Annotated in this window: 59 protein-coding genes; 20 read left to right on the top strand and 39 right to left on the bottom strand. The window is 50.8% G+C overall.

Annotation, left to right across the window (positions count from 1 at the left end; genetic code table 11):
* Positions 1–68: 68 nt before the first annotated feature.
* Positions 69–710: a LysE family translocator gene (locus tag WFP70_RS21700; RefSeq protein WP_337024400.1), complete on the bottom strand. Its 642-nt coding sequence runs from the start codon at positions 708–710 to the stop codon at positions 69–71.
* A gap of 67 nt (positions 711–777) precedes the next feature.
* The gene (locus tag WFP70_RS21695) at positions 778–1,224 is read right to left on the bottom strand and encodes an NUDIX hydrolase (protein ID WP_337024399.1); all 447 of its coding nucleotides are present in this window, start codon (positions 1,222–1,224) and stop codon (positions 778–780) included.
* Positions 1,225–1,343: 119 nt separating this feature from the next.
* Here WFP70_RS21695 and WFP70_RS26835 point away from each other — a divergent pair, with 119 nt between their 5' ends.
* Positions 1,344–1,511: a hypothetical protein gene (locus tag WFP70_RS26835; protein WP_374754041.1), complete on the top strand. Its 168-nt coding sequence runs from the start codon at positions 1,344–1,346 to the stop codon at positions 1,509–1,511.
* A 56-nt stretch (positions 1,512–1,567) separates the two neighbouring features.
* Here the strand turns inward: WFP70_RS26835 and WFP70_RS21690 are convergent, their stop codons facing one another.
* Positions 1,568–1,921 (bottom strand): DUF1428 domain-containing protein, encoded by a 354-nt coding sequence (locus WFP70_RS21690; RefSeq protein ID WP_034829871.1) that lies wholly within the window; start codon positions 1,919–1,921, stop codon positions 1,568–1,570.
* Positions 1,922–2,099: 178 nt separating this feature from the next.
* Between WFP70_RS21690 and WFP70_RS21685 the strand changes: the two genes are divergently transcribed.
* The 3 genes from WFP70_RS21685 to WFP70_RS21675 all read left to right on the top strand — a co-directional run bounded on the left by WFP70_RS21685 (position 2,100) and on the right by WFP70_RS21675 (position 4,417).
* Complete coding sequence (locus WFP70_RS21685) at positions 2,100–2,783, top strand: RipA family octameric membrane protein (protein WP_058960967.1); 684 nt, start codon at positions 2,100–2,102, stop codon at positions 2,781–2,783.
* 100 nt (positions 2,784–2,883) lie between these two features.
* A complete protein-coding gene (gene blc / locus WFP70_RS21680; RefSeq protein ID WP_337024398.1) occupies positions 2,884–3,411 on the top strand; it encodes an outer membrane lipoprotein Blc in 528 nt (175 codons plus the stop codon).
* Between the two features lie 457 nt (positions 3,412–3,868).
* Positions 3,869–4,417: a hypothetical protein gene (locus WFP70_RS21675; protein ID WP_237448828.1), complete on the top strand. Its 549-nt coding sequence runs from the start codon at positions 3,869–3,871 to the stop codon at positions 4,415–4,417.
* A gap of 12 nt (positions 4,418–4,429) precedes the next feature.
* Here the strand turns inward: WFP70_RS21675 and WFP70_RS21670 are convergent, their stop codons facing one another.
* Positions 4,430–5,131, bottom strand: a complete 702-nt coding sequence (locus tag WFP70_RS21670) for an alpha/beta fold hydrolase (RefSeq protein ID WP_337024397.1) — start codon at positions 5,129–5,131, stop codon at positions 4,430–4,432.
* A gap of 356 nt (positions 5,132–5,487) precedes the next feature.
* Here WFP70_RS21670 and WFP70_RS21665 point away from each other — a divergent pair, with 356 nt between their 5' ends.
* Entirely contained in the window at positions 5,488–7,203 is a 1,716-nt protein-coding gene (locus WFP70_RS21665) for an ABC-F family ATP-binding cassette domain-containing protein (protein ID WP_337024396.1), read from the top strand.
* 76 nt (positions 7,204–7,279) lie between these two features.
* On the opposite strand, the gene WFP70_RS21660 is transcribed toward WFP70_RS21665, so the two are convergent.
* From WFP70_RS21660 to WFP70_RS21650, 3 genes are all read right to left on the bottom strand, one after another.
* On the bottom strand, positions 7,280–8,083 hold the full coding sequence (locus tag WFP70_RS21660) for a hypothetical protein (RefSeq protein ID WP_160867495.1): 804 nt from the start codon (positions 8,081–8,083) through the stop codon (positions 7,280–7,282).
* On the bottom strand, positions 8,080–8,547 hold the full coding sequence (locus WFP70_RS21655; RefSeq protein ID WP_337024422.1) for a sigma-70 family RNA polymerase sigma factor: 468 nt from the start codon (positions 8,545–8,547) through the stop codon (positions 8,080–8,082). Before WFP70_RS21655 ends, WFP70_RS21660 begins: the two co-directional genes overlap by 4 nt.
* Positions 8,548–8,622: 75 nt before the next feature.
* A complete protein-coding gene (locus WFP70_RS21650) occupies positions 8,623–9,159 on the bottom strand; it encodes a tetratricopeptide repeat protein (RefSeq protein WP_442956366.1) in 537 nt (178 codons plus the stop codon).
* A gap of 192 nt (positions 9,160–9,351) precedes the next feature.
* Between WFP70_RS21650 and WFP70_RS21645 the strand changes: the two genes are divergently transcribed.
* Complete coding sequence (locus WFP70_RS21645; protein WP_337024394.1) at positions 9,352–10,527, top strand: efflux RND transporter periplasmic adaptor subunit; 1,176 nt, start codon at positions 9,352–9,354, stop codon at positions 10,525–10,527.
* Complete coding sequence (locus WFP70_RS21640) at positions 10,524–12,458, top strand: MacB family efflux pump subunit (protein WP_337024393.1); 1,935 nt, start codon at positions 10,524–10,526, stop codon at positions 12,456–12,458. Before WFP70_RS21645 ends, WFP70_RS21640 begins: the two co-directional genes overlap by 4 nt.
* Positions 12,459–12,534: 76 nt before the next feature.
* On the opposite strand, the gene WFP70_RS21635 is transcribed toward WFP70_RS21640, so the two are convergent.
* Positions 12,535–13,362, bottom strand: coding sequence for a MurR/RpiR family transcriptional regulator (locus tag WFP70_RS21635; RefSeq protein WP_313377291.1), 828 nt, complete (start codon positions 13,360–13,362; stop codon positions 12,535–12,537).
* Positions 13,363–13,536: 174 nt separating this feature from the next.
* On the opposite strand from WFP70_RS21635, the gene WFP70_RS21630 reads away from it, so the two are divergent.
* Together WFP70_RS21630 and WFP70_RS21625 are read left to right on the top strand one after the other, a co-directional pair.
* Entirely contained in the window at positions 13,537–15,093 is a 1,557-nt protein-coding gene (locus WFP70_RS21630) for a maltose/glucose-specific PTS transporter subunit IIC (protein ID WP_160867489.1), read from the top strand.
* The gene (locus tag WFP70_RS21625; RefSeq protein WP_337024392.1) at positions 15,090–15,779 is read left to right on the top strand and encodes an N-acetylmannosamine-6-phosphate 2-epimerase; all 690 of its coding nucleotides are present in this window, start codon (positions 15,090–15,092) and stop codon (positions 15,777–15,779) included. The genes WFP70_RS21630 and WFP70_RS21625 overlap by 4 nt, the downstream gene beginning before the upstream one ends.
* A 69-nt stretch (positions 15,780–15,848) precedes the next feature.
* Here the strand turns inward: WFP70_RS21625 and WFP70_RS21620 are convergent, their stop codons facing one another.
* From WFP70_RS21620 to WFP70_RS21610, 3 genes are all read right to left on the bottom strand, one after another.
* Positions 15,849–16,064, bottom strand: a complete 216-nt coding sequence (locus tag WFP70_RS21620; RefSeq protein WP_337024391.1) for a YdgH/BhsA/McbA-like domain containing protein — start codon at positions 16,062–16,064, stop codon at positions 15,849–15,851.
* Between the two features lie 338 nt (positions 16,065–16,402).
* On the bottom strand, positions 16,403–16,714 hold the full coding sequence (locus WFP70_RS21615; protein WP_097119056.1) for a cupin: 312 nt from the start codon (positions 16,712–16,714) through the stop codon (positions 16,403–16,405).
* 86 nt (positions 16,715–16,800) lie between these two features.
* Positions 16,801–17,931, bottom strand: a complete 1,131-nt coding sequence (locus tag WFP70_RS21610; RefSeq protein WP_337024390.1) for an MFS transporter — start codon at positions 17,929–17,931, stop codon at positions 16,801–16,803.
* 135 nt (positions 17,932–18,066) lie between these two features.
* Between WFP70_RS21610 and WFP70_RS21605 the strand changes: the two genes are divergently transcribed.
* Complete coding sequence (locus tag WFP70_RS21605; RefSeq protein ID WP_034829888.1) at positions 18,067–18,816, top strand: IclR family transcriptional regulator; 750 nt, start codon at positions 18,067–18,069, stop codon at positions 18,814–18,816.
* A 41-nt stretch (positions 18,817–18,857) separates the two neighbouring features.
* On the opposite strand, the gene WFP70_RS21600 is transcribed toward WFP70_RS21605, so the two are convergent.
* The 5 genes from WFP70_RS21600 to WFP70_RS21580 form a co-directional block, all read right to left on the bottom strand.
* Positions 18,858–19,163 carry a CcdB family protein gene (locus WFP70_RS21600; RefSeq protein WP_034829889.1) on the bottom strand — a complete coding sequence of 102 codons (306 nt, stop codon included), beginning with the start codon at positions 19,161–19,163 and terminating at the stop codon, positions 18,858–18,860.
* A 3-nt stretch (positions 19,164–19,166) separates the two neighbouring features.
* A complete protein-coding gene (locus WFP70_RS21595) occupies positions 19,167–19,385 on the bottom strand; it encodes a type II toxin-antitoxin system CcdA family antitoxin (protein WP_034829890.1) in 219 nt (72 codons plus the stop codon).
* A 237-nt stretch (positions 19,386–19,622) separates the two neighbouring features.
* Positions 19,623–19,832, bottom strand: a complete 210-nt coding sequence (locus WFP70_RS21590; protein WP_097119053.1) for a YdgH/BhsA/McbA-like domain containing protein — start codon at positions 19,830–19,832, stop codon at positions 19,623–19,625.
* 191 nt (positions 19,833–20,023) lie between these two features.
* The gene (locus WFP70_RS21585; protein WP_337024389.1) at positions 20,024–21,277 is read right to left on the bottom strand and encodes an enolase C-terminal domain-like protein; all 1,254 of its coding nucleotides are present in this window, start codon (positions 21,275–21,277) and stop codon (positions 20,024–20,026) included.
* Between the two features lie 76 nt (positions 21,278–21,353).
* Positions 21,354–22,055, bottom strand: a complete 702-nt coding sequence (locus tag WFP70_RS21580; RefSeq protein WP_097119186.1) for a FadR/GntR family transcriptional regulator — start codon at positions 22,053–22,055, stop codon at positions 21,354–21,356.
* Between the two features lie 279 nt (positions 22,056–22,334).
* Here WFP70_RS21580 and WFP70_RS21575 point away from each other — a divergent pair, with 279 nt between their 5' ends.
* From WFP70_RS21575 to idnD, 4 genes are all read left to right on the top strand, one after another.
* On the top strand, positions 22,335–23,102 hold the full coding sequence (locus WFP70_RS21575; protein ID WP_160834269.1) for an SDR family oxidoreductase: 768 nt from the start codon (positions 22,335–22,337) through the stop codon (positions 23,100–23,102).
* Between the two features lie 70 nt (positions 23,103–23,172).
* Positions 23,173–24,462 (top strand): MFS transporter, encoded by a 1,290-nt coding sequence (locus WFP70_RS21570; protein WP_337024388.1) that lies wholly within the window; start codon positions 23,173–23,175, stop codon positions 24,460–24,462.
* A 13-nt stretch (positions 24,463–24,475) separates the two neighbouring features.
* Entirely contained in the window at positions 24,476–25,837 is a 1,362-nt protein-coding gene (locus tag WFP70_RS21565) for an MFS transporter (RefSeq protein ID WP_337024387.1), read from the top strand.
* An 8-nt stretch (positions 25,838–25,845) separates the two neighbouring features.
* Positions 25,846–26,886, top strand: coding sequence for an L-idonate 5-dehydrogenase (idnD, locus tag WFP70_RS21560; protein ID WP_337024386.1), 1,041 nt, complete (start codon positions 25,846–25,848; stop codon positions 26,884–26,886).
* A 58-nt stretch (positions 26,887–26,944) separates the two neighbouring features.
* Here the strand turns inward: idnD and WFP70_RS21555 are convergent, their stop codons facing one another.
* From WFP70_RS21555 to WFP70_RS21545, 3 genes are all read right to left on the bottom strand, one after another.
* On the bottom strand, positions 26,945–27,160 hold the full coding sequence (locus WFP70_RS21555) for a YdgH/BhsA/McbA-like domain containing protein (RefSeq protein WP_034829885.1): 216 nt from the start codon (positions 27,158–27,160) through the stop codon (positions 26,945–26,947).
* Between the two features lie 131 nt (positions 27,161–27,291).
* The gene (gene melB / locus WFP70_RS21550) at positions 27,292–28,719 is read right to left on the bottom strand and encodes a melibiose:sodium transporter MelB (RefSeq protein ID WP_337024385.1); all 1,428 of its coding nucleotides are present in this window, start codon (positions 28,717–28,719) and stop codon (positions 27,292–27,294) included.
* 90 nt (positions 28,720–28,809) lie between these two features.
* Entirely contained in the window at positions 28,810–30,114 is a 1,305-nt protein-coding gene (locus WFP70_RS21545; protein ID WP_337024384.1) for an alpha-glucosidase/alpha-galactosidase, read from the bottom strand.
* Between the two features lie 219 nt (positions 30,115–30,333).
* On the opposite strand from WFP70_RS21545, the gene WFP70_RS21540 reads away from it, so the two are divergent.
* Entirely contained in the window at positions 30,334–31,173 is an 840-nt protein-coding gene (locus WFP70_RS21540; protein WP_337024383.1) for an AraC family transcriptional regulator, read from the top strand.
* A 17-nt stretch (positions 31,174–31,190) separates the two neighbouring features.
* Here the strand turns inward: WFP70_RS21540 and WFP70_RS21535 are convergent, their stop codons facing one another.
* From WFP70_RS21535 to WFP70_RS21475, 13 genes are all read right to left on the bottom strand, one after another.
* Positions 31,191–31,340: a hypothetical protein gene (locus WFP70_RS21535; RefSeq protein ID WP_166934474.1), complete on the bottom strand. Its 150-nt coding sequence runs from the start codon at positions 31,338–31,340 to the stop codon at positions 31,191–31,193.
* 91 nt (positions 31,341–31,431) lie between these two features.
* Positions 31,432–31,647: a YdgH/BhsA/McbA-like domain containing protein gene (locus tag WFP70_RS21530; protein ID WP_058960987.1), complete on the bottom strand. Its 216-nt coding sequence runs from the start codon at positions 31,645–31,647 to the stop codon at positions 31,432–31,434.
* A 127-nt stretch (positions 31,648–31,774) separates the two neighbouring features.
* Positions 31,775–32,668: a dihydrodipicolinate synthase family protein gene (locus tag WFP70_RS21525; protein WP_337024382.1), complete on the bottom strand. Its 894-nt coding sequence runs from the start codon at positions 32,666–32,668 to the stop codon at positions 31,775–31,777.
* Between the two features lie 71 nt (positions 32,669–32,739).
* The gene (locus WFP70_RS21520; RefSeq protein ID WP_337024381.1) at positions 32,740–34,068 is read right to left on the bottom strand and encodes a cytochrome c; all 1,329 of its coding nucleotides are present in this window, start codon (positions 34,066–34,068) and stop codon (positions 32,740–32,742) included.
* Positions 34,061–35,665, bottom strand: a complete 1,605-nt coding sequence (locus tag WFP70_RS21515; RefSeq protein ID WP_337024380.1) for a GMC family oxidoreductase — start codon at positions 35,663–35,665, stop codon at positions 34,061–34,063. Before WFP70_RS21515 ends, WFP70_RS21520 begins: the two co-directional genes overlap by 8 nt.
* A gap of 20 nt (positions 35,666–35,685) precedes the next feature.
* Positions 35,686–36,186 carry a sugar dehydrogenase complex small subunit gene (locus tag WFP70_RS21510; protein ID WP_337024379.1) on the bottom strand — a complete coding sequence of 167 codons (501 nt, stop codon included), beginning with the start codon at positions 36,184–36,186 and terminating at the stop codon, positions 35,686–35,688.
* Between the two features lie 55 nt (positions 36,187–36,241).
* Positions 36,242–37,621, bottom strand: coding sequence for a c-type cytochrome (locus tag WFP70_RS21505; RefSeq protein WP_058960992.1), 1,380 nt, complete (start codon positions 37,619–37,621; stop codon positions 36,242–36,244).
* A 2-nt stretch (positions 37,622–37,623) separates the two neighbouring features.
* A complete protein-coding gene (locus tag WFP70_RS21500) occupies positions 37,624–39,252 on the bottom strand; it encodes a GMC family oxidoreductase (RefSeq protein WP_337024378.1) in 1,629 nt (542 codons plus the stop codon).
* Between the two features lie 20 nt (positions 39,253–39,272).
* A complete protein-coding gene (locus tag WFP70_RS21495; RefSeq protein ID WP_337024377.1) occupies positions 39,273–39,812 on the bottom strand; it encodes a sugar dehydrogenase complex small subunit in 540 nt (179 codons plus the stop codon).
* A gap of 389 nt (positions 39,813–40,201) precedes the next feature.
* Positions 40,202–41,143 carry a sugar phosphate isomerase/epimerase family protein gene (locus WFP70_RS21490; protein WP_337024376.1) on the bottom strand — a complete coding sequence of 314 codons (942 nt, stop codon included), beginning with the start codon at positions 41,141–41,143 and terminating at the stop codon, positions 40,202–40,204.
* Between the two features lie 27 nt (positions 41,144–41,170).
* On the bottom strand, positions 41,171–41,599 hold the full coding sequence (locus WFP70_RS21485) for a PTS sugar transporter subunit IIA (RefSeq protein WP_283216872.1): 429 nt from the start codon (positions 41,597–41,599) through the stop codon (positions 41,171–41,173).
* A gap of 34 nt (positions 41,600–41,633) precedes the next feature.
* Positions 41,634–42,644 carry a Gfo/Idh/MocA family protein gene (locus tag WFP70_RS21480; protein ID WP_034829912.1) on the bottom strand — a complete coding sequence of 337 codons (1,011 nt, stop codon included), beginning with the start codon at positions 42,642–42,644 and terminating at the stop codon, positions 41,634–41,636.
* 15 nt (positions 42,645–42,659) lie between these two features.
* Positions 42,660–44,069 (bottom strand): sugar porter family MFS transporter, encoded by a 1,410-nt coding sequence (locus WFP70_RS21475; RefSeq protein ID WP_337024375.1) that lies wholly within the window; start codon positions 44,067–44,069, stop codon positions 42,660–42,662.
* 754 nt (positions 44,070–44,823) lie between these two features.
* Between WFP70_RS21475 and WFP70_RS21470 the strand changes: the two genes are divergently transcribed.
* Positions 44,824–45,693 carry an AraC family transcriptional regulator gene (locus tag WFP70_RS21470; RefSeq protein ID WP_160867471.1) on the top strand — a complete coding sequence of 290 codons (870 nt, stop codon included), beginning with the start codon at positions 44,824–44,826 and terminating at the stop codon, positions 45,691–45,693.
* A gap of 60 nt (positions 45,694–45,753) precedes the next feature.
* Here the strand turns inward: WFP70_RS21470 and WFP70_RS21465 are convergent, their stop codons facing one another.
* On the bottom strand, positions 45,754–46,845 hold the full coding sequence (locus tag WFP70_RS21465; RefSeq protein ID WP_337024374.1) for a YncE family protein: 1,092 nt from the start codon (positions 46,843–46,845) through the stop codon (positions 45,754–45,756).
* Between the two features lie 446 nt (positions 46,846–47,291).
* Here WFP70_RS21465 and fhuE point away from each other — a divergent pair, with 446 nt between their 5' ends.
* Positions 47,292–49,466, top strand: a complete 2,175-nt coding sequence (gene fhuE, locus WFP70_RS21460; RefSeq protein WP_337024373.1) for a ferric-rhodotorulic acid/ferric-coprogen receptor FhuE — start codon at positions 47,292–47,294, stop codon at positions 49,464–49,466.
* A 41-nt stretch (positions 49,467–49,507) separates the two neighbouring features.
* Here the strand turns inward: fhuE and WFP70_RS21455 are convergent, their stop codons facing one another.
* Positions 49,508–50,059: a C40 family peptidase gene (locus WFP70_RS21455; protein ID WP_034829917.1), complete on the bottom strand. Its 552-nt coding sequence runs from the start codon at positions 50,057–50,059 to the stop codon at positions 49,508–49,510.
* 263 nt (positions 50,060–50,322) lie between these two features.
* Complete coding sequence (locus WFP70_RS21450) at positions 50,323–51,840, bottom strand: MDR family MFS transporter (protein WP_166934455.1); 1,518 nt, start codon at positions 51,838–51,840, stop codon at positions 50,323–50,325.
* Positions 51,841–51,919: 79 nt separating this feature from the next.
* Between WFP70_RS21450 and WFP70_RS21445 the strand changes: the two genes are divergently transcribed.
* The 3 genes from WFP70_RS21445 to WFP70_RS26830 all read left to right on the top strand — a co-directional run bounded on the left by WFP70_RS21445 (position 51,920) and on the right by WFP70_RS26830 (position 53,322).
* Complete coding sequence (locus WFP70_RS21445) at positions 51,920–52,585, top strand: TetR/AcrR family transcriptional regulator (RefSeq protein ID WP_337024372.1); 666 nt, start codon at positions 51,920–51,922, stop codon at positions 52,583–52,585.
* Positions 52,586–52,645: 60 nt separating this feature from the next.
* Positions 52,646–53,110 (top strand): SRPBCC family protein, encoded by a 465-nt coding sequence (locus tag WFP70_RS21440; RefSeq protein WP_337024421.1) that lies wholly within the window; start codon positions 52,646–52,648, stop codon positions 53,108–53,110.
* 119 nt (positions 53,111–53,229) lie between these two features.
* Positions 53,230–53,322, top strand: a complete 93-nt coding sequence (locus WFP70_RS26830; protein WP_442956365.1) for a hypothetical protein — start codon at positions 53,230–53,232, stop codon at positions 53,320–53,322.
* Positions 53,323–53,387: 65 nt separating this feature from the next.
* Here WFP70_RS26830 and WFP70_RS21430 read toward each other — a convergent pair whose 3' ends face one another.
* The 4 genes from WFP70_RS21430 to WFP70_RS21415 all read right to left on the bottom strand — a co-directional run.
* Complete coding sequence (locus tag WFP70_RS21430; protein WP_160867467.1) at positions 53,388–53,726, bottom strand: helix-turn-helix domain-containing protein; 339 nt, start codon at positions 53,724–53,726, stop codon at positions 53,388–53,390.
* Complete coding sequence (locus tag WFP70_RS21425) at positions 53,723–54,064, bottom strand: type II toxin-antitoxin system RelE/ParE family toxin (RefSeq protein WP_058961005.1); 342 nt, start codon at positions 54,062–54,064, stop codon at positions 53,723–53,725. The genes WFP70_RS21430 and WFP70_RS21425 overlap by 4 nt, the downstream gene beginning before the upstream one ends.
* A gap of 120 nt (positions 54,065–54,184) precedes the next feature.
* Positions 54,185–55,456 (bottom strand): Glu/Leu/Phe/Val family dehydrogenase, encoded by a 1,272-nt coding sequence (locus WFP70_RS21420; protein ID WP_337024371.1) that lies wholly within the window; start codon positions 55,454–55,456, stop codon positions 54,185–54,187.
* A 70-nt stretch (positions 55,457–55,526) separates the two neighbouring features.
* Positions 55,527–55,982 (bottom strand): ATP-binding protein (locus WFP70_RS21415; RefSeq protein WP_442956364.1); only part of this gene is annotated, 456 nt, incomplete at its 5' end.

The raw sequence follows: 55,982 nt of genomic DNA, 5'->3' as shown, positions 1-55,982 counted from the left end.
AAGACACTTCACGTTACCCGATTAAGTCGCTATCGCCAATCATCAGACTTGCTGTCTCTTCTGCATTTTTAACGTCGGGTCAGGGCCAGGCGAATTCCCATGCCAATGAATGTCATACCGACGATACGATCCAGCAGCTTTTGCAGCGTAATGTTGCGCGATACTGCACTCGCAGCACCGCCCGCCAGCAGGGCAAACGTCACATCAGTCATCAACCCAATCACCGCGTATGTTAGTCCCAACAGCAGGAAGGAACTCGCATGATAGTTACCCTCTACCACGACGAATTGTGGGAAGAACGAAATGAAAAACAATAACACTTTGGGATTAGTGATAGATGTAATAAAACCGCGTACTAAAAGATTACGTGTATTGGAGCGTGGCACCTGAGTCTGTGAGCGACATCCCTGTGGTTTGACAATAAATGTTTCCCACACCATCTTGCCACCTAAATAAATAAGATAAGCAGCCCCGATATATTTAATCGCTGTGAATAACATCGGCGAGGCGGTAATTAACGCCGTTAAGCCTATTGCACTGGCCAACGCATGAGTACAGCTGCCGAGCGCCACACCGCTCGCAGATATCACGCCGCTGCGTCGCCCATTGGCCACGCTTTGCCCGATCACATAAGCGAGGTCCGGCCCCGGCGTGATACACAGCAGGAATACCGAAATGAGGAACAGGGGGAAATGGATGATATCCAGCATGCTAACTCCTTGTTGACGTGGCGTTTGTTGTACAGAGCATGGCCACGTAATCCAATCTGATGACGATTTATTTTGAGACAAAGTAACGAAGGTAGAGCTGATACTCTTCGCTCATATTATCGGGCATATCATCAGTGGTGAAGAATGCCAATGACAACCCCTCACTTTTATCATTTATTAAACTACCATGCCATTTTTTTGACCAGTAAAGGGCGGTGACAACATTGATTTCATCGTTATTATTAAACGTAAAAGTAAATTCTTTGCCAGAAAAGACTTTCAAAAAATGAAGTTCATCGATATCAATATTCGTCTCTTCTTTCACTTCACGCACAGCGGTTTGTTCGAGGCTTTCACCCGGTTCCATCAACCCACCGGGTAGTCCCCAGCTTCCGTCTAATCGCTGTTGTAGTAAAATACGTTGCTTATCATCAAGGATGATGACGTTCGCTCCCGCAAGCAGCAACATACGATGTCCAACTAAGGTTCTCATCTCGCTGACATAGCTCATCATGCTCTCCATCCCGTTTAGAATTAAGAAAAAATAGCGTTAATTCATGACGATTTAGCAACGCCAATACACAATGCACTTCGCATCCGGTCATCCCTTCACCCTCATCAGAAGATCTGTTGGTGCTGTATTTACCCGAGCGTGATAGGTGGCAGCAAACATGCCAGCAAATGGTATTGGCGGGATTTGTACAGATTGATTCGTTCAACCCATATTGGGATCAAAACGGAAAAACATATCAAGATCACGATGGTTATCGAACCGTCATACAGTGTCAGCAGTGGCCGTAACCTCTCGCATGCCTGACCGCGACAGAAATGTGCAGGGCGCCGACGCGCCCTGCACATTACTCTTCGAGTAGAATCGAGAAACCGCCGTAAATCATTCTTTTGCCATCAAACGGCATGTTTTCGCCCATCTCTTTCATCCGCGGATCGGACATCATTTTCTGATTGGCCGCATCACGCACTTCACGTGAGGGATATTCAATCCAGCTGAACACCACTGTTTCTCCCTCTTCCGCTTTCACCGACCGATAAAAATCCGTGAGCTTGCCTTCAGGCACATCATCTGCCCAGCACTCCACGATGCGGGTGGCACCAAACTCCTTAAACAGCGGCGCTGCTTTGGCCGCCATGGCACGGTAATCCTCTTTATTAACTTCAGGCACCGCAACGACAAAACCATCTACGTACGACATAGGCTATTCCTCCGTCGTGCTGTACACGGCCGACAGTGACCGCAGAGTAAAGTGTACAAATGATGTTCAAATCATGAGCAACTGCAGCACTGAAACTGCGTGTTGTCTCGCAGATTCCTGCCTGCGGCCGAAATTGCGTTACACTGTGCACCTCGATAGTTACGCCATCAGGATAGTTATGCGCATCACCATTGATTCGGCCGATCAGCCGTTTATTCACCGTTTGCTCGGAGAAGAGATAGGGCAAGTGGATACCCAATCCAGCGACACGCGTTTACAACACGCCCTCGACATCGCTCGCCAGCAGAAAAATCACGAAGCGGAACTCGACTGGAAACGCAATGCGGTGTTTTTAGCGTTGTTTATTTTCCTCTATGCCGTCCTGGGCGCCTCGCTGACGCTGGATCTCACCGCACAAGCACCCAGCCACAAAAGTTTGGTGTATGCATTAGAAGCTGTCCCCGTGCTGATCGCCTTTTCCGGTCTGTTTGTCTCGTTGTTATTCCTGTTCTTCACCCGCAGCAGCGCGCGACGCCTGCGCAGTTGGGATCAAGGCATTTTTGTGCTGGAGAAATACGTTGGCACCAACCTCTATAAGCAAATCAATGAGATGGGCGCTCGCACCACCAACTATTCACAGTCAGCCATTAACGTTGCGCTTGCCCTGTTTATTTGTGTGACCTGGGTGGTGATGTACAACTACTTCACCTTTACCACCAGTGGCGTGATTGGCAGCGTGATTTCTTTGTTTATCACCACCATGACCTACGTGATACTCGATATTCAGTTGCTGAAGTCAGGCACCTCTATTGCGATTGATGAGCCACTGATTCCGGCTGACGAAGATAAAGAGAAGAAATAATCCCCTGCATCAGGTGGCCTAAGGGCCGCCTCGATATTTCTTGCCTATAATCATGCTGACATACCCTTTAATACGGATCAGGATCGATAAAGGAGCAGTAATGAAAATATGGCCCATCGCCGCACTTGCCGCGTTATCGTTAACGCTGGTTGCCTGTAAATCCCCGACGCCACCAAAAGGTGTCACGCCTATCAGCCCTTTTGATGCCAACCGCTATTTGGGCAAATGGTACGAAATCGCCCGACTGGATCACCGCTTTGAGCGCGGCAAAGATCATGTCACAGCCACTTATACTCAACGCAACGATGGCGGCATAAACGTGCTGAATCGTGGATATGATCCGTTGAAAAAAGAGTGGAGTGAGAGTGAGGGCAAGGCCTATTTCACCGGCAAATCGGATACCGCAGCGCTTAAAGTCTCCTTTTTTGGCCCGTTCTATGGCGGCTATAACGTGATCGCATTGGATGATGATTATCAATACGCGCTAGTGAGCGGTCCAAATCGGGGTTATTTATGGATCTTGTCGCGAGAGCCGAAGCTTCCGAATCAAGTGAAAAAACAGTACCTGGCTATCGCGCAAAGGCTGGGGTTTGATGTGGATAAGCTCATCTGGGTGGATCAAGGTTAAAACTGCACTCAGGAATGAAGTCATTCTACTTTCCATCCCTGTGTAGTTCAGCATAACCGGGCGTGAGATTCTGGTTATGCTGCAGCGTTGGGGTGGAGAATCTTCAATCGGCTTATGACCAATAACTTGCAGGCTTGCAACCTATCACGGGTTACCCCTTATTGGATGAGGAACACATCATTCCGTGAAAACTGTACATGAATGATTTATTTAAACGAATCCCTTATTTATTAATCATATAACCAGGCATGTTTATAATGCGCTTCTCTTCGCAATATTGCCCTTTCAAAAAACCTGCTAAAATACGTCATCGTCTATGATTTTATCAGTATAAAATATCTTTATCTGAAATTTCAAAGCTCTGATCATTCTGACTAATCAATCAACATGTTGAGTCAACCCTTCAGGCTGCTGTTCGCTTTTTTTTCATTATCGCATTGCCAGTGGTGAGGAAAAAATGAATGAAATAACAGAAGAATCCCCCAGAACAAATCTCAGATTATTATGGGGCTTACTGATTGTATTAACACTCATTTCGCTGCAGTGCCCAGCGAGCGAAATTAACCTATATTCCATCAACACGGGTTCCTACGTTTATCATCTGACCGGGAATCATGGGCAATACACTGAAAATTTTGAGAATAACTTCTTTTCGGTAGAAAGAAAATTGTCCGAAGATTCCACCTATAGCGTCCTGATCGGCACCATGAAAAACAGCTTTGACGATCGCTGTCTTGCGTTAGGGGTGAGAAAAGACTGGAAAACCTGGGATGATGGCTGGACCTTTAAAGGTATCTACGGCTACACCGGTGAGTTTTTTTTCGATGCCTTTAAGGATTGTGGCGATCACGGTTCCTATCACGACTTTAAAAAGGCCACCGGAATAGGATTCTCACCCTATATTTATCATGGCTTTCAATATAATTTCACACCCTATTTCGGCATTGAATCGGGGATTATTATCCCCTCGGTATTTGTTATCACCATTCAATGGAGCTTTAGATAAGCTCTGCACTTTTTATTCAAAGTGCTGTTTTTCAAGCCAATCGGCGATGACAGAAGTGAGTCGAACAGGTTGCTCAAGGGGCAACATATGGCCACTGTCACCGATAATTTCCATATCGCCCCCCAATAAAGTGACAATCTCTCGGGATTCTTCAAGACCGCGCAGGCCATCCCCTTCAGATGCAATAACCAATATTGGGCAACTCACCGGTTGCTGCGTGACACCACTGCGATCAAGCATGGCTTGTGTTCGAAAAACATTTGCACCGAGATGTTTCCCCATAACACGAATTTTATCAATTAGTTGAGCATCATTCCGTCGAGAGGGATGTAGCGATGGCTTCAGCACCGCCTGGCTAAAGCCATTAAAATCACCCATTAAGGCCGTTTGTGACGCCTTATCCAGTAACTCACGTTGTTCAGGAGGATCTTCACGGAGTGAAGTGGCAACCAAAACCATTCCTGCAGTACGCTCGGGAAAGGCTTCGGCGATGGCTCTTGCCACATAGCCTCCCAGTGAGAAACCGACCAAAATAAAGCGCGGCGGTAAGGTTGCCACGATATTGTCAGCATATTCGGTGATGCTTTCGCCGTGGCTCAAGCTGGCTCTGATACAGGTTCTGTCATCTGGATAGGCGCAAACAAAATCATCCCAAAGTGTTTCATCCAGCATAAAACCTGGAATGAGTACGAGGGGTAAAGTTGTATTGTTCATCCGTGAATCCTTCAGTGTGGAGAATTAATGAGAATGTGTGACATCAAGTCCGTATAAAGGCTGTGGCTTCACAACATCGCGAATATTCTGTGGATAATGCCAGCCCAGGTGACTATCATCAACCCATCCTACTCACTACTGATAAATAAGGAGGATTACTATGCCATCGTGTGAATTGTTTATTTACTCACACTTTTATAGTAATTGGCCGCGCTCAGCTATCACTGCATTCGTGCTGCGATAATCCGCCTGAGCGAAGTCTACTGAAATTCTCATCCCTTCCTCCGGCTTACCGGGTTGTCGTCAGCAGTTTTTGACGTCAGGCGTTCGCATGCCTGCAACTTATGAGTAAGCACATGAGCACATTACTATCCGCACACGCTGTCGGCTTTGATAACGCCTTCGGTACCCTATTTCACGACATCAATTTCAGCCTCAAAAAAGGTGATCGCATTGGGCTGCTCGGTGATAACGGCACGGGAAAAAGTACCCTGCTAAAAATCCTCAGCGGTGAACTTGCAAGCAGTCAGGGCAGCGTTACGTTAGCCAACCACTGTTTGCTGGCGCGAATTGAGCAACATCTTCCCCCTCAGCTCCAGCAAGCCACGCTGCTGACAAGCGTGATTGCGCGTCTGCCAGAACAGCAACAGGTCAGTGAAGCCTGGCGAGCGGAAGCGCTACTCTCTTCGCTGGGGTTCGATGCTGAACAGCATACCCAAACGGCAGCCACGTTGAGTGGCGGTCAACATATGCGGTTACTGCTGGCGCGTGCACTTATTCTCCAGCCTGATCTGCTGTTACTGGATGAACCCAGCAACCATCTGGATCTTCCAACGCTGCTTTGGCTGGAACAGTTCCTGATAAATTGGAAAGGCAGCTTTGTGCTGGTCTCACATGACTGCACCTTGCTGGATCAGGTCACCAATTGCAGCTGGATCCTGCGCGATCAAACCCTGCAATTCTTCCGCCTGCCCTGCTCCGCTGCCCGACAAGCACTGGCCCAGCAGGATGAAACCGATGCACAACGTTATCTAGCAGAACAGAATGAGATTGAGCGCGTCGAAAAAAGTGCCAAACGGCTGGCAATTTGGGGACGCACCTACGACAACGAAGGTCTGTCGCGTAAAGCGCAGCAAATGGAGAAACGCGCCAGTTGGTTGAAAGAGGCACAAACCACGTTGACCGAAGGCAGCCTATGGCGTCTTCAATTACTGGGAGAAGCGCTGAATGCCGATCGGGTGCTGGCGCTGACTGAAATGCACATTCGCCCAGCGGAGAACGCGCCTGCGTTATTTTCGTTACCCAGCCTGCAGGTTAAAAGCGGCGACCGCATCGCCATAGTGGGCCGCAACGGCAGCGGGAAATCTTCGCTGCTGCGCCAACTCTGGTTGGAATACCAGCGTGAGACCACCACACTGTTTCATCCGCGTGCAAAGTTAGGTTATTACGACCAAAGCCTCACGCAATTGCTTGATGAGGATAGCCTCAACGAGGCACTGGCGCATTTTGCCCCTCTAAGTGACGACCAGCGAAAGATGGCTCTGATAGGTGCGGGGTTCCCTTATCTCCGTCATCAGCAATTAGTGGGCTCGCTGAGTGGCGGTGAACGCTCACGCCTGCTGTTTGTCGGGCTGACACTCGCGCGCTATTCCTTATTGCTGCTGGATGAGCCCACCAACCATTTGGATATGCTGGGTAAAGAGGAGTTGGCAGCCGCCCTCAATCAGTTCGAGGGAGCGGTGTTGCTGGTGTCGCACGATCGCAATCTGATCGCCAGCAGCTGTAACCGTTTCTGGCTGATTCAGGATCAGCAACTGAGCGAGTGGCATGACTTTGAAACGGTGATTGAGCAACTGAGTGCCAAACAACCGTCAGACAGCGAGACCGTAAATGTTCTGTCCGTGACGTCTGAATCGTACAACGATGAAGATGCGCTGCTGCTGGCGTTGTGTGATCTGGAAAGCAAGCTGGATGAAGATAGAGAGCGTAAGCCCAAACATCAAAAACCGGCGTTGCAGGCACAATGGCGCGATGAGATTGCGCAACTGAAACAGCAGTTGGGCATCCTTTAAGCGAACTTCCTATCAATACGCCCCTGCAATATTTGTATCCTGCATCCCAGGGGCATAATGAGTGATCACTGATAAATTACACCAGAGCGGCGCTCAACACCTGCGCCGCACGTTTTAACTGATCAGCAGGATTGCGCCCAATCAGCACGTACTGATATCCGCTGCGATGCCACCACACCAGATTCATACCGTGCCGTTTTTCCTGCGCCAATGCACTCTGTTTACTCGCATCTTCCCGCGAAATACACAGGGCCATCGGACCGTAATTGCTGTGATTCCAGGCGATTTGAGTGATCAGTGAATCGTCGTAGCGCAACATACGCACACTTTTCAAGCTCGCTTCAGGAAGCGTCAATTGCTCAGTCGTCAGACGCAGATCGAGGTCGCGCGCCGTGCGTTGTAATGAACGCGCTAACACCTGTGGCGAACTGTCGACATCCGCCAACGTTTCCGGGCTATAGAGCGACATATATTGTGCTTCCAGTTCACGTATTCGCGCGCTCTCATCCTGTTCAGCTTTCGCGACGGGTCTGGCCCAAAAACCGACGGCACTGCCCACCAGCAGAAAACTGACTGATGCTGCGATCAACGCACGACGGCTAACCTGAACAGTCTCTTTTTTCGGTGCGGACGGCGTGTTGTCCAGCAGGTACGCCAGTCGTGACTCCATACGCTCCAGCGGCGCCTCATCCAGCATTGGCGCGAACGCATCCGCAAAAGGTTGATTGCTTTTCATTAGCTCAGCCGTCCGTGCTGACAACGTTTCACTGCGCTTTAGTTCGTTTTCAAACGCCTGCGCATCCTCCGCGCGCATTTCACCATCCAGCCAGGCAACGATAGCTTCGTCGGCATAGGGCGAGGTAAATCGTGGTGCATTCACAAGCGTTTCTCCTGTACCGCAGGCCGCGCTGTCACTGCGCTGGCTAAAGTAGTGCGTGCCGCAGCGAGGCGGCTCATGATGGTTCCAATCGGTACGGCCAGCGTGTCGGCGGCTTCCTGATAGGTAAAACCCTCGACATAAACTAAAAATACCGCGTTGCGCTGTGCCTCTGGCAACTGCCCAACCCGTTGCATCACTTTGGCATATTGCATGCGCTGTTCATTGTGTTGCTGATGGTCGGGAGCGAGCAATTCATCACTCTCGACGAATCCCTGCCCCATGCGCACCCGCTGCGCGCGCAGTTCGTTGATCCACACGGAGTGCAGCACGGTAAACAGCCAGCGATCGATGCGTGTGCCCGGTGTGCACTGGGCGCTGCGTTCCAGCGCCCGCACACAGGTGGACTGCACTAACTCTTCGGCCACATCTTTATTACGCGATAACACCATCGCGTAACGCCACATACGCGTCAGATGCGCCGCCAGATGTTGACGGACTTCAGTGCTGGTAATATTTCTATCCTCCGTCAACAGCGGTCATCAGGACTCAGGGTGACCATTAATGGCCGCGTGCAAATCCTGATACTCTTCACACTTCACACCGCACAGCGATTTGATGATAGTGAGCTGCTCTTTAGCCAGATCCGGTCGGCCTTTGATCATCCAGGCTTCACCTAAATATTCACGCACTTTGGCATATTTGGGGTCTAGTGCGATCGATTTCTGATAGTAACGCATCCCTTCGTCAGTGCGGCCCAGTTTACGTGTGGCGTAGCCGCGATAATTCCATGCCTCTTTGGTATTCTGATTGTGCAACGTATCCAGTAACGTCAGCGCAGCTTGATACTCGGCTTTTTTCGCCAGGTGGTAGGCGTAATTCGTCTTATCCTCATCACTCAGCATGCTGGTTTTTTCCGGCACGCAGGATTTGGTTTTGCTGTCATAAACCTGCCCTTTCGGACAGTCCGGGGGTTTCTTGTCACTGTCGTCATCGCCCATGGCGAGTGCCGCAGGTGCATGTAACGCCATCAGCAAAACCGGCACGGCAAACCAGCGAACCTGATTCATCATCTTCATCATTCATTTATCCTCGCGGAGTGGCATCCGAAATTAGAGCCATTTAAGCGGTAAACAACTCAACGATGATTTCTATTCGGAAAATTTTCATTTTTTTCTCAACGCACCCGATTTAATGCAGGAATCCTGACGAATTTTCTCCTGTTTGTTGCATTTAGTGATTACTATTCTCGCTTCATTAAAGGGATGCTTATGTTGAATACCTCTAAAAAGCGGCTTTTGGTCGCGATCGCTATTTTGGCGATCATTATTCTGGTCTGGGCCTACAGCAGTTCACGACCAAAACCGAACCCACTGGTCACCGCCGTTGTGCGTCAAGGCAACATCGAGAACGTCATCGCCGCGACGGGCAAAATGGACGCAATCGAACGCGTCAACGTCGGTGCACAGGTATCGGGGCAGGTGAAAAAGCTCTATATCAAAGCGGGCGATAACGTCAGTAAGGGCGAACTGATCGCTGAAATTGACGATCAGCCACAGCGCAGTGATTTACGCAATGCGCAGGCCGCGCTTAGCGTGGCGCAAGCCGATTTGGAGACACGCGAAGCGACCTTAGTCCGACAGGATGCGCAGTTCAAACGTTTGCAGCAAATGATCAAAGCCAATCTGGTGTCGCGCCAGGATTTTGACGAAGCGGCAGAAGCGTGGAGCACCGCGCGTGCTGAGTTGACGGCGCAAAAAGCGCGCGTCATTCAGGCACAAATTGAGGTGGACAAGAAGCAGCTCGATCTCAGCTATACCCGCATCATGGCACCGATGGATGGCACGGTAATCGCCATCGTGACCAAACAGGGCCAGACGGTTAACGCCGCGCAGAGCGCGCCGACCATCGCCAAGCTGGCGCAACTTGGCACCATGACCATTAAAGTGCAGGTTTCCGAAGCGGACATCACCAACATCCACCCCGGCCAGCAAGCCTGGTTTACCACCTTCGCCAATCCCGATAAACGCTACAACGCGACGCTGCGTAGCATTGAACTGGCACCCGAATCGGTGATGAAAGATGATGCCTTGATGGGCAACAGTGAAAGTACGCCGGCCAGCAGTACCAATGCCGCCATTTATTACAATGCGTTACTCGATGTTCCCAATCCCGATAACACCCTGCGCATCTCAATGACCGCGCAAGTTAATCTGCTGCGCGACACTGCGAAAGACGCGCTGTTGATTCCGGTACAGGCAACGAAAAAAGACGCGGAAGGCAAGACCTTTGTCGAGGTGGCGAACAAGGAGAATCAGCCTGAGAAACGTATTATCACCACCGGTATTTCAGACAGCGTTGATATTCAGGTTCTCAGCGGCTTGAAAGCCGGTGAGAAAGTCATCCTTGCTACCCAAGCCGCCGGTGCGGACAAGGTGGTGATGTGAGCTTGATCGAACTGAAAAACATTCAGCGCAGCTATGTTAACGGTTCAGAATCTTTGCATGTGCTGAAAGATATCAATTTGCAGATCGCCAGTGGCGAAATGGTCGCGATCATTGGCCCTTCCGGCTCGGGCAAATCCACATTGCTGAATATTCTCGGCTGCCTGGATGCCGCCGACAGCGGTCACTATTTTATCTCAGGCCAGAATACCGCGTCACTCTCTCCGGACGCGCTGGCGAAAGTCCGCCGTGAACATATTGGCTTCATTTTTCAGCGCTACCACTTAATGCCGGGCCTGACCGCATTAAGCAACGTCGAAATCCCGGCGATTTATGCCAATTTGCCGGGGCATGCGCGGCGGGCGCGTGCTGCTCAATTACTGGAACGGCTCGGTCTCAAAGGCCGTGAACACCATAAACCGGGTGAACTCTCTGGTGGCCAGCAGCAGCGCGTCAGTATTGCGCGAGCGTTGATTAATGGAGCCGAGATTATTCTCGCCGATGAACCGACCGGCGCGCTGGATTCGCATTCTGGCGAGGAAGTGTTACGCATTCTTCATGACCTGAATCGTGACGGTCATACGGTAATTATCGTCACACACGATATGAAAGTGGCGCAACACGCAGACCGCATCATCGAAATCCAGGACGGCGAAATTTTTGCTGACAGCGGGCCAAAAACAGAGGCGACGCGATCGCGCTATCAGCCAATGGTGAGCAGAAGTCAGAGCAAGCTGCGCGGATTTGTTGATCGCCTGCGCGAGTCAATGCGCATGGCGCTAAATGCCATGAATACGCATCGCTTACGCACCGCACTCACCATGACCGGTATTATTTTTGGCATTGCCGCTGTCGTCACTGTCGTCGCGCTTGGACAAGGTGCGCGTGAAAAAACGCTGGAGAGTATTTCCGGTCTCGGGACGAATGTGGTGTCCGTGTATGCCGGCGGTGATTTCGCCGAAGATGATGCGCATCCGGTGTTGACGCTGGTGATGGCGGATGCCGATGTGATTGCTCGCCAGCAGTTTGTCGACAAAGTCAGCCCTGAGCTGCTCTCGACGCAGCCGATCCGTTATCTCTCCAACTCGTCGAAAGCATCCGTATCGGGCGTCGGCAAAGATTACTTTGAGATTCAGGGCATCAAACTCACCGAAGGCAGCAACTTCAGTGATGAACACCATGCCCGGCAAGAGATCATCATTGATATCAATACGCGCAATAAGCTGTTTGCAGCCAATGAAAACCCCATCGGAAAAATGATCGTGTTAGGGTCTGTGCCGGTGCGAGTCATTGGTGTGGCGCATGAAGATAACGGCATTTCGCCCAATCGTCTCAACGTGTGGCTGCCCTGGAGCACCATGATGTACCGCATCAGTGGGCAAACAGCGCTCACGAGTATCAGCGTTAAACTCAAAGATGATGTGGTCAGCGGTCCGGCGGTGGAATCTCTCACGCAACTATTGACTGCGCGCCATGGCACCAAAGACTTCCTGATGTTTAACCGCGATAAGTACCGCAAAGCGATTGAAGGGGCAGCAGCCACCTTGACCTTGCTGATTTTGATGGTGGCATCGATTGCGCTGATGATCGGCAGCATCGGCGTGATGAATATTATGCTGGTGTCCGTCACCGAACGAACGCATGAGATTGGCGTGCGTATGGCCGTGGGTGCGCGGCGTGGCGATATCATGCAGCAGTTTATGATTGAGGCGGTGCTGGTATGTTTGGTTGGCGGTTCACTCGGCGTGGCACTCTCACTGGTGATCGGTCCGCTGATTAGCCTGATGGCAGGCGGTGTACTGACAGCCATCTACTCATGGGAATCCGCGGGGGCAGCTTTCGCCTGCTCCACTATTATCGGCATGATTTTTGGTTATTTGCCTGCGCGCAAAGCTGCCCGTATGGATCCGGTCGCCGCGCTGGCGAGTGAGTAAATGTATCTTCTCGGGTGCGCATCGCTGCGCACCGATTTTTCCGTCATGTTGGGATTGAGAGCGACTTACATTACGGTTAGATCAGCATCGGCAATGTGGCACTGGCCGTTTGCTGACTAGCAGTGGCGTAATGCGCATCATGTGCCATCAGCTCCCCCATTAACGCCTCAACCAGCAACATCGCCCCTACCTTCCCACTCAACGTTCCGGCATTAAGTGGACCTTCCGGTCGCGCCGCCACCAGCAACATATCCGCCAGATTGCCCATCGGGCTGCGCAGCGTATTACTTAGCATCAGCACCTGAGCTTTGCGCTTCTTCGCCACATTGACCACATGCATCAGATCTTTGGTGGAACCGGAAGCAGAGATCGCGATGACCAAATCACCTTCACCCAGGGTCGAAGCATTCATGGCCGCACGATGCATATCCCCAAACAGCTGCGCGGGTTTGCCCAGCCGTAGTAGACGATAATGCAAATATTCGCCGGTTATCGCGCTGGCAGCCACGCCATAGATTTGGATAGAACGCGCCTGATGCACCGCCGCACCTGCCTGCTGTAAGACCTCGCGATCAATAAATTTTCCGGTATCGCGCAGCGCCTGCACCGACTCTTCCACCAGCGCATCAACCGGATCGCCCGTTGCTGCCAGCGTTGGCTGACTCTGCTGCACATCCAGCGCCAGCGCCATCTTAAATTCGGTGTAGCCTTTGCAACTCAGGTTGCGGCACAAGCGCGTCACGCTGGCTTCGCTGGTGTCCGTCTCTTTCGCCAATTCGGTAATGGTGAGATACAGCACTCTCTGCGGTTCGGTCAGGATGAAGTCGCCCAGCTTTTGCAGCGCAGGACTGTAGCCCGGCAAGCCCTGCTTCAGATGCAGCAAAATATTTCCATTGTCCGTCATGACACCTCTCCATTAGCCAATATTGATGGCGCTTAGTGTGCGTAAAGGCCCTGCTTTGTGCCAGCAGAATTCATTATAAGTGAAAGCTATCATACTAATGGTAGTAATTTTCATCCGATGAAGTAGATTATGATAATAATTTTTACCACAACAACACTTCGGGGATGAAAATTTATGTCAATGTTCAGTGGAGCCTCTTCAGGAGGCTGGTTTGAAAAAGCGCAACGTTTTGGAAAATCCTTTATGTTGCCGATCGCGGTATTACCTGCCGCCGGCTTGCTATTGGGCATTGGCGGCGCGTTATCCAATCCCAACACTGTTAAAGCCTATCCGTTTCTGGATATCGCCTGGCTACAAGGGGTGTTCACCATCATGGCCAGCGCAGGTTCGGTGGTCTTCGCCAACCTCGCAGTGCTGTTTGCGGTGGGCGTGGCGGTAGGTCTCGCGAAAAGCGACAAGGGCACAGCAGGACTGGCATCTCTGCTCGCCTATTTGGTGATGAATGCCACCATCAATGCCCTCTTGACGCTCACCGGCGTGCTGGCCAGCAGTAATCTCAGTGCCGTGGGTCAAGGCATGGCGCTGGGCATTCAAACGCTGGAAACTGGCGTGTTTGGTGGTGTTGTGATCGGGCTGGTCACCGCGTTACTGCACAACCGCTATAACAAAATTGCCCTGCCACAATTTCTCGGCTTCTTTGGTGGCTCACGCTTCGTCCCGATTATTAGCTCGTTTGTGGCGATTATCGTTGGCGCGGCAATGACCATCGTCTGGCCGCATTTTCAGAAATTGATATTCGGTATGGGTGGACTGGTCGATGCCACGGGGTATTTCGGCACCTTCATATACGGCTTTGTGTTGCGCATGCTCGGCCCGTTTGGTCTGCATCACATCTTCTATCTGCCTTTCTGGACTACCGCTTTGGGCGGCAGTGAAATGGTCAATGGTCATCTGGTTGAAGGCACTCAGCGCATTTTCTTCGCTCAGTTGGCCGATCCCAATACGCAGCAGTTTTATCTGGGGACGGCGCGCTTTATGTCGGGCCGCTTTATCACCATGATGTTTGGCCTGATCGGGGCTTGTCTGGCGATGTATCACACTGCCAAACCCGAGAACCGCAAACGTGTGGCCGGTTTGTTATTATCCGCCGCCCTCACCTCATTTCTGACTGGGATCACCGAACCGATTGAGTTCTCGTTCCTGTTTGTGGCGCCAGTGTTATATGTGATTCACGCGCTGTTCGATGGCCTGGCCTTTATGATCGCCCACATCCTGCACATCACCATTGGACAGACCTTCTCCGGCGGTTTAATCGATTTCATTCTGTTCGGTGTATTGCAGGGTGAAGCGAAAACCCACTGGATGTATGTGCCCCTGGTCGGCGTGCCATGGTTCCTGCTGTATTACTTTACCTTCCGCCTGCTGATCACTCGATTCAATTTCAAAACGCCAGGCCGTGAAGATGTCAGCATCGATACCTTGCCAGTTGCCGCTGGCGAACGCCCTTTGCAGGTGATTGAAGCGCTGGGCGGTAAAGACAATATTGCCGAACTTGACTGCTGCGCCACACGTTTGCGTATCACGCTAAACGACAGTTCTAAACTTAATGAAGCCGCATTGAAGGCCACGGGCGCTCGCGCGGTTATCCAGCGTGGCAACGGCGTACAGGTGATCTATGGCCCGCACGTCACCATTATCAAAAATGAAGTTGAGGAGTTACTCGCGCTATGAAAGCAAACATGCTGGAGCAAATTAAAGGGAAACTGGTGGTGTCTTGTCAGGCACTGGAAAATGAACCCCTGCACAGCGCCTATATCATGTCGCGTATGGCATTAGCCGCGAAGCAAGGTGGCGCGTCGGCAATCCGCGCCAACAGTCTGATCGATGTAGAGCAGATTATGCAAACCGTGGATTTGCCCATTATCGCCATTATCAAACGAGATTATTCAGGCAGTGATGTGTATATCACTGCCACGCTCAAAGAGGTCGATGAATTGATGGTGGCGAATCCAGCGATGATCGCGCTGGACGCCACGCAACATCAGAGGCCTGGCGAACTGCAGTTGCCGCAGTTGGTGGCGGCGATTCGTCAACGCTATCCGCAGTTATTGCTGATGGCAGATATCGCGACAGTTGATGAGGCGTTGCTGGCGGATGAACTCGGCTTCGACTGCGTAGGTACTACGCTGCATGGCTATACGGCGGAAACGCGCGGAAAGTATCTGGCGACAAATGATTTTCACTTTCTGCGTGAAGTATTAACAGCAGTGAAGGCGCCAGTGATTGCAGAAGGCAATGTGGAAACACCTGAGATGGCGGCGCAGTGTTTAAAACTGGGCGCGCACGCTGTGGTGGTCGGTGGCGCGATTACCCGTCCTCAGCAAATAACGCAGCGTTTCGTCAACGCAATTAGCTGATACGTTTTATCAGGCCTCAAATAGCAAAGCCGCCCGAAGGCGGCCTTAACGCTGAAGCGAAAACTGAACTTATTTGTACAGTTCTGCAGTCATGTGCACACGGTTGTTGGTGTTTGCTTCAGTGATTTTATACTGTGCGCCCTGCTGCTGAGCAACAGCGGCAACTTTCGCTTCTGCACCATCCAGAGTTGAAGACTCTACTGAAATGCTCTGGGCAAAGCTTGCAGCAGACATCAGTGAAAGAGCAGCGGCAGCAGCGATAGTCAGTGTGTTAATGGTTTTCATGGTCATATTCCTTCGGGTTGTGAGTGAAGGCTGTGTGCCTTCGATGAAAACAATAATACCCCACGTTACCATTATCATATTAACTATTAGTGCGATCATGATTATCCAGCTAATCATACACAGCGTTACTGTCACATCTACTGTCATAATGATCAGGATGTTATCCACATTTCAGGTGAAAAGACCGCGCGCTAACCTGTGGATAAATCACCTCTCACCGCCAACCACGCCAGCTGCACTGCCGTGGTTACTTTTCGTACGAGCTTGTGCCTGATTGCTCACTCATTTCCTGGTACGCCTAACGGATCAAATCGTTACCGATTACGGTTAGTGTGGTTTCATACCGAATCCTCTTTCTCAACCACCAGCACCCGAGCGGCACCCTGCGGATGGGCAACATGCTCTGTTCCCACACTGGCAAAGAAAATATCACCGACATTCAACATCACTTTCTGTACTTCGCCCTGCTCGCGGTAATGCATTTCTACTGCACCATCCAACACTACAAAGACCTCTTCGCCGTCGTTGATGTGCCAGCGATAAGGTTTATCAGTCCAATGCAGTCTGACGCTGGTACCGTCGAAATTGGCAATATCAACGGCATCCCAGGCTTTGGCTGGAGTAAAGTTTTTACTGATGATGGTTTTCATGCGCATCCTGAATGATTGAGATTGCACACTATATTAACGGTAAGCCGTCGATGAATGAGGACATGCATCGACCCTTTTCGGACAGATTAATCCCTCACCACGGCGAACTTACGCAAAGCAACAATATTCATCACGGCCAGTATTGCTGCGGCAATAAAGGTCATCGCCACCTGGCCGGGAATATAAGCCATAAAGGCCGCGAGAAATTGCCCGGCAAAGATTGCCATCGATAAACGCGCCAGTTGACGTCCACGCTCATGCGGTTGGCTGGTTTCAACCGTCATATGGTTGACCAGAGGCACTGACAGGCCAAATCCCATACCTAACAGGATGCCGCCCGGCAGGCACAGCAGCATGTCCGGTGCAGCAGCAAACTCCAGGTGCGCCAACATATAACAAACGAACGCCATGATCAGGGTTGGATAAGGACCAAATTGCAGTGCCACATGCGGCATCAACGCTGCAGCCAACACGGCCACCAGCGAAACGAATGACAGAAAATACCCGATATGAGCGGCATTAACGCCCAACGCGGCAAAGCGTTGTGGCAGCATGATGATGGCGGTATAGAAACACATCATGGAGCAGATGGCCGCCAGCAATACCGGACGCAATGCCCGATTGCTGTTGGTTGCGCCTTCATCCCTGGTTTCAGTGGCGATTTGCTGTTGCGGACGTGGAAACAAAATGACCACCAATGCGAGCAGCAACCAGGACAAAAGATAGAGTGCATAGGGATAGCGCCAACTCAAGGAAGCCAGAATCCCGCCAATAAGTAAAAACACCACTCCACCAAGTTCGATAGCCATGCCCTGACGCGCCATCATTTTAAGTCGTGCTTCAGCCTGATAAAAACTGGCAATTAAACTGGTTCCAGCCGACATCACTACGGCGGTAAAACAGCCTAATAGGACACGATCAATGATCTGCAGGGGTGCGCCGGGTAACCAGGCACCCGCCACGCCCAATCCGCCGTAACAGAAAAGACCCACAAGAAGCATGGGGTAAGCGCCATAACGGTCTATCGCTCGTCCGGCAAAAGGCCCTGTCATTACTACGCCCAATGCTGGCAGCGTTACCAACCAGTTAGCCAGATGTGAAACTCCTAATCGCGCAGCAATCTCACTCAATCCCGGTACGATAACGCAGCCCACCATGATGGTCAGGCAACTCACCGCCAATAACGTCATTGCCGCTGCAGGCTTTAATAAAGTCATGAATACACCTATCCGTATAATGGGTTTATTATCCACATATCGGATATGAGTGTTAGGGTAATCGCGCGTGATGTCAATCGCTAGCGGGTTACGTGGTAGAGTGGCACGTGGGTAAATCGATGATACGGATGAATAATGGTCGCAGATACTGAAGCTAACGGATCACAGGTGATTGCACGTGCCGCCACCCTTTTGCGCGCACTGGAAAATCGCCCCGCTGGATTATCAATGTCCGAACTGGCGAAATCGACTGCGTTACCGCGAACCACGGTTCATCGATTGGTGACCTCTCTGATTGCGCAGCAGTTGCTGATCCAGGACAGCGCGGGAATTAAATTGGGGCCAGCACTGACCAGACTTGCCGCCTCAGCGCACACCGATATTATTGCGCTGGCGCAACCGGCGATGGAGACGCTTGGACGTCGTACGCGAGAAACGGTCGATTTATGCGTCTGGCGCGGCAGCCATACGGTACTGGTCAGCCAATATGCTTCGGATCAGGAGCTGCGCGTGGTTTCGCCCATCAGCACCGCCTTTCCTTCCCACTGCGCCGCACATGGCAAAGCCCTATTGGCGGAACAGCCTGAAGAGCTTTTGACGACGTTAATGCCGCAGTTGAATGAGGTGCGCACCCTGCAAACGTTGAAAGATCGTCAACCTTTGCTGAAAGCGATTGAGTCAATTCGCCAGCAAGGTTATGCGATTGATCGGGAGGAGCATGCGCGCGGCGTTTGTGGCGTCAGTGTTGCTCTGCACACCGGGCCGGGTGAACGCTATGCCCTGGCCTTAGCCGTGCCGGCTATGCGCTTCGATGAGCAGTTTCCCCAACTACTGGCCGCGCTGATGCAGGCGAAGGCAGAAATTGAAACGCTGGTGGCGCGCTAAAAAGATAAAACCCGCCAGGGCGGGTTAGATTTGAGAGTGGTTTACACACCCCAAAACAGAATGTTAATAGCGTCTTTAATTTCAGTTTCGTAGATTGCAAGACTTCCGACTTTATCGCCAAACACGCTTTTTGAAACGCTAACGACATCGTCAGTTTTCAGCCGATAAGCAGTGCCATTGAGTTGAACGATTGGAAGGAGCTCTTTACTCACTTTTTCAGAGAGTAAAGAGGCATCAACAAGCGGGATGGCCATTCTAAATCCCGGTGTATCAAGGATGTTACTCTGAACATCGACAAAAAGTTGGTAATGACTGGTCCGCTTATATTCATAAACATCAAATTGCATGAGTTACCACTTCCTGTTCTCATCAGCGAACGAGCCAAACTTTTGGTTAAAAGCGGCAAGTTCTTCCATGCCCTCACGATTTTCTTCCTTCCAACGTTCCCCTTTAATGCGCTTAGCCTCTTTGGCGTAAGCCGCATCCGCTAATGCAGAAACGTTAACGCCGGAGTCAACCAAATATTTATAGTTGTCTTTCTCAACGGTGATACTGACTTTGCCTCTCATTTAGCCCCCTAAATCGATGTCGTTTAGAGGTATACTATATGGGTATACAATGAGGGTAAATAGTCACCATTGCCAAATCTGTGTCAGGGAAATCTTAATATTACAGATTTAAGGTATATGAGGGGGGCCTGGATGACCTTAGAGATCATCTAAGTAGAACGTATGAGAGGCGGTTACTTAGTTCAGAAACAGCAAAGCCGCCCGAAGGCGGCCTTAACGCTGAAGCGGAAACTGAACTTATTTATACAGCTCTGCAGTCATGTGCACACGGTTGTTGGTGTTTGCTTCAGTGATTTTGTACTGTGCGCCCTGCTCTTGTGCCACTGCGGCAACTTTTGCTTCTGCACCGTCAAGAGTTGAGGACTCAACGGAAATGCTCTGTGCAAAGCTGGCAAATGAAACCAGAGTAAGGGCTGAAACTGCAACGAAAGTTTTGATAGATTTCATGGTCATTTCCTCAAATTCATTTTCAGATTATGAGGCATTCTGCCTCGATGTGAAAAAGAATAGACCTGTATTGTGATGGTTGAAATCTAATCATTTTGCTTTTATCGTTCTAATTATTTGAATGAGAGTTTTGGGCTGAGTATTTGCCTTAGCGCATCAGAAATAACAAAGCCGCCCGAAGGCGACTTGAATTAAGGCCTTGCCGCAGAGCCATCCGGCAAGCGAGCATTAGTCCACTCGGGTTGATCACCTTTAACTGGATACTTAGCTGCACGGGCTTCATCAATATCTACACCTAAACCTGGGCGAGCACTGAGGTATGCATAACCACGATCAATCTCCGGGCAGCCCGGGAAGACTTCCTGCAAAGCCTCATTGACCGGCGTATATTCCTGAATACCGAGGTTAGTAATGCTCATATCGATATGCAGATTTGCAGCGACACCAACGGGTGAAATATCACCTGGTCCATGCCAGGCGGTTCTTACGCCGTAGAGCTCAGCAAAAGTCGCCAGCTTTTTGGCAGGCGTAATACCGCCGATGGTACTGACATGGCAACGAATATAATCGATAAGCTGGTTTAGGATCAGGGGTTTCCATTCGTTAATCTGGGTAAATAACTCTCCCATCGCAATCGGTGTACTGCTCTGTGTCCGTAATGTTTTAAGCCAATCGATGTTCTCAGGGGCGACAGGATCTTCGAGGAAAAACAACTGGAACTCTTCCAGCGATTTCGCCATTTGAATCGAGGCAATCGGTGTGATTCGCTCGTGTACGTCATGAATAAACTCCACACCAAAACCAATTTTATTACGCAGATGATCAAACAAACGGGGCACCGCACGCGCGTAAGCTTCGGGGTCGAAATAAACGCCCGGCGTCTGACTACGCGGTGACACCTTCGGCTGAATATTACGTGCCTTAGCCAACTTACCGGCGATCAGACGTAAATCATCGGTGCCAGCACCGCCGTACATGCCCACCTGGCAGCGTACATATTGATAACCCTCTTCCATACGGGCCCGAATATTATCTTCAACTTCAACTTCATCTGCGCCGTCACAGTGGCGATAAAGAGCAATGCCATCACGGCACTTACCACCCAACAGTTCAAACACTGGCAACCCAGCCACTTTACCTTTTAAATCCCACAAGGCCATATCGACGCCAGACAGTGCGTTGTTCATGACCGGGCCATTTCGCCAATAGCCACTCACCGCAGCCGATTGCCAAATATCCTCAATACGCGCGGGATCCTTACCTATTAAGAACGGTTTCATGTAGTTGTCGATAGCAGAGGCGACGGCATGAATACGTTGTGTAAACGTCGCACAGCCTAATCCGTATAACCCAGGTTCACTGGTTTCAATTTTGACCACCACCAGGTCAATACCGCCCGGTGCAGTGAGAATGGTTTTTACGTTGGTAATCTTAAGTTGGCTCATGCTAATCCTCATTAATCCTGTATGATGTCCTACATGTTAGAAGTATAAAAAAAGCCGCAATGGGCTTTTGCTATGTTCAGTTATGGCGTACATCTTCGATAGCGTGCACGTTATGGGTCATCGCACTGTTCAGCGTCTCTGTTGCCAAATCTGCATCACGATTTTTCAGCGCCATAAATACCTTAATGTGGGCTTCAACGCTCTCAAGCGTAATGCCCAGCACACGGTTTAACTCTTCGAGATAATGCACATAGATGCCTTTGAGTGACTCCATAACATGAATAAAAATTTTGTTATGCGAAGCTTTCACGATGGCCAGATGGAAGTCGTAGTCTGCCAGGGAATACTTCTTGTAATCATCCCGATTAACCAGCATTCGATTGAGCGCACTCTCTAACGCCTGAATGTCTTCATCAGTCGCATTCTCTACAGCCAACTTCATGCAACGAAACTCAACGGTTTGGCGAAACACGCGCATATCGTCAAACTCTTCCTGAGACAGATGCAAAATCGGCTGATTGTCGCTGAAGGCCCCATAGCGCGCGACATCCCGGGTAACATAAGTCCCCTTGCCCTGATGCGTGATGACGATACCTAAATCACGTAACTTTTGCACAGCACTGCGCACGCTGACTCGGCTGACCTGGAAGGTGGCCGTGAGTTCTGCTTCAGAAGGCAACTTACAGCCCGGCTCCCAGATGCCATCCTGAATGTTCTGCTTCATCTGTTCGTAGATCACGTCCACGATATTGTGTTTTTGAATACTTGCCAGCGCCACGTTGCTCACTCACTTGTCCTACATGTTGGTCTTTTTAACTTTTTCACTCTCCTGGCACAAGGCGTTTTTTCTTTTATCACGCTTAACCCTTTTGACTAGAATTATAAAAACACATCAATCTCATACAGTTGATGTGTTATTTACTATTTCCAGCTCCTGCTAACTGATCCCATTTTTGTGAAACAGTCTGCAATTTATTGATCAGGTTATTGCTGCTACTTACAACCTCACGTACAACTTTCACACCAACTTGTTAGTCATGTTACATGAGGAATTATCATGCACTCCCTTTTCGATTTAACGGGAAAAACGGCCTTGATTACCGGTTCAACGCGTGGGCTCGGTTTTTCCTATGCCACGGGATTAGCGCAAGCTGGCGCTTCTGTCATCCTCAACGGCACTCGCGAACAGCACATGCATCACGCGTTAGCACAGTTAAAAGCCCAGGAATTTAATGCGCGAGGCTTTCTCTTTAACGTCGCAAACGAGGATGAGATAGAGCGCGTTTTCGCACAGCTTGATGAAGAAAATATCCACGTCGATATCGTCATCAATAATGCGGGCATTCAGTTCCGTAAACCTATGCTGGAGCTGGCGTTAAGTGACTGGCAGCGTGTAATAGATGTGAATCTCACCAGTGCTTTCCTGGTGGCTCGTGCCGCAGCGCGGCGTATGGTGGCGCGCAACAGCGGTGGCAAAATTATCAACATCGGCTCACTCACGAGTGAAGCCGCTCGCGCCACCGTTGCCCCTTATACCGCAGCAAAAGGCGGTATCAAATTACTGACGAAATCGATGGCAGCTGAATGGGCAGTCCATAACATCCAATCGAATGGCATTGGGCCAGGTTATATCCTCACCGACATGAACAGTGCGCTGGTAGAAAACCTGGAATTTAATCAATGGGTTTGCAATAGCACACCCTCAGGGCGCTGGGGTAAACCTGATGAGTTGATTGGCACAGCGGTGTACCTGGCCTCCTCTGCCTCTAACTACGTCAATGGACAAATGATTTATGTCGACGGCGGTTGGCTCGCCACGCTTTAGACCAACGTCATTTAAAAATGCATTTCCAGACTCACTGTACCCTCCCCTTAAAACGATAAGAGGTCAGAACATGAATCAGACCATTTCAGGGACACTATCTAATAAACGTTGGGGGCGGCTCATTCCCATCGCCTTCATCACCTACAGCCTGGCTTATTTGGATCGAGCAAACTACGGTTTCGGCGCTGCAGCTGGACTCGCAGAAGACCTCAACATCACACCGGCAATATCGTCGCTGCTGGGCGCTCTATTCTTCCTGGGTTATTTCTGTTTTCAAGTGCCAGGCGGTATCTATGCAGAGAAACACTCAGCCAAGCGATTGATTTTCTGGAGTCTCATCCTTTGGGGGGCGCTGGCTGCTGCAACAGGAATGGTGCATAACGTTGCACTTTTAGCGGCCGTACGTTTTCTTCTGGGTGTCGCCGAAAGCGTTGTCATGCCCGCAATGCTGATATTTCTCAGTCATTGGTTCACACGGGAAGAGCGTTCCAGAGCAAATACCTTCTTGTTTCTAGGTAATCCCATCACAGTTTTGTGGATGTCGATCCTTTCAGGATACTTAATCAATTCCTTTGGTTGGCGTGGGATGTTCATTATCGAAGGTGCGCCAGCCATCATTTGGGCGGTCATCTGGTGGATGATATACGCCGATCGACCAAAAGACGCCAAATGGTTAAGCGATACGGAAAAACGTGCCATCGAGAATGCGCTGGCTGAAGAACAACAAGCCATAAAACCCGTTAAAAACTATCGCGAAGCATTTCGTTCACCCAAAGTGCTTGCCCTTGCTTTCATCCATTTCTTTTGGAACATAGGCATGTACGGCTTCATTATGTGGCTGCCCTCGATGCTCAAAACGGCATCTGGATTAGGCATCGTGGCAACCGGTTGGCTATCTGCAGCCCCCTATCTGCTGGCCGTTCCACTGATGTTAACCGCGTCCTGGTACTCTGATAAATTTCAGCAGCGCAAAGCTATCGTTTTGGCTTTCCTCGGGCTGGGGGCCGTTTGTTTTATTGCATCCTTCACCCTCGGCGCATCTCATTTCTGGATTTCCTGGTCACTTCTGGTCATTGCGGGAGGAGCAATGTATACGCCGTATGGTCCATTCTTCGCCGCCATACCTGAAATGATCCCGCGCAACGTTGTAGCCGGTGCAATGTCATTTGTCGTTTGTTTTGGCGCATTAGGGTCATTCGTCGGCGCCTGGATTGTGGGTTACTTAAATGGTTTGACCGGGAGTCCGGCGGCTTCATATGTCTTTATGGGCGCGTCTCTAGTGGTTGCTGTGCTTTTAACCGCACTGACCCGGTTTAGTAACGCATCGAACACGTTAACCCACGCCACCACTGCGCACTGAGAAAGGTCAATCCATGACAGCTAAACCCACCCGTACCCGTTTCTCCGTGCTGGCGATGTTGTTTGTTGTGACGGCCATTAATTATATGGACCGTGCCAACCTTTCCGTTGCGGGTTCTCACATTCAGGGAGACCTGGCGCTCTCACCCACGCAGCTCGGATTGCTGTTCTCGATGTTTACCTGGTTCTACGCCATGAGCCAAATCCCGGTAGGATATCTGCTGGATCGCATCGGTTCCCGCTGGCTGTATGGCAGCGCAATTGTATTGTGGAGTGTGTTCACCCTGTTAATGGGGTTTGCTTCACACCATCTTTTCACCACCGCCACCGCTTCCTTTATGATGCTGCTGGCTTGCCGCGCTTTGGTGGGAATCGCTGAAGCACCCTCTTTTCCTTCGAACACCAAGATCATTGCGACATGGTTTCCCGATCATGAACGTGCCCGTGCAACAGCGACCTACTCCAGTGCGCAATACATTGGCCTCGCGCTACTCACCCCGCTGCTTTCCCTGATCGTAAGTAAATGGGGCTGGGAGATGTCGTTTTACATCTCTGGCGCGGTCGGCATTGTATTTGGTTTTTACTGGCTGATTCGCTATCGCGATCCGCAACACAGCACGCAGGTAAATAAAGGTGAACTGGATATTATTCGCCAGGGTGGCGGCTATGGTTCTGAAGTCAAAGGGGCAAATACGCGGGTGAACTGGCCTGAAGTACGCTTCATTTTGCGTCAACGCGCAACCTGGGGTCTTTTTATTGCCCAGTTTGCGGCTTCGTCCACCCTCTACTTTTTCCTGACCTGGTTTATTGTCTATCTGGAGAAAGGATTGCACCTGTCGATCGACAAAGCAGGGATTGGCGCCATGTTCCCTTACCTCATGGCCATGGCTGGTGTGTTGTGCGGCGGTACATTAAGTGATCTGCTGCTGAAGCGCGGCCGCAGCCGTACCTTTGCGCGTAAACTTCCTGTGATGACAGGAATGTTGCTGACCTGTTCTATTGCGCTGGTGAATTTCTTCCAGGACCAACCCGTGATAGCGATTGGTATCCTGTCTATCGCCTTTTTCGCCAATGCTTTCTCCAATCTCGGTTGGGTGGTTTGCAGTGATGTCATTCCACGCCATCTCATTGGCACCATTGGCGGATTTCTCAATATTTTTGGCAACCTATCCGGCATCGCCAGCCCGATCATCATCGGCATCATTCTGCAACGTACGCAAAACTTCCAATATGCGATGTGGTACATCGCGGCTGTCGCACTGGCGGGTTTCCTCGCTTATCTGTTCCTGGTGGGGAAAATCGAAGTCATGGTTCCTCCAGATGAACAACCGACCCCGCGCGACGATGAAAAATATAAAACGCCTTCAAATGCTTAGGAGCAATCATGCAGCATAAAACGGTTAAAGCCGTCATGGTGGCAGGCGCCCATGATGTACGGTGTGAGAATCAAGATATTGCCTGGAACAGCGATCAAGTGCTGGTGAAAGTGGAACGCGGAGGGATCTGTGGTTCAGACATCCATTACTTCTTGCATGGCCGAGCCGGCATGTCGGTGTTGAAGTCTCCGATGGTATTAGGTCATGAGTTTGTTGGCATCGTTGAGCAAGCGCCTAAGGAAAGCAATTTGCGGGCTGGGCAACGCGTGGCGATCAATCCATCGCAACCCTGTCAGCATTGCGACATCTGCCGCTTAGGCAAACAAAATCTCTGCCGCTCGATGCGATTTATGGGAAGCGCGCAATTTTATCCACATGTGAACGGTGGTTTCGCGCAGCATGTCGTCGTCGCTCCAGAACAGTGTATCCCTTACGCCGATAATGTTGAGGCTAAAGTGATCGCCTTTGCCGAGCCGCTGGCTGTTTGTATTCACGGCATCAAGCAGGCCGGAGATTTAACGGGCAAGCGAGTTTTGGTCACTGGCGCAGGACCGATTGGATGTCTGGTGATTGCTGCTGCGTTGGCCTCAGGCGCGACGGAAGTGGTAGCGACCGATCTCAGCGAACGCTGCCGTGCGCTGGCATTAAAAATGGGTGCAGCTTCGGTATGGGATCCACGCGATGAAGAGGTCGTTGCCGGTTGGCGTGAGCATGGAGGCAGCTTCGACGTCTGCTTTGAAGCCTCTGGTGCTGCCGCTGCCGTCGCCTCAGTCGTTGCCTATACCCGACCCGGCGGGATTATCGTGCAGCTTGGTATGGGGCAGGCTGAGATCACCTATCCTATCGGCCCTCTTTTGGTTAAAGAGGTGCAATTACGCGGCTCGTTTAGATTTGTCGATGAATTTGCCACCGCTGTACGTTGGCTTGAGACGGGCAAAATTGATCCTCTGCCATTACTGTCGGCAGAACTGCCAATGGACCAGGCGGTTGGCGCACTCGAATTAGCTTCTGATAAGGAAAGGGCTGCAAAAGTGCAGTTAGTGTTCTAGGTCTCAGAAACAGCAAAGCCGCCCGGAGGCGGCCTTAACACTGAAGCGGAAACTGAACTTATTTATACAGTTCTGCAGTCATGTGCACACGGTTGTTGGTGTTCGCTTCGGTGATTTTATACTGTGCGCCCTGCTGTTGTGCGACTGCGGCAACTTTCGCTTCGGCACCGTCAAGAGTTGAAGACTCTACGGAAATGCTCTGTGCAAAGCTGGCGGCAGACATCAGTGAAAGAGCGGCAGCAGCTGCGATGGTCAGTGTTTTAATGGTTTTCATGGTCATATTCCTTTGGGTTGTTTATGAAGGCTGTGTGCCTTCGATGAAATAATAATAACCCAAGTTACCATTTCATTGTTAACTATTAGTGCGATCACCATGATCACACTAATAGTTCTCGCGGTTATGGTTCAGATCGAACTCCGGACCTGTTGCGCAGGCAAGGAGCCTTCTGCTTCAGGCGTGACCTCAGCTACATGTTGCGCACCATACTTATTTTGTAACCACTGCTGCACCTGATCCAATAAATGCCCATCCAATGCGTAATAGCGCAGATAAACGCCCACGGTGATAGCGAAAAAGAGTAATGGCGCGCCTACCATAATCGCCTGCATACCTAAGAGGGTTGATGCACTTTGCTGTACATTTGGCACATAGCCAATCAGGCTAAGCATCATACCGATAAACAGCCCGGCAAAAGCAGCACCTGCTTTCACCACCATGGTTTGGACAGAATAGGCAATGCTTTCAATGCGGACACCTAGCGCGTAGTCACCGTAGTCCACGGTGTCCGCCACCATAATCACCAGCATTACCCAGAAGAGTGCATTGCCAATATTCACCAATACACCAGACAGTGAGATAAGCACTGCCCCTTGCGGCGCCCAAACAGCAATCGCGAACAGCATAAAGCAGCTGAGCACCGGCAGCACCGACGCGCTGAGCCACAATACCCGACGGGAGAAAATGCGAACTAAACGTGGGAACAACACAATGGTGATGAGATTAGCCACACCGGCAAACGCCATATACCACGGGAAAAGATCCTCGCGTCCAAATACATATTTAAAGTAATACACGGCGAATGCTGTAATGATGCTATAAGCCAGGTTCCACGCCAATGCCATGATTAACAATACAAATAATGGTCGGTTGCGGGTGATCATACTGAGCACGGTGCCGAGACTGTGTTGTTCGCTTTTTGCTGTTGTTTGCGATGAGGAGTACCTCTCATGCACATTCAGCAGCGTCACCAACGTAGAAAGGATGAAGAAAAACACGATGATGTAAGTGAAGTAGAGAAAACCCTCACCTTGGTTGCCGCCTCCTAGCCAGCGGATAGCGGGTAATCCAATCACCCCCGTAAGATAGCCTGCACAACTGGCAAAAAATCGCGGCCAGGGAATCAATGCTTCTCGCTCACGTTTATCCAGCGTAATGCAAGGTACCAGTGACCAGAATGGCACATCCATGATGGTGTAGGTAAATCCCCACAGCAGATAGGTTATCCAGATCCACACAATTTGCCCGGTACCCTGAAAATGATGAGCATGAAACACGGCAATCAACATCACTGAGTTCACTAACGTACCCAGCAAAATCCAGGGTTTAAATTTGCCCCAACGGGACCGGGTGCGCTCGACGATCCATCCCATAACAGGATCGGCTAACGCATCGAGAAATCGCGCCACCAGAAATAACGTGGCGACCATGCCCATCGAAATACCGGCCACATCGGTGTAGTAAAACATCAGATACATATAGATGATGCCAATGGCGAAATCTTTGCCGAATGCACCCAGGCCATAGCTGATTTTGGTCTTTAGCGACACACTCATGATTGACTCTCCTCCTTGAACGGGTGGCAACCGACAGCCATGAAGCAGTTGCCTCCACGCACAGGTAATTTAGCAGAAATTCTCTGAATATCAGTGATATGAAGGCAACCAATCGCCATGTGCCGCAATCAGCTCGTCACACAGACGTATCGTATCGTCGATGGAAAGCTCCGCAGAGGTATGCGGATCGAGCAGAGCCGCATGATAAATGTGCTCTTTCTTACCGGTGACCGCTGCTTCAATGGTCAGGAGTTGCGTATTGATATTGGTGCGATTCAGCGCCGCGCACTGTGGCGGAAGATCACCGACGTAGCAGGGAGTAATGCCTTGAGCATCCACCAGACAAGGCACTTCTACACAGGCCTCGCGGGGTAAATTAGTGATTAAGCCGTTGTTAAGTACGTTACCGCCAATCTTATAGGGTTTATCAAGCATCATGCTTTCAATAATATAAGACGCATATTCCAGGCTGCGGGTATGGGTGAGATTTTTATTGTGGGTTAATTGCTCACGTTGCATATGCCAGCGTTCAATCTGCTCAATGCAGCGACGCGGATACTCATCGAGCGGAATATTAAACTGCTCAATTAATTCCGGATAATTTCGCTTGATCCAGTAAGGCATGTATTCCGCATTGTGCTCGGAGGACTCAGTGACGTAATAGCCGAATTTATGCATGATCTCATGTCGCACCCTATCATCATGTTGCTCTGTCAACGCCAATGAACGACGCCGAATCTCAGGATAGAGGTCCTCACCATTGCGTCGAATATCTAATAACCATGCCATATGATTGATACCGGCAATATTGAACACCACATTGTCAGCTGGCATATCAACGCTCTTTAACAACGTTTCAGCGCAAACTTGTACGCTGTGGCATAAGCCCACCGTTTTGATGCTGGTATATCTGAGCATTGCGCCCGTCAATGATGCCATGGGATTGGTATAATTGAGCAGCCACGCATTTGGGCAAACCTCTTCCATGTCTCGCGCCAGATCAAACATCACGGGTAACGTGCGTAGCGCGCGGAAAAGCCCCCCGACGCCCAAAGTATCCGCAATGGTCTGACGTAAACCGTATTTTTTTGGAATATCAAAATCAATCACGGTGCTGGGCTGATACCCCCCCACCTGAATGGCATTGATAACGAAGTCTGCTTGCTTCAATGCCTCACGTCGTAATTCAACCCCCGCATATTGATGAATGCGTGCGCGGTTTTGGTTAATATTGGCATTAATATTTGTCAGCATTTTGTAAGACTCATCGAGTCGCTGAGCATCGATATCATACAGCGCAATCTCAACATCAGAGATATCAGCAGTAGCCAGCACATCACCGAGCACATTTTTGGCAAACACAGTGCTCCCCGCTCCAATGAACGTTATTTTCATTTTTTCACCTTATATTCCAGCACGACTGTGTCGTTAAAACATAAACAACGGCCAGGCGAAGCGATATGTATAAATGTGACATCCTTATAGCAGAATGGTATCGCCGTTAAGGAAGTGTGATGAATATCTCACATTGCCTTTTATCAGGTAAATCGGCGTGCTAGCCGCTTAAAATGTGTGATAGAAAGTTCAAGCATCCCCTCCCGTTGATGATTACATATGGAAAAATATTTACTACCTGAACATATATTGCATTTTGGTTTGAATATTTATCAGTTTGGCCACGAGGCGTGTGTGCCCGCTCATACTTTCGGCCCCGCGGTACGCCAACACTATTTATTGCACTATGTTATGGCTGGCAGAGGAAGTTTACTTTCTGAACAGGGACGTTGGGATATTTCAGCCGGGGAAGCTTTTTTAATCTTCCCGCATCAGATAACCACCTACTCTGCCGATAAGAAAATACCCTGGGAGTATATGTGGCTAGAGGTAGATGGATTGATAGCGCAGCGCACCTTTGAGCTTTGCGGGCTTAACCGAGAGACCCCCGTTTGGACGGCAGCATTACCGCGAGGTCATCAGGAACTGGAGGAGGTATGGAAATTATTGATTGCTGAAGACGCCGACCGTCCGATCAAACTGGCTGGATTAACCTGCTTATTATTCGATGCATTAATCAGTGGCGGGAAAAATAGTGCTGTCTCCACCAGCAATGATAACAAGCAGCTGGATCATGCCATTGCCTTTATCGAACGCAACTATCAGAACCCCATCGGGGTCAGTGATATTGCGAACCATTGCCGAATTGACCGCAGTTATTTGAGTCGAATGTTTCAAAAAGCGTTGGGTGTAGGACCTAAACAGTATTTATTGCGCACGCGTATGAACATGGCGAAAACTTTACTGCAAGATGCATCATTACCCATCAAAGTGATTGCCTGTTCGGTGGGTTACAACGATCAACTCCATTTCTCTCGCGCTTTCAAACAATATTTTGATTTACCACCGACAGAATGGCGAAAACGTTATCCGCCAAACAGCGACTGTATTGAGCTTTAACATTACCGACGCCACAATCAGGATTTTGCCATCAGCGATTTAACCGTGGAGATAAAGTGCGGCCACTGATGGAATCGCATAATCGGCATATGAGCCTGGCGTTGCGCCCTTAACGCATCGACAAATGCGCTGGCTTGCTGATCAATATCTTGATGATTCTGTTTCATGGGACTGCCCCTTTTACGGAGAGTGTTAAGACGGAAAAAGCCGCCCCGTAAGGCGGCCTTTCCCGGCACTTCCCTGTGCAACCATCCGATATTATTTGTACAGTTCTGCGGTCATGTGCACGACGTTACCGTTGCTGGCTTCAATGATTTTGTATTGTTCATTCTGCTGATGAGCCTGAGCAGCAATTTTCGCTTCTGCTCCATCCAGAGTCAGAGAAGTTGCAGTCACTGTTTGTGCGAAGCTGGCAGCAGACATCAGAGAAAGAGCGGCAACAGCGGCGATTGACATAGCTTTAATAGTTTTCATGGTCATATTCCTTGGTTTGTTTGATGAGAAGGCTGTGTGCCTTCGATGGAAACAATAATAACCATGTAAACTATATCAAGCTTAACTATTAGTGCGAAAACTATGATCGCACTAATAGTTAACTGAGCTAGGCCAACTCCAGCGATCTCATCACCTGGAGTACTTCCCGTTGATGCTCACTGGATAAAGCACGTAGCGGGCGCGGCAAGTTGTTTTCCTCCGCCAGCCCAAGCAGTGCCGCTGCGGCCGCTATCACGCGAATACTGCCGCCATGTTGACGGAACAGCGTCCAAAGCGGCTCCAGTCGCTGGGATTGCTCAACGACAGCAGCGAAATCGCCCGCCTGAGCGGCTCGTGTCAGCGCTAATGCTGTGTTGGGAAATAAGCCGCCACATACGGAATACCAGACATCGCATCCCGCCATTAAACCGTTGCCGGCCGATGCATCACCACTGACACCAATGCTTATCTCTGCGGGGAGTTGCGCACGTAATGCGCTCACCCGCTGGGCTGCGGAATGCATGTCGGCAGGCACACCCGGTATTTTGATGGAAGCGATATTGGGAAGCGCGGCTATCCGTGCATAAAGATCATTTGAGAACTCGGTGTGGGTCGTGCCGGGATTATCATAAACGCAGATGGGCAGCGAAACATTCCGCGCCACCTCGGCATAGAAGCCAAACACTTCTTCTTCAGTAAGCTTTTGGTAGGAAACAGCAGGTAATAATAAAGCGCTTACGCCTGCATGCTGCGCATCTTCCGCCAGTCGCAGCACCTCATCTGTGCTGGTTGCGCCAATGCTAACCATCACCGGAATGCCATCCGCATGCTGTACGGCCAGCGTCGCCACGCGCTTGCGCTGCTCGCGGGTGAAATAGGCGTAGCTACCGGTTGAACCCAGCACGCCCAGTGAATCGACTTTTGCCGTTGTTAGACGCGCGAGAAGCGAGAGAAAGGATTTTTCATCAATGCCTGTCGCATTGACCGGGGTCAGCGGAAAGGCACTAAGACCTGAAAACATAGCCAGCTCCTGCTAGATAACGTAAAAGCGCATCTTAACAACAGCTGACTATTTGTCATAGGACAAAGCCGTTAGCGTTTGTTCTTTCTTCTGAAACCTAACCAAAACAGCCCCAGCACCACGATGAACCCGGCAGCGGCCATGCCGATGCGCGACACCAGCATCAGCGGCGAAGCATCACCACCAGCACGCAGTGATTTCACTCGCTCCTCGCTGATCTGCACCTTGCTGTGCCCGATATCTTGCATCACATAGTTAGTCAGCGCAGCGATTTGGTGGTCGTTGAGTTGACCGGCAAAGCCAATCATCCCTTGCCCTTTTTCAGGCCAAACGCCTTGCAGTACTGCCATCGCCACATTGTCCGCATTGGGCTTATTCAGCACCGGATGATTTTGTAATGCCGGCAGTCCATTCAGCCCCTCGCCTGTCAGGTTATGGCAGGATGCACAGTTATTGCGATAAATCTGTGCGCCTTCGCTTAACGCCGCCTGCGGCGTATCGTCACCTCTTACCAGCGTCCAGCGATTGGCCTGCGCAGGTTCAGCAGTGGCGCTATCCTGTGGTAACAAATAAGTCGCAATAGCCTGGCGATCTTCTGCTGTCATACGCGAGAAGCTCTTATCGATCGCTTCCAGCATCGGTCCACCCGCCGTGGCGCCGTTGCTGGCATGGCCTGTCGCCAGATACTGTGCCAGCATGTCACGCGTCCAGTGCGGTTTGCCCTGCAACGTAGCTGCCGTGATATCGGGCGCAAACCAGGTACCCAGTGAAGCACCCTGCAGGTTCTTATCCTGCTGCTCCGCCATCAGGAAATTACGCGGCGTGTGGCAGGTGCTGCAGTGGGTTAACCCCTGCACCAGATAGGCGCCGCGATTCCACTCATCCGACTGTTTGGCATCTGGCTGGAACGGTTTGCTATCGAGGAACAACAGGTTCCACGCCGCCATGCTGAAACGCAGATTGAACGGGAATGGCAGCGCAGTTTTCTCTGGCTGCACATCCACCGGCTGCACGCCCTGCATAAAGTAGGCGTACAAAGCAGCGACATCTTCATCAGTCAGCTTCGCATAAGCGGTATAAGGCATTGCCGGATAGAGCTGACTGCCATCACCACGCTCGCCCTTACGCAACGCATCCGCAAACTGCTGTTCGGTGTAATTACCGATTCCCGCAGTTTTCGATGGCGTGATATTGGTGCTGAAGATAGTGCCTAACGGACTGGCAATGGCATGACCACCGCTGAACGGCGCTTTGCCCGCTTCGGTGTGGCACGCGCCGCAGTCACCGGCAACCGCCAGATACTCGCCACGTTTAATAAGCTGCTGATCCTCAGCCTGCGCCTGTGAAACCGCTAACGCCAACGTGCCTGCTGCAAGCAGGGCTTTCCAGTGCTTAGCCATGTTGCGTCTCCTGCAGGATTTTGTCAGCGGTACGAAGGGCCAGCGCCATTGCCGTTAGCGTGACGTTACAGGTGCCCACCGTTGGCATCACACCGGTGCCAACCATAAACAGGTTCTGATGATCATGTGCGCGCCCCCACGCATCGGTCACACTGGTCGCCGGGTCAAGGCCCATAGAGAGCGTGCCGGTGATGTGCTGACGATTAGAGAACTTGCCAGTTTTGCTGTGCTTAATGTTGGTTGCGCCGAGTTTGGCTGCAATCGCGTCATAGCATTCACGCGTTTTTTCGGTGCCTTTGGTGACATAGTCGTTCACGTCCCAATACAGCGATGGCGTGGGTAAACCCAGCTCGTCCTTGTTGCTGCTCAAGGTCACGCGGTTGTTCGGATCGGGTAACTGCTCAAGCGCATTTTTGATGCTAAGGCGACGCGCGGCGCGGAAGCGAATCGCTTCCTGCAACTTCTTGCCAAACAGTCCTTCCGCCAGCGCTTCTTTAGTCACTGAGGCAACCTGTGAAGCGTTAGAGATATCGATACGAAACGGTGAATGTTCGCTGCGGAAATCGCCGTCACGGAACTGACCAATCGAACAAGGACTCACCGGGCCACGTCCTGGCCAAATCTCTTCATCGACATCAAACGTCACGCCTATCGCCGGGTGATCGCATAGGTTGCGACCCACATTATCGTGCGCGTTGGCGATACCGTTCGGGAATTTATCGCTGACAGACATCAGCAGCAGTTTTGGGGTTTCAATCGCGTTGGCGGCCAGTACAAAGGTTTCAGCCGTGACACGATGGCTGACTTTGTTCCAGTCATAGTAATTGGCTGCCACGATATTGCCCTTGGCATCGTGCTCCAGCTGATACACCACCGCTTCGGTGATCACTTTCACGCCGCTGTTTTCAGCCTGCTGTGCGGCAATCCCGCCGTGATACTGGGCGTCGATTGGGCAAAGCGGCATGCAGTTGTTATTGCCGCAGCAGGCCGGACGGCCATCGTAACTGTGGCTGTTGCGACCCGTGCTGTCATCGAGCACGGTGAAGTCGGGTGCCAGGCGTGCGGTCACGCGTTGCTGCAACCAGGACGCCGGCACGCGCTCCATCGGATACGGTTTGCTGCGCGGCGAACCATTGTCCGGCGATCCGCCGACCCCCGCGATCACTTCCGCCTGATAGTAGTACTCTTCCAGGTCGTCATAGCCAATTGGCCAATCTTTGCCGACGCCATACTGGCTGTGCTGACGGAAGTCGTTGGGAACAAAGCGCCACAACTGCGCCGCCCAGTGCCAGCTGGTGCCACCAAACATGCGAATGTACTGCGCAGCAAACGGATGCGGCCCGGCCTGATGCAGGTAATCATTCGGTTCCGGTGTATAGCGCGGATGCGGTGCCTTGGGCGAGAACGGATACGGCGACATAAAGTCAGATTTGAACGCCGATGCACGGAAACGCTCAACCAGCTGATCGCGTGCTACTTTCGGGCCGGACTCCAGTAACAGTACTGATTTACCTGCTTTTGCCAGACGGGTCGCCAGCAGCGAGCCGTTAACGCCCGCGCCGATAACAACCACATCGGCGGAATTATTGTTTTTCATAACGACATTACTCTTCTGAATCAGGGCTGTTGCGCCCAGCTACCACATTTGCCGTAGGAGAAACTCGGCGGCACTAATTTGTCATCCACCAGCAGATTGGCGAGCGTGTTCACGTAGGTGACATACAGCGCGTAATTGCCCTTGCCGACCACACCGCTGTACCAACCACCGAGTATCGCTTTGGCTAACTTTTCGCTATCCGCATCCGAGACAAACGCAAGGTGATCTTGCTGCAGCAGTTCTGGCTGGTTTTGCAGTAGCGCCTTCAACTGTGCCAGCGCAGGTATAAAACCTTTCTGCGTCTGACTCAGGGCCAAAAGCAGCGCACGCCCAACGGTGGCGTTCAGGGATTCTTGTTGCGTCAGCAGTTGTGAAACCTGCATAAAATCATCCAGCCCAGCCACGTTGGTCGGTGACTGGGCGGCGTTAAGGCGCGGCAACGGCAAAAGCTGGCCTGCGGCGCTGGCAATCGTCACCAGCCCGACCATCTTCAACACGCGGCGGCGTGAGTAGTGCTTCATAGTGTCTTCCAGTAAAAACGTCGCCTGCCATCACAGGCGACAGAATAAATCGAATCTATTTTTTATGTCTGCGGCGCATCAGCCACCACATCAGCAGTGCAATTACCACCAACGCACCGACGCCTACCCCGACCTGCGCCAGCATCACCAGTGGTGATGACGGTCCACCACGACGGATCTCCGCCACCTGATCAGGTGAGACGGTTGCGTCAACATTGCCGTAGTGATGCAAGATCCAGTTCGACAGCGTGGCAACTTGCTGATCATCAAGCTGATTCAGTGCGTTCGGCTGCGAACCAAACGGCGGCATAAACACATCACCTTCGGCGGTATGACGCTGCACACCGTAAAGAATGGTAGCAATCAGGTTCGACGGATTACGCTCTGCAGTAGCACTATTATGGAATAGGCTCGGATAAAACGCGTCTTTGGTTCCCTGGCCGCTGCTGCCGTGACACGACGCGCAATTGCCGGAGAACAGGCGAGCACCTTCATCGCTGGTGGGCGCGTTGAATGCATCACCACGGAACGCCACCAGATTTTGAGCCGCTTTACCCTGTTCGAAGCGCGAAGCGCCGCTCGCAGGTGCATCTTTATCCGTCACGCTGCCCATGTATTCGGCAATGGCGGCCAAATCGGCATCCGATAAGTGCTGGAAGCTGTGGGTAATCGCCTCCGCCATGCTACCAGCAGCCTGCGCTTTCCCCGCGAGACGACCGGTTTTCAGGTAAGTGATAAGATCCTGCTGTGACCACTGGCCAATCCCACTCACCGCATTGGCGGTGATATTCGGCGCGAACCACGGGCCGACCTGCGCACCAGTAAAGGCATCACCCTCTTTCTCCTGCATCAGAAAACCGCGTGGGGTGTGGCAAGTGCTACAGTGCGCTGCGCCATCCACCAGATAGCGTCCGCGATTCCAGCTGTCAGAGTGTGACGCATCCGCTGTGTAACCCGGAGCTTTCAGGAACAGCGCGTTCCAGAACATCATCGAAAAACGCAGATTCAACGGGAACGGCAGATGGGTCTCTTCCGTCGTGTTATCCACCGGCTGCACGCCTGACATGAAGTAGGCGTACAGCGCATGCACATCTTCATCCGTTAAGGTGGCGTACGCGGTGTAAGGCATCGCCGGATAAAGATTGGCGCCATCGGCACGCACACCTTTACGCAGCGCATCAGCAAATTGCTGCTCACTGTAGTTGCCAATCCCTGCGACCTTCGACGGCGTGATGTTGGTGGCGATGATTTCACCCACCGGTGATTCAATCGCTTTGCCACCGGCGAAGGGTTTACCGTGTTCAGCGGTATGACAGGCAGTACAATCTGAGGCTACCGCTAAATATTCACCTTTTTTGACCAAGGCATCATCAGCGGCATGAGCGGCACCGCTCGCCAGTGCCAGAACCAGCGCGATCTGTTTTATTTTCAACATGATTACGCCTCCAGAGCCTGTTTAACGATGGCATCAGCGGCTTTAAAGGCGAGCGCCACCATCGTCAAGGTGCTGTTACCGCAGGCGGTACTTGCCATCGCCCCGCCGCCCGGCAGGAACAGATTGCGGTGATCGTGAGCGCGACACTCGTTGTCCACCACCGAATTAGCCGGGTCGTTACCCATGATGGTGCCACCCATGATGTGCTTGCTCTGGTTGAATTGTTTCGAGAACTTCTTATCGATCGCGCCCATCGCTTCGGCAATCTTGTCAGCGATCGGTTTGGAGTAGCTCTGGTACGAACGGCGAACATAGTCGCCCACATCGTAGTGAATGGCCGGTTTCGGCAGACCAAGCCAATCCCTTTTATCGCTCAGCGTCAGGCGGTTATTGGCATCAGGCAGGATCTCATGCGCCAGCACGATATCGGCGGTGCAGGCGGTCATGCGGCGGATCTCTTCATCCAGTGCTTTACCCACCAGCCCTTTCTCCAGTGCGCCAAAAGTGACGAAGCGGTTGCGCGCAAAGTTGTTGAAGCGGAAGTAAGCACCCGCATGCTCAGAACGGAAATCGCCTTGCGAGGTTTCCATAATGCCGCTATTCACCACCGGTCCTACGCCCGCCCAATAAGGTTCATCCAGCGTTAAGGTCATGGTGATTTGTGGATGGTCCATCATGTTGCGGCCGACTTGATCGGAGCTATTCGCAATGCCGTTCGGGTTGCGCGAATCAGCAGACATCAGCAGCAATTTTGGTGTTTCCAGCCCGTTACACGCAATGATGAACAGCTTGCCGCTGACACGATGGGTTTGCTTGTGCTGATCGTAGTAGTGCACCGCTTCGATTTTGTTGCCGGCATTGGTTTCAATACGCCACACCACCGCGTTATCAAGGATGGTGGCACCTTTGGCTTCGAGGCGGGAAAGTGCCGTCGCACCATCATACTTCGCGCCCACCGGACAAACCGGCACACAGTTGTTATTGGCGCAGCATGCCGGGCGATCGTCATAGGACATGCCGCTGTTACGGGCCTGCGCGGTAGGGATGTTATGCAACCCCAGCTTCTCGCGCACCACTTCGGTAAAGCGTGCTTCCCCCGGTCCAAACGGCAGCGCGGGCATCGGATAAGGTTTCGAACGCAGTGGCGGCCATTGCAGTGCCGGATCGTCCGGTCCACAAATGCCGAGTTTATATTCAGCACGGGCGTAATAAGGTTCCAGCGTCTCATAATCAAACGCCCAGTCACGGCCAACGCCGTAGCGAGAATGCAATTGCATATCCGCAGGCGTTAAGCGCCAACATGTGCCCGCCCAGTGCCAGGTCGATCCGCCCGCATAGCGCACATAGCTTTGCGCATAAGAGTCTTCGCCGCTTAATTGCAGATACCCTTTGCCCGCCCCTGCCGGTTCCGGATGCGGAGCCCAATCGCGTGACGGGTAGCACTCAATCGGGTTGCCTTTGGCCGCCAGGGGTAGATTGCGATAATTTTCAACGATTTCGGCACGCGAAACGCGCGGGCCGGCTTCCAGCATCAATACCGGAATGCCGACATCAAGCAGTTGCTCAGCGATCACCACACCGACCACGCCGGTGCCAACGATCACCACGGGTGACTGAGAAGGAGCTGCCATATTTTATCTTCTTTTATTGGTCAGAATTGCGGTACGGGAAGAACCGGTGTGTTGGTGCGCTGCCAGTTATTTGGCCCACTGATGCCGTAAGACGGAATCGTGATGGTGTCCATCGTGGTGTGCCAGGTCAGCGCCTGTTCATAAGCGAACGCTTTTGCCGAACGTTTCGGTTCGAGGCAGCCGGTATACCAGCCAAAGATGATTTTGTGCGCCAGTTGCTGCAAAGCACCTTCCGGAATCGCCGGGAAGAAATCTTCAACGATCTGCGCCTTATTGGCTTTGGCAATTGCCAGCAGATGATTGAGATTTGTCATGAGTTCCGGCTGTTCGAGTTCCAACAGCGCCAACATGCGCTGCCCGACCGTATCATCCAGTTTGTGATTGACCAGAAGACGAGATATCTGCATGAAAGGAATGAAATTTTTCGACGAGTCTGCAAACGCCAAACGCGGAAGCGTGGTGGTGATCAGGCCGCCAGCCACGATCACAGCGCCGGACAGTAACACTCTCCGACGTGACAACTGGACCTCGCCTGGCAGGAGGTCTTGCAACTTACTCATGGTGTATCCCTGGTTAGTGACACGGCTCAAAACCCATCGCAAAGCGAAGGTAAAAAATCTAGTTATTTGAATAACGTAACAGCACCGCGAGTTAACAATCACATAACGCAATGTTAATCAGATGCCTTATAACGACACGGACTTTTAATATAATAAATGGTTCTTAAACAAAAGCCATACGTAATGATGTTTTCAAATCAAAATTGAGCGAATTTGGGCATTAAAAGCTAACGCATAATCACTTTGAGTGATGTATATCCCAATAGAGTTAAGAGCTGTGAGATGCGAGATGCGAGATGCGAGATGCGAGATGCGAGATGCGAGGATTATCATGACCATAAAAAAAGCCGCCATCCCAAAGAGATAGCGGCTTGCAAAACAGCAAAAACTTACTTGCTCAACGTTGCACTCAGCGCATCAATGGAAGTCTGCAAGCCCGCTTCCACGCTCATGGTAAGGTCTTCCATCTCCAGCGAGACGTCGCCGTTGTAACCGGTCATGCGCAATACAGAGAAGAACTCTTTCCACCACTTCAGATCCTGACCGCAACCGACAGCAACGTAGTTCCAGGTCCGGGTTTTCGTGTTCGTCACCGGTTGATACTCCATCAAACCGTCAACGTCGGCCAAACCACGCTCAATACGCGCGTCCTTGCCGTGGACGTGGAACACTGCCCCTTCCAGCTTACGTGCAGCAGCAATCGGGTCCGCACCCATCGCAATCAGGTGCGAAGGATCGAGGTTCATGCCGATCATGTCATCCACCTCGTGACGCAGGCGCAGCAATGTCGAGGGGTTGTACACCAATTGGCATGGGAACTCTTCAATCGCGATTTGTTCGACGCCATGCTGTTTAGCGTGCTGGACAAATTTCTTCCACCACGGAATGGCCACCTCATTCCACTGATAATCGATCACACCCGGCATATAATCTGGCCATGAGATGGTAGAGGTAATCCAGTTCGGCACGCGATCTTCTGGCCCCCCACCTGGCAGGCCACTCATCATCACGATCTTTTTCACGCCCAACTTGCCTGCCAACTCAACCGCGCGATAGCTACTTTTCGTGTGTGTCTCACCCAATTCACCCGGTGCCAACGGGTTCCCTGAGCAGTTTAACGCCACGATGCGCATTTCTCGTTCAGCCAGCTCTTGCTTGAACTTCTCCAGTTTTTCTGGCGAGGCCAGAAGTTCCTCTGTTTTCACGTGCGGACAGGGTGACCATCCACCTGCCGTCATTTCTACGCCCTCAATACCGTAGCTTTTAACTTTATCCAGCATCGCCGCGAAAGGTAAATCCGCCAGAACGTCAGTACATAATGCAAGCTTCATTGTTTAATCCTTCATCTGGTGCGTAAATCACGCTTTCTCAAATTGTTCGATAAATTCTTGTTTGGTTTTTGCATTGGCTAATAACGTGGTTTTCACTTCATCGCCGAGCAAATTGGCAATATCAGCTAACAGTGGAATATGTTCATTTTCAGTTGCCGCAACAGCAACGACGACAAACACCACCTTTCCAGCGCCCCAACTCACACCATTTGGAAATTGAAAAACCTGATACCCGGTTTTAATCACCTGGTCGAGGTTCTCTTTCGCACAATGAGGGAAAGCAATACCCGCCCCAATATAGGTAGAAACGCTTTTTTCACGCGCTAACATGCCATTGATAAAGCCAGGTTTTACATAACCGGACTGCTCTAACGCCTTTGCCGCTATCTCAATGGCTTGGTTTTTATTCGCTGCCCAACATTGCAAATGCAGCGCATCTTCCGTCAGTTTCAACATCGTCATTCCTCACTTTTCGCGAGAAGTTAGGTTATTAGCGATAAAGCGCGGGCTGCTCTGGAATCACCACGTCATGTTTCTCGCCATCTTTCAGCGAGGCCAGACCGGCATCACAGACCAGCGCGACGACGTAGCCATCCCAGGAGGAAGGGCCGCTCATTTCGCGACCATCACGCACGCTGTCAACAAAATGCTGAACTTCGCGATCGTAAGCCGTTGCAAAACGTTCCATGCAAGATTGCGCAATGTGTTGTGCATTGCCGTTCAGTGAGCGGGTACTGATGAACTGTTGCTCCGTCAAGGCGGCAATGGCATTTTCACCAATCACTTCACAGCGGATGTCGTAGCCGTAGTGGCAGTTCACAAACAGTTCATCGTCAATACGAACACCGGATTCGGTTTCGAAGATCACAATCAGCGGATCCTGCAAGTGCGGCAATGCGCGGCGGGTTTTCTTACGCGGCTTGTCTACACGCACAGACGTGATATTTTCGTTCAGCAAATAGCGAATGATGTCGATTTCGTGAGTGGCGGAGTCGTTAACCGCCATCTCGAGCGTGTAGCTCTCTGGCACTGACGGGTTACGGTGAGCACAGTGAATCAACATGATGTCGCCCAACGCGCCCCCCTCAATCGACTGCTTCAGCGCCTGATAACCCGGGTCAAAACGGCGCATAAAGCCCAATTGTAAAAGGCGCTTACCCGCTTTGACCTCTGCATCAATAATTTCTTTCGATTCATCAGCCGTTGGTGTCAGCGGTTTTTCGCAGAATACGGGCTTGCCCGCATTAAAGGCCGCCAAAATTTGCGCTTTGTGAACCGGACCAATAGAGCAGATAAAGACTGCATCGACCAATTCGGAATTGATCATCTCTTCTGCATCATAAAACGCGGTGGCACCAAATTCGTTCGCCACGGCATCGGCTGTTGTGTGGTTAATATCGCAAACAGCAGTGACTTGCGCGCCGGAAATAACATGGTGGAAACGTTTCAGATGGTCCCGGCCGATCATGCCCAGACCAATTAAGCCGATTTTGACTGTCATTTATTCATCCTCAGGTTAAAAACGAAATTTCTTTTCAATCTGTTCCAGAGTCAGGCCACGCGTTTCTGGTAAATATTTCATCAGCAGAATAAGCATGATGACGTTGGTCGCGCCGAAGAAACCGAAAGTCATGCCGCCACCGTAATGGCTAAGCAAATAAGGGAAGATAGATTGGATCATAAAGTCGAAGATCCACAGGCCAAATACCGCAAAGCCCATGCCGACACCACGCATTCTTAATGGATAGATTTCCGCTAACATCAGCCAGAATACCGGCGCAATCCAACCCTGCATAAACACCAGGAATACCAACATCAAGCCAAGAATGACATAAGGTGCGTTGGCGAAATTGGCATGCAGCGTATCCACTCCGTTGACGGTTTCAGTGTGGAAGAAGAATTTAAACGCCAGGCCAATCAACACCAGGCTAACGGTTACCCCAGCCTGACCGGTGAAAAACATTTTTCGGCGTGAATGCTTGCCAATCAACGCCATGCCCAGCAGCGTCGCCAATACGGAGATAATGCCGTTTGCCACCGCGCCGGTCACCGCTGCCGCATCACCGAGCCCAGTTGCTTTCAGGACGGTTGGCGCGTAGTACATGATGGTGTTGACTCCAGTCACTCGAGTGGCCAGCACAATCATTAAACCAATCAAAACCAGTTGAATCACCCAGCGATTTTTTAGCTCAGCGAACAGATTAAACTTCACCTGATCAGCCTTAACGATCTGCTGAATCTCTTTCACTTCGCGGTCTACTTCCTCCGGAAGGCGCAATGTTTTCAGCACCTTTACGGCCTTATCCGTTTCGCCACGGCGAATAAAGAAGCGTGGCGATTCAGGCATCATTAACATCCCGAACCACAAAAGCGCACCCGGCAGTGCGGGAATCGCCAGCATAATGCGCCAGTTGTGCTGCATCTCTGGATACAGGTTTACAATCGCAGCGTTAACGGAATACGCCAGGAATTGCCCGGTCACGATCATTAATTCGTTGACCGTCACCAATCGTTCACGCTGATCTGCCCGCGCTAATTCGGAAATATAAATAGGTACTGTCACGGAGGCACAGCCCACCGCTAAGCCCAGAATAAAGCGGGCCACAATCATTGAGGGCACATCCCAGGCGAATGCAGTGCCTAAAGCGCCAAACATAAAGATAGCTGCAACCCATAGCAGGTTTTTACGCCTCCCCTGTTTATCCGATAAATATCCGCCAAATAACGATCCAAGTGCCGCACCGAATAACAGGAATGAGGTAATAAAACCTTCCTGCGCAGGTGTCAGATTCAGGTCATACTTCATGAAGATCAGCGCACCGGAAATAACACCGGTATCGTAACCAAAGCATAAACCACCAATCGTCGAAACAATGGTGATTAACCGCATGCGCTGAGGATTTTGCAGGTTCGTTTTATTATACATAGCTGTTCCATCTGGTTGTAAGGTAAAACCGTTGCAAGCCGTATTTTTGGTCAGTCGTCGCTGAGGAATTTTACGCAGCCTGAATCAGAACATTTAATTAATGCACAACATCATTATTGTTATTTTTCTGGCAACGCTGAATACGCTGTCAGTCCCCTTCTCGTTACAACAACGTTATATCAAAGTGAATTCCAAACACCAGTTGCTCTCGCCCACACGATTTAACAGCGTGCGAAAGATCATATATTCCTCACGAAAAGCACAAAAACCAGTGATTAAAGTCACATTGCAAATATTATGCGTTGACATAGCAAGAATGAAGACAGATTAAAAAAGCCATTTTTTCACATTTTTGTTAAAATATCTCTTAGCGACTATGGCACGCATTTAATGGCGCTTATCGCCTGTGGTTTCGTCAATTTTGTATTTCTACCTGTTCGTATACAGCAATTTTGATGATATTTTCACTTTAGCCCTCAACTTATCCCTATTGATTGCAAGTTCATGCCGCTCAACACAACATCATGCTTTCCTGGTATTTAATGTGTGGGTATATTTTGATCAAAATAAAAGTGTGACGACGATCAAATTTATATTTTAGCCAATGTTTAAAAAACAAAAATCAACACCTGGCACTCTCCTAAAATCATCAACGCCTTACCTGTCAATGGATTAAATATCAGTAAAAAGCAAAAATGATGATTACGAGGCTGAAAACTAATGCAAGAATAGCGCTATACCAACAGGAGCTACCATGATTACCTTTTGCATCAATGAACATCCCTCCGCCCGTGGCTTCGACAACAGTTTGCGTCCGCGCCTGGCGTTTATGTGCAAAGCAGAAGGTAAGGAAGAGGCCATTCCTCGCGTCATGCACAAGCATGATGACCGCTTTGAAGTGATGTTCATACGCTCAGGCAGTGGCATCTACAACATCGATGGCCGAGGCTATAACGTCAAGCAAGGCGATATCATGTTGTTTAACGCGAATGTACTTCATGACGAAAGCCCTGATGCGTCGGACGATTTATTGATCTTCAGTTGCGGCGTAGAACAACTTAAGGTTGATGGCTTGCCTCTCAATGTTCTCACCACGCGCGCCCAACCTGCCGTGATGCCCAGCGGTGAGTTTTATGATGAAATTTGCCAGTTGTTTGATCAGATGTGGGCACACGTTAACAGCAAACGGCTCTTTAGTGCCGAAATCGGCGATAACTTACTGAGCGTGCTGTTATTACTGTGCCGCAATATCTGGATTGAAAACAAACAAGAGCAGGAGAGCAATAACACCCTACTGGGACAACGCATCAAAGATTACATTGATAATCACTATAAAGAAGATATCGCACTGAGTTCGATCACCGCTGCATTGAATATGAATCAATTTTATCTGGCGCACGTATTTAAAGATTATTCAGGTTATTCACCCAAACAATATCAGACGCGTCGCCGAATTGGCGAGGCGCAAAATTTGCTATTGAGCACCAATCTGGGGGTCACTGAGGTGGCTAACGCCGTGGGTTACGATAACGTCAATAACTTCCATCGTATCTTTCATAATCTTGTCGGCATTCCACCTGCACGCTATAAAAAATTCTGGCTGACCGGGCAACTCAATCGTTAATTTTTCGTTCTTCCAAAAGCAAAATGCCCTCTTTCGAGGGCATCTTTTCATAGCGCAATCTTATTTCAATGTAATACGCGCAATACCATCGGTGCCTTTAGTTGAAGAGTCTTTATTGAACTCGGCCTTCAAGGTCACATACAGGGTATTGTTATCCGGTCCAATCAGCAGGCTGTTGGGATTCTGTTCGAATGACCAACTGTTCTTCACTGCGTAAGTGGTGGCATCCAACTGCAGCACTTTCTTCGATTCGCGCTGGCTGATGAAGATCTCATTGCGCTTCGCATCGAATTTAATGCCCAGAGAATCACCCTCGATACGCTTGATCACTTTACCGGTGCGCTCGTCAAAGACCAATGTGGCTTTGCCTTTAGAATCGTCAGTCACAAACAGGCGGCCAGTGGATGGATCTTCTGCCATGTTCAGGAACAGATACTCTTTACCGTCACCGACTGTCCAGCGCTTCTCGATTTTGTGGGTGCGCGGATTAATCACCAGGATCTCGCCAGAGCCGTTGGCCGCATAAATACGTTCAGTAACCGGAGAGTAAATAATGCCCGTTACCCATTTGCCCGCATTTTTAATCTCGGTTTTCAGTTTGAAGGTCTTAGTATCGACCACGGAGATATAACCTGGATCGGCCACTCGACCGACATACAACTCATTACCATGCCACAGCACTTCACGCGCACCCGCTGGGTAGCCTTCTTTGCTGATTTTGCCCGGGAACACTAAACGCTGCAGCACTTTACCGCTTTGTGCGTCCACTTTGGAGATAGCGCCATCCAGTGAGTTGGTGGTGTAGAACACGCTGCCCTGCTCATCGATCGCCGTACCAAAGTTTTTCAGATCGGTGTGAGTCTCACCCTTGGTCTCAAGCGTCGCAGGATCAAGACGATAGATCATACCGCCGTTAACATCTTTGAATGCCTGTGCGCTGGCGACAAACAGTGCTTTCGATGCTGGAGAGTAGGCCATTTCGTACAGGCCATCGCCCAGGTCGCGTTTCAACACTGCGGTATCAACCGGTTTTACAGTCTCAGCGGCTGGTGCCTCAGCTTTTTTGGCAGGTGCCTGGCAAGCCGTCAGGCTAAATGCTGCGGCGATCGCCATAGCAACAGTGGCTTTACGCGGGCTAAACAACGATTTCATGCTGAACTCCATCAATGGATGAACGGCTCCGACCACATCGTAGCGGGCGGAAAATACAAGAAGAATGAGAATCATACGCATTAACGTAAAGTAATCAAATATTCGCGTAGATTTATGTGCTCATTCCACCCGGCTAACTCAATTCGCCGCCTGATTTGACGCTACCTGATATTAAAAAAGTGCCAAATCTTGCCAAATAAAAGTGAAAACACCAGCAACTAACGGGTTATAAATCCCTCCAGATGACTGAATTACTTCGTGTTTACACATTATTACACTTCAAATTGAATCCTTGCGAGATTCTATAAAGCAAATGATTATCATTGGCGTTCGTAATCAGATCGAACCTTCGTTTACTCTGCCCTTTTGGTGGGGGTAGATGAGCACCAGCATAACAACTGAAGCGTATTGGCTTCATATAACAATCATTTATCACGGAAACTATTATGTCTTCGAACGGCAGGGAATCAGGCATCCGCAAAGCGTTTAGCGTTTCATTGTTGGCGATGGCAGTACACGCCCTTCTCAACCCCACTTTGGCGCAGGCTGCCGATACGACTCAGCAGGATCTGGTGGTCAATGCCTCCAGCAGTGACAGCAGTGGTGATACTGAGAAACAGGATTATGCGGTGAAAACCACGCGCGCCGGCACTAAACTGCTACTCACTCCGCGCGATGTCCCGCAATCAGTGAGTGTGGTGACGCAGCAGCGTATGCAGGATCAGCAGTTGCAAACCGTCACCGACGTGCTGAACAACACCACTGGTATCACCAGCAATTTGGTGGATTCTGAACGTTCAGAATACTATTCGCGCGGTTTCAAGATCACCAACTTCACCTTTGACGGCATCCCCACCTCGGTCGGTGATAGCTGGAACTATGGTGATGCAGCCTCGGACACGGCCATTTACGATCGTATTGAAGTGGTGCGCGGTGCCACCGGTTTGATGACTGGTGCTGGCAGTCCCTCTGCTTCGGTGAATATGGTGCGCAAGCACGCCGACAGCAAAGAGTTTACGGGTTCGGTGGACGCTAGCTATGGCAGTTGGGATAAACAGCGTTATGTTGCAGACATATCAGGGCCACTCAACAGCGAGGGTTCGTTGCGCGGGCGCGTGGTGACGGGTTATCAGGATCAGGACAGCTGGCTGGACCGCTATCATAAAAACAAGAAATTCCTATATGGCGTGGTCGATGCGGATTTGACCGACAAAACGACCTTTTCTCTCGGCTACGACTATGAAAAAGCGGATACTCGCGACCCAACCTGGGGTGGATTACCCGTCTTCTACAGCAACGGGTCACTTACCCATTACAACCGCAGCCTGAACTCAGGCGCAGACTGGACGTACTACCACACTGAAGTGCAGAAAGTGTATGCCGATCTGGTGCACAACTTCGATAACGGTTGGAGCTTCCATGTGAATGGCACCCATGCCAAGAATACGTTCAGTGACAAGCTTTTATATGTCATGGGTAATCCAGATGAAAGCACAGGTGAGGGTTCAACAGGATATGGCAGTCTGGACCGCGGTAAACGTGAGCAAACTTCGGTTGATGCCTTTGCCAGTGGACCGTTTGAGCTGTTAGGCCGCCAGCACCAATTAATGGCAGGCGTAAGCTACAGCCGTCAACACAACCAGACCTACAGCCAGGATGGCGTCACCGATCTGGATGAGTACGACATTACCGCCGCTGACATGGGCCCTTTCAACAATAACTGGAATGGCAATATTGCCGAACCTCAGTGGCAGGGTTGGTATCTGAACGCCAATGACGTTATCCGTCAGAAGTCAGCCTATACCGCAGCGCGTTTCTCATTGGCCGATCCGTTGTCATTGATTATTGGGGCGCGCTACACCGAGTGGAGCACCAACGGTAGCAGCGGTAACATGACCAAAAACAATACCACCCCGTATGCGGGTCTGGTGTATGACATCAATGATACCTGGTCAGCCTATGCCAGCTATACGTCGATTTTCCAGCCACAGACTTATCGCGACAGTTCAGGCCATTATCTCTCCCCAGTGACCGGGAAGAGCTACGAAACGGGTGTGAAATCAGCCTGGTATGATGGCCGTTTAACCGCCACCTTCGCAGTGTTCCGCATCCAGCAAGAGAATGTTGGCACCGAAGAGAATGGCGTGTACGTCAACAACAGCAGCGAGCAGGCCTACACCGCCACTAAGGGCGCACGCAGCAAAGGCGCCGAGTTTGAACTGAACGGTGCACTTACCGATAACCTGCAATTAACCTTCGGCGCAACGCGCTATGTAGCGCGTGATTCGGATGGTCGTTATAACCCTGATCAACCGCAAACCCAGTTCAAGCTGTTTACCCGATACAACGTACCGATGTTGCCTGACCTGACTATCGGCGGTGGTATTAACTGGCAGAACCGCGTATTTGAAGATGTGAGCGCGCCAGATGGCAGCACCCAGCGCGTGTATCAGGGAAGCTATCCACTGGCAAACCTGTTTGCCCGTTATCAGGTCACCAAACAGGTTGCGGTGCAAGCTAACGTCGATAACTTATTCGACCGTGAGTACTACACCTATATGAACAACTATGTTTACGGTGAGCCGCGCAACTTCTCGGTTAGCGTGTCATATCAATTCTGATAAAAAAAATCCCCGGCGCAAGGCCGGGGATACTTTCTGCATCACACTTTATTTTTATAATTAAAGCTGATCTGCGAATTCTGTTCTCGTGGCAGACGCCGCGCCTCCAGATATACCGATTTCCAATACGGATTATTCAGTGAGGAGCGCATCACGCCCTGGCTAACCGAAGCGTGGAGGAATTGGTGGTCGGTGTCATAAAAGCCAACATGTAACTCGTGTTTGATACGAAAGAACACTAAATCACCGGGTTGCAGGTGCGCCTTATCAACTGGCTGCCCCATGGCAATTAATTCGCGCGTTGTGACACGATCCATTGGAATATTGAAACGATCTTTTAAGGTTCGCCAGACAAAACCGGAGCAATCCACACCGTTTAATTGCGTGCCGCCCCACTGATATTTGGTGCCTTCCCATGAGTGCATCTGGTCGTGTAATGCCGCGATCACGGGAATCAAATCGGGTTGCTTACCACCATCGGTTGAAGCATCGACACTCTCTTCCGCAGGTGCATGAGAAGTTTTGGAAGAGCAACCTGCCAGGGTAATAACAAACAGACAGGCGATAAATTTTCTGGCCGCAGAGTTGATCATGAGATGACGTTTTCGCTGAGGGAGACAGTGGTTAGAGATTTATACCGCAAAAAAGTTGCAAAAATAAATAGCTCGCCGCTGAATTCTTTTAATCCTCTTCTTTTTTACTTAAGTTTACGCAAAGGTAACATCATGTATTTGGGATAAAAATTAACTATTCTTTCGCCAATCTTCGCTATCAAGGTTATTTATTCGCCCGACTCTGCTGCTATTTCATCCCACCATCAGCATCTGTCTGCCGATGGTGGCAAGCGGGTATCATTTTATTGTTTGGATTGACTGCGTAACGGCGACTCTGGCAGGAATAATGACAGAATAAAGGCCAGCGCCATCACCACCGCCGCCATCTGGAATGCCGCATGTACCGCTGCGCTAAATACCTGCAAATACGCTTGTTGCACATCATACGGCAAATGGTGCACTGCATTCGGGTCCAGCGTGGCGGGCAATACATCGCCCTTTTCCACCAATTCAGTCAAACCCGATTTCAAGACGTGACTAAACATCGCGCCAAACAGCGCCACCCCGATTGAACCGCCCACCGAACGGAACAACGTGACAGAGGATGTGGCGACGCCAATACGGTCGGGTGTCACACTGTTCTGAACGGCCAGGACTAACACCTGCATCACCATCCCCATGCCCATTCCGAGCACGCAGGCGTAGAGATAAATCTGCCACAGCGAGGATTGCAGCGTCAGCGTCGTCATGAGTGCCATCCCAACCGTCGCCAGCAAGGTTCCGCCAATCGGAAAAAGACGATACCGACCAGTTCGACTGATAATGCGTCCGCTGATAATCGATGTCACCAGCAGCCCACCCATCAGCGGCAGCAACTGCAACCCAGCTTCGGTCGGGGTTGAGCCTTTCACCACCTGCAAATAGAGCGGAAGGAAAGTGACGCTGCCGAACAGCGACATCCCGACAATAAAAGCCATCAAACTGGAGAGCGAAAAACTGCGATTACGGAACAGCCCAAGCGGAATAATCGGTTCCCATGCACGACGTTCTTCGTAGATAAAGCCAATCACTCCGACCAGACCAAACGCCAGGATGCACCACAACTGCGGATCGCTCCATGCCCGCAACGTACCGCCTTCACTGGTAAACAGGGTGATACCCACTAGCGCAAGACTCAGGCAAACAGCACCAGGATAATCAATCTCATGCGGTTTACGTTTGTTATCGGCTTTAAACACCGCATTAATAATCAGCAGCGCAAACAACCCTAACGGTAAATTGATATAGAAAATCCAGCGCCACGAGGCGTGCTGGACGATGAAGCCCCCCAGTAATGGCCCCACCACGGTCGCCAGACCGAAAACGCCGCCAAAGAGTCCCTGGTATTTACCGCGTTCTGCTGGTGGAATAATATCCGCGACGGCCGCCATACTGACCACCATCAGTCCGCCACCGCCGAGACCTTGCAGTGCGCGGGTAAAGATCAGTTGCTCCATATTTTGCGCCAGGCCACACAGTGCCGAGCCGATGAGAAACAAGATGACCGAGATTTGTAGCACCGTTTTACGGCCAAACAGATCGCCGAACTTGCCGTAAAGCGGGACAACAATTGTCGAGGCCAACATGTAGGCCGTGACGATCCACGACAGCCGATCAAGCCCGCCCAATTCACCCACAATGGTTGGCAGTGCTGTCGAGACGATGGTCTGGTCAAGGGCGGAAAGCAGCATGACCAGCATCAATGCGCCCATCAGCAAGCGGACGGAAGGAAGACGCTCTTCTCCACTGCCTGAGTGCGGCACAAGTGTTTTAGGTTTCATATCAGACACCAATTGAAATTAATTAAATACACAATTAATATTGATCGAAGTCTGACATGAAACAAGTGAGCGCGTAAAGATGACCGCACAAAAAGTCCCAGCTGATGATAAGACAACTCCTGCCAAACCCCGCCGTCCTGGGCGTCCGCGTGGCGGTGCCATCTCTGCACAACAGCGCGAGCACCTGTTGGATATTACGCTTGCGATTTATGCCGAAAGCGGCATCGCTGAAACCTCGCTGAATGCGATTGCACGTAAAGCTGGCGTGAGTCCGGCAATGCTCAACTACTATTTTCAGTCGCGCGAATCGTTGTTAGATGTGGTGGTTGAGGAGCGCTTTTTACCGCTACGCCTGCGTCTTGAAGCTCACTTCAACAACGACGAAAGTGACCCTGTCACTACTTTTAGTGGATTTATTCGTGAAATCGCTGACATAGTACTGAACAATGACTGGTTTGCCCCACTGTGGATGCAAGAAGTCACCAGCGGTTCTCACGGCTTAGGTCAGCACATTAAAGAACGATATGGTCATGCGGGACGAGACAAAGTCAGGGCTTTGATTGTGCGCTGGCAACGGCAGGGTTTATTGAATGCAGCGTTGAATCCCGATTTGCTGATGACCTCCATCCTGAGCATGATCCTCGTGCCGTTCACACGCTTCGCCAATGAGCCGGAGTTTGATACGGAGCTGATTGTACAGCACACACTTAGCCTGTTCTGCCAGGGGATCCGCCCGGTCAGCTAACCCGTTTTCTGCCTCGCAACTACACTGTTGAAATGACATTCGGCGAGCAGGAAAAACATGATGATTTTAGATGCCGATACCGATTTACAGCTTGAGCGTACCCTGCAAGTACCCGCCGATGTGATTTGGCGCTGCTGGACCACACCAGAACATCTCCAACACTTTTTTGTGCCTAAGCCTCATAAGTTAGTCAGTTGCGATATCGATCTGCATCCTGGTGGTCGGTTCAACACGGTTTTTGAGGTGGAGGGGAATGAAATGCGCAACGAAGGGGTGTTTCTGGAGCTGATACCGGGTCGTAAACTGGTCTTTACCGATACCTATACAGAAGGATGGAAACCTGCTGAGCATCCTTTCATGACCGCAGTATTGCTACTGGAACCGCTCAATCCCCATGCGACCCGCTATGTTGCCATTGCCAGGCATCGCAACGCTGAAGCGCGCGCCGAACATGAAAAAATGGGCTTTCATAGCGGCTGGGACATGGTTGCCGATCAGCTTGAGGCCTATGCCCAGATGCTTTAATGGGCACCTGCGGTTTTCTTGATAATGAGCCTACTTAAAGGCTCATGGGCAATGAAGCTTTACTTAAATTCCTTGAGCCAGGATTAACCTACTACTTCAATAAAAACATGTAGACCTTTGTGGCGTATAAGATCAACCTGCTGGACGATAATAACAAACTGGGTCTGCCAAATGATAACCAGGTAGCATTGGGTCTGGTGTATCAGTTCTAATATTTTGAAAGGCCAGCAGTGCTGGCCTTTTTCGACTACTCGCAGTTAAGTTTGCCACGGGTCAATTACTCGATCACTAATTGGACCTTTTTGCCCATTGCCGCAACCATACCCACCAACGAATCAATGGTAAATTTTTCTGTTTTAAGATTAACCACATCAGAAACTCGTGGTCTGGAAACGTGCAGGATCTTTGCCGCTTCAATCTGCTTATGGCCGCTTGCCGTCATCCATTCAGAAATTTCAGTCATTAGCTGCTTTTTTAATTCATCGGCTCGGTTAATTTCTTCATGAGATTGTGTCAGAAGGGAGTCCGCTTCAGCCGGTTCGAATCCGAGATCAGCAAAAATATTGCTGCCCGCTTTGGTGATATGCCGCGACTGGGTATCGATTTTATCGGTCATGTTAATTTTCTCCGTTCTTCGATAACTGCTTTATAACGCTCGATGATTATATTCACATCTTTGGGGCTGGTTTGTTGTGTTTTCTTTTGAAAGGCATGTATGACATAAATGGCTTCAACAAATTTTGCCACATAAACGACGCGATATTCGCCATCATCGCCTTTTATTTTGATCTCAATAACACCTGCTCCCCAGCGATTTACAGCCTTGTAGTGAGTGGGATTATGTCCATTTTGAATTTTGTGAAGTTCAAATCCAACGTCCTTTTTCACCTCATTGGGGAACATTTTGATGTCCTCCAGAGTTGTACCACGCCAGTCTAAATCCTTTTCATCCATTTCCGTGCGCTCCACACCACTCCATTTGTGTATAAAATATTATACACATCTAAGTGTACGGAACAAACTTCAGGCAATAAAAAACCCCGCATTTGCGAGGCTTCTCTCAAACTAATGTGTTTACGGATACAACCCGCGATCCTTCCTTGCCAGCAGAATTCGCTCGCAGGCAACGGCGTAAGCTGCCGTACGCAGCGTCACGTTCAGCGCATCCGCTTTATGCCACACCGTTTCAATCGCGTGCTGCATAATGCTGTCCAGCCGTTGATTGATCTCCTCTTCGCTCCAGAAGAAGCTGGAGAAATCCTGCACCCATTCGAAGTAACTCACCGTCACGCCGCCCGCATTCGCAATCACATCTGGCACCACAGCAATGCCGCGTTGCTGCAAGATATCATCCGCTTCCGGTAGCGTTGGGCCATTTGCCCCCTCAATAATCAGGCTGCACTTCAGTTGGTTGGCACGTTCAGCAGTGATCTGCCCTTCCAGCGCAGCAGGCACCAGAATGTCGTAAGGCTGTGTCCAAAAATGTTCATCCGCTATGGTGTCAGCACCCGGGAAGCCCGCGATACTACCGTGAGCCTGCTGCCACGTGTGTAACGCCGGGATATCCACTCCGCTGGACAAATACAATGTGGCTTTGTGATCCTGCACCGCCACCACTTTTGCCCCAATCGCATGGAACAGTTCGGCGCTGACGCTGCCAACGTTACCAAAACCCTGCACCGCCACGCGGCTACTAGACACATCGATGCCCAGCTTAGTTGCAGCGCTGCAACCGGTGACGAAAACCCCGCGCCCGGTAGCTTTGACGCGCCCCAGTGACCCGCCCAGATGCACCGGTTTGCCGGTCACTACACCGGTGGTAGTGGCGCCAACGTTCATCGACCAGGTATCCATCATCCACGCCATTACCTGCGCGTTGGTTCCAACATCAGGGGCGGGAATATCCTGTTGGGGACCAATCATATTGCCGATCTCGCTGGTATAGCGCCGGGTTAAACGCTCCAGCTCTTTCTGGGATAAGGTTGCCGGATCGACACGCACGCCGCCTTTTGCTCCGCCAAACGGCAAATTCAGTGCGGCGCACTTCACCGTCATCCATGCAGAGAGCGCCATCACTTCCTGCAACGTCACATCAGGATGGAAACGCACCCCACCCTTACCCGGCCCACGCGACAAATTGTGCTGCACGCGATAACCCTCAAAATGACGCACTGAGCCATCATCCATTTCCAGAGGGATATCAACGATTAATGCCCGCTTCGGATGCGTCAACGTATCGGCCCAGCGGCTAAGATCGCCCAGCAGTGGCAACACGCGTTCAACCTGCGTCAAATACGTTGACCAGGCTGAGTGACAGTCGCCTGTCACATAGGAAAGTTCAGACAAACTGACCTCCAGATTTTACTGTCAGGATAGAAAATGCCGCCAACGGCAGAATGGCGGCGAGAGGATTGGTTTAGTCGTGCAGGCCGAGTTTTTTCTCCAGATAGTGGATGTTGGTGCCACCCTGCTGGAAATGTTCGTCGGACATGATTTTCATCTGCAGCTCGACGTTGGTCTTGATGCCGTCGATGATCAGTTCCGCCAGCGCATTTTTCATGCGCGCGATGGCCACTTCACGGGTGTCACCGTAGGTGATCAGCTTGCCGATCATGGAATCGTAGTACGGCGGCACGCTGTAGCCGGCATAGATGTGCGATTCCCAGCGCACGCCAAAACCGCCTGGCGCGTGGAAACGGGTGATCTTGCCCGGGCTCGGCAGGAAGGTGTTCGGATCCTCGGCGTTGATACGGCACTCCAGCGCATGACCGCGAACAATCACGTCTTCCTGTTTGATCGACAGCGGCTGACCGGCAGCAATACGCAGCTGCTCTTTGATCAGATCCACGCCGGTGATCATCTCGGTCACCGG

Origin of the sequence: Pantoea sp. USMM079 (assembly GCF_037153115.1) — a bacterium.
Classification (GTDB): domain Bacteria; phylum Pseudomonadota; class Gammaproteobacteria; order Enterobacterales; family Enterobacteriaceae; genus Pantoea; species Pantoea communis.
Note: the sequence above shows the minus strand (reverse complement) of the source record. Positions and strands in the feature narration are given on the sequence as shown.

What these genes read in the sequence shown, in the direction of transcription:
- WFP70_RS21700 (WP_337024400.1), bottom strand. Translation starts at nt 710, where the DNA reads ATGCTGGATATCATCCATTTCCCCCTGTTCCTCATTTCGGTATTCCTG.
- WFP70_RS21695 (WP_337024399.1), bottom strand. Translation starts at nt 1,224, where the DNA reads ATGATGAGCTATGTCAGCGAGATGAGAACCTTAGTTGGACATCGTATG.
- WFP70_RS21690 (WP_034829871.1), bottom strand. Translation starts at nt 1,921, where the DNA reads ATGTCGTACGTAGATGGTTTTGTCGTTGCGGTGCCTGAAGTTAATAAA.
- WFP70_RS21685 (WP_058960967.1), top strand. Translation starts at nt 2,100, where the DNA reads ATGCGCATCACCATTGATTCGGCCGATCAGCCGTTTATTCACCGTTTG.
- blc (WP_337024398.1), top strand. Translation starts at nt 2,884, where the DNA reads ATGAAAATATGGCCCATCGCCGCACTTGCCGCGTTATCGTTAACGCTG.
- WFP70_RS21675 (WP_237448828.1), top strand. Translation starts at nt 3,869, where the DNA reads ATGAATGAAATAACAGAAGAATCCCCCAGAACAAATCTCAGATTATTA.
- WFP70_RS21670 (WP_337024397.1), bottom strand. Translation starts at nt 5,131, where the DNA reads ATGAACAATACAACTTTACCCCTCGTACTCATTCCAGGTTTTATGCTG.
- WFP70_RS21665 (WP_337024396.1), top strand. Translation starts at nt 5,488, where the DNA reads ATGAGCACATTACTATCCGCACACGCTGTCGGCTTTGATAACGCCTTC.
- WFP70_RS21655 (WP_337024422.1), bottom strand. Translation starts at nt 8,547, where the DNA reads ATGTGGCGTTACGCGATGGTGTTATCGCGTAATAAAGATGTGGCCGAA.
- WFP70_RS21650 (WP_442956366.1), bottom strand. Translation starts at nt 9,159, where the DNA reads ATGAAGATGATGAATCAGGTTCGCTGGTTTGCCGTGCCGGTTTTGCTG.
- WFP70_RS21645 (WP_337024394.1), top strand. Translation starts at nt 9,352, where the DNA reads ATGTTGAATACCTCTAAAAAGCGGCTTTTGGTCGCGATCGCTATTTTG.
- WFP70_RS21635 (WP_313377291.1), bottom strand. Translation starts at nt 13,362, where the DNA reads ATGACGGACAATGGAAATATTTTGCTGCATCTGAAGCAGGGCTTGCCG.
- WFP70_RS21630 (WP_160867489.1), top strand. Translation starts at nt 13,537, where the DNA reads ATGTCAATGTTCAGTGGAGCCTCTTCAGGAGGCTGGTTTGAAAAAGCG.
- WFP70_RS21625 (WP_337024392.1), top strand. Translation starts at nt 15,090, where the DNA reads ATGAAAGCAAACATGCTGGAGCAAATTAAAGGGAAACTGGTGGTGTCT.
- WFP70_RS21620 (WP_337024391.1), bottom strand. Translation starts at nt 16,064, where the DNA reads ATGAAAACCATTAACACACTGACTATCGCTGCTGCCGCTGCTCTTTCA.
- WFP70_RS21615 (WP_097119056.1), bottom strand. Translation starts at nt 16,714, where the DNA reads ATGAAAACCATCATCAGTAAAAACTTTACTCCAGCCAAAGCCTGGGAT.
- WFP70_RS21610 (WP_337024390.1), bottom strand. Translation starts at nt 17,931, where the DNA reads ATGACTTTATTAAAGCCTGCAGCGGCAATGACGTTATTGGCGGTGAGT.
- WFP70_RS21605 (WP_034829888.1), top strand. Translation starts at nt 18,067, where the DNA reads ATGGTCGCAGATACTGAAGCTAACGGATCACAGGTGATTGCACGTGCC.
- WFP70_RS21600 (WP_034829889.1), bottom strand. Translation starts at nt 19,163, where the DNA reads ATGCAATTTGATGTTTATGAATATAAGCGGACCAGTCATTACCAACTT.
- WFP70_RS21595 (WP_034829890.1), bottom strand. Translation starts at nt 19,385, where the DNA reads ATGAGAGGCAAAGTCAGTATCACCGTTGAGAAAGACAACTATAAATAT.
- WFP70_RS21590 (WP_097119053.1), bottom strand. Translation starts at nt 19,832, where the DNA reads ATGAAATCTATCAAAACTTTCGTTGCAGTTTCAGCCCTTACTCTGGTT.
- WFP70_RS21585 (WP_337024389.1), bottom strand. Translation starts at nt 21,277, where the DNA reads ATGAGCCAACTTAAGATTACCAACGTAAAAACCATTCTCACTGCACCG.
- WFP70_RS21575 (WP_160834269.1), top strand. Translation starts at nt 22,335, where the DNA reads ATGCACTCCCTTTTCGATTTAACGGGAAAAACGGCCTTGATTACCGGT.
- WFP70_RS21570 (WP_337024388.1), top strand. Translation starts at nt 23,173, where the DNA reads ATGAATCAGACCATTTCAGGGACACTATCTAATAAACGTTGGGGGCGG.
- WFP70_RS21565 (WP_337024387.1), top strand. Translation starts at nt 24,476, where the DNA reads ATGACAGCTAAACCCACCCGTACCCGTTTCTCCGTGCTGGCGATGTTG.
- idnD (WP_337024386.1), top strand. Translation starts at nt 25,846, where the DNA reads ATGCAGCATAAAACGGTTAAAGCCGTCATGGTGGCAGGCGCCCATGAT.
- WFP70_RS21555 (WP_034829885.1), bottom strand. Translation starts at nt 27,160, where the DNA reads ATGAAAACCATTAAAACACTGACCATCGCAGCTGCTGCCGCTCTTTCA.
- melB (WP_337024385.1), bottom strand. Translation starts at nt 28,719, where the DNA reads ATGAGTGTGTCGCTAAAGACCAAAATCAGCTATGGCCTGGGTGCATTC.
- WFP70_RS21545 (WP_337024384.1), bottom strand. Translation starts at nt 30,114, where the DNA reads ATGAAAATAACGTTCATTGGAGCGGGGAGCACTGTGTTTGCCAAAAAT.
- WFP70_RS21540 (WP_337024383.1), top strand. Translation starts at nt 30,334, where the DNA reads ATGGAAAAATATTTACTACCTGAACATATATTGCATTTTGGTTTGAAT.
- WFP70_RS21535 (WP_166934474.1), bottom strand. Translation starts at nt 31,340, where the DNA reads ATGAAACAGAATCATCAAGATATTGATCAGCAAGCCAGCGCATTTGTC.
- WFP70_RS21530 (WP_058960987.1), bottom strand. Translation starts at nt 31,647, where the DNA reads ATGAAAACTATTAAAGCTATGTCAATCGCCGCTGTTGCCGCTCTTTCT.
- WFP70_RS21525 (WP_337024382.1), bottom strand. Translation starts at nt 32,668, where the DNA reads ATGTTTTCAGGTCTTAGTGCCTTTCCGCTGACCCCGGTCAATGCGACA.
- WFP70_RS21520 (WP_337024381.1), bottom strand. Translation starts at nt 34,068, where the DNA reads ATGGCTAAGCACTGGAAAGCCCTGCTTGCAGCAGGCACGTTGGCGTTA.
- WFP70_RS21515 (WP_337024380.1), bottom strand. Translation starts at nt 35,665, where the DNA reads ATGAAAAACAATAATTCCGCCGATGTGGTTGTTATCGGCGCGGGCGTT.
- WFP70_RS21510 (WP_337024379.1), bottom strand. Translation starts at nt 36,186, where the DNA reads ATGAAGCACTACTCACGCCGCCGCGTGTTGAAGATGGTCGGGCTGGTG.
- WFP70_RS21505 (WP_058960992.1), bottom strand. Translation starts at nt 37,621, where the DNA reads ATGTTGAAAATAAAACAGATCGCGCTGGTTCTGGCACTGGCGAGCGGT.
- WFP70_RS21500 (WP_337024378.1), bottom strand. Translation starts at nt 39,252, where the DNA reads ATGGCAGCTCCTTCTCAGTCACCCGTGGTGATCGTTGGCACCGGCGTG.
- WFP70_RS21495 (WP_337024377.1), bottom strand. Translation starts at nt 39,812, where the DNA reads ATGAGTAAGTTGCAAGACCTCCTGCCAGGCGAGGTCCAGTTGTCACGT.
- WFP70_RS21490 (WP_337024376.1), bottom strand. Translation starts at nt 41,143, where the DNA reads ATGAAGCTTGCATTATGTACTGACGTTCTGGCGGATTTACCTTTCGCG.
- WFP70_RS21485 (WP_283216872.1), bottom strand. Translation starts at nt 41,599, where the DNA reads ATGTTGAAACTGACGGAAGATGCGCTGCATTTGCAATGTTGGGCAGCG.
- WFP70_RS21480 (WP_034829912.1), bottom strand. Translation starts at nt 42,644, where the DNA reads ATGACAGTCAAAATCGGCTTAATTGGTCTGGGCATGATCGGCCGGGAC.
- WFP70_RS21475 (WP_337024375.1), bottom strand. Translation starts at nt 44,069, where the DNA reads ATGTATAATAAAACGAACCTGCAAAATCCTCAGCGCATGCGGTTAATC.
- WFP70_RS21470 (WP_160867471.1), top strand. Translation starts at nt 44,824, where the DNA reads ATGATTACCTTTTGCATCAATGAACATCCCTCCGCCCGTGGCTTCGAC.
- WFP70_RS21465 (WP_337024374.1), bottom strand. Translation starts at nt 46,845, where the DNA reads ATGAAATCGTTGTTTAGCCCGCGTAAAGCCACTGTTGCTATGGCGATC.
- fhuE (WP_337024373.1), top strand. Translation starts at nt 47,292, where the DNA reads ATGTCTTCGAACGGCAGGGAATCAGGCATCCGCAAAGCGTTTAGCGTT.
- WFP70_RS21455 (WP_034829917.1), bottom strand. Translation starts at nt 50,059, where the DNA reads ATGATCAACTCTGCGGCCAGAAAATTTATCGCCTGTCTGTTTGTTATT.
- WFP70_RS21450 (WP_166934455.1), bottom strand. Translation starts at nt 51,840, where the DNA reads ATGAAACCTAAAACACTTGTGCCGCACTCAGGCAGTGGAGAAGAGCGT.
- WFP70_RS21445 (WP_337024372.1), top strand. Translation starts at nt 51,920, where the DNA reads ATGACCGCACAAAAAGTCCCAGCTGATGATAAGACAACTCCTGCCAAA.
- WFP70_RS21440 (WP_337024421.1), top strand. Translation starts at nt 52,646, where the DNA reads ATGATTTTAGATGCCGATACCGATTTACAGCTTGAGCGTACCCTGCAA.
- WFP70_RS21430 (WP_160867467.1), bottom strand. Translation starts at nt 53,726, where the DNA reads ATGACCGATAAAATCGATACCCAGTCGCGGCATATCACCAAAGCGGGC.
- WFP70_RS21425 (WP_058961005.1), bottom strand. Translation starts at nt 54,064, where the DNA reads ATGGATGAAAAGGATTTAGACTGGCGTGGTACAACTCTGGAGGACATC.